The sequence below is a fragment of the Arthrobacter sp. zg-Y916 genome (assembly GCF_020907385.1).
Lineage (GTDB): Bacteria > Actinomycetota > Actinomycetes > Actinomycetales > Micrococcaceae > Arthrobacter_B > Arthrobacter_B caoxuetaonis.
In genome coordinates, this window is the sequence record NZ_JAJJOD010000006.1 from 1 (window position 1) to 55,578 (window position 55,578).

Below are 55,578 nucleotides of genomic sequence, written 5' to 3' on the forward strand. Positions count from 1 at the left end.
TGTTTTAGCGGGTGGGTTTGCCCTTTTTAATAAAACCGGGGCGGGCCCCGGTATCCCGGGGCCACGTCCGCCTGTGTCGAGTGAGTCTTAGCCGGCCGCCGACGCAACCGCGGCTGCCACGGCCGGCGCAACGCGGGGGTCCAGCGGGCTCGGAACGATGTGGTCTGCTGCGAGCTCGTCCCCCACCAGGTCCGCGATGGCTTTGGCTGCCGCGACCTTCATGGCGGAGGTGATGCGCCGCGCACCGCTGTCCAGTGCTCCGCGGAAGACACCTGGGAAGGCCAGGACGTTGTTGATCTGGTTCGGGAAGTCACTGCGTCCGGTCGCCACTACCGACGCGTACCGGGCGGCGACGTCAGGGTGCACTTCGGGGTCCGGGTTGGACAGGGCGAAGATCACAGCTTCCGGAGCCATCGTTGCCAGGATCTCTTCCGGCACGGTTCCCGAGGACACTCCAATGAAAACGTCCGCGCCGGTGAGGGCTTCTGCGGCGCCGCCTTCCACGTTCCGCGGGTTGGTCCGCGAGGCGAGGTCCCCCTTGGCTCCTTCGAGGTTCCGTCCAGCGGTCAGGATTCCCTTGGAGTCCAAGACCACGACGTCGGTGACACCGGCCTCCAGCAGGATGTTGGCGCAGGCTACTCCCGCAGCGCCGGCGCCGGAGATGACAACCCGGAGTCCGCCCATGTCACGGCCGGTAACCCGAGCGGCGTTGGTCAGGGCAGCCAGGACCACGATGGCGGTGCCGTGCTGGTCGTCATGCATCACGGGGCAGTCCAGCGCCTCGATCAGCCGCTTCTCCAGTTCGAAGCACCGGGGAGCAGAGATGTCTTCCAGGTTGACCGCCCCGAAGCTGGGACGCAGGCGGACCAGGGTCTCGATGATCTCGTCCACGTCGGTGGTGTCCAGGACCAGGGGAATGGAGTTCAGCCCGGCGAATGTCTTGAAGAGAGCGGATTTTCCTTCCATGACCGGAAGGGAAGCAGCGGCGCCGATGTTCCCCAGGCCCAGGACGGCCGTGCCGTCGCTGACCACTGCGACCAGCCGCGAGGCCCACGTGTGGGTGGCAGCCATGCCGGCATCAGCGGCGATCCCGCGGCTGACCTGGGCGACGCCCGGTGTGTAGGCGATGGACAGGGCACGGGTAGAATCCAGCGGCTGCTTCGTCTCGACGGAGAGCTTTCCGCCATCGTGTGCGGCAAAGATTTCTTCGCTGGAAATGGCTGTGGCTGGGGCAAAAGTGGACGTCATGGGAGAGCTCCTGATGAAGGACCGAAAAAGGCCGCGTCTGCGCCGGCTGGATCAGCGGCCGCAGCGTATGCGGAGGGAACGGAACAGTAGGGTTCCGGTGCGGGCATCAGGATAGTTGCGCCCTTGCCGCTGCGGCACCGGACTGCGGATGGGTCCAGTGCACTTTGAAGCGGCAGAGAACCAGTGTAGCCACGGCCGGGAGGAAATCCGTAATGGAACACGGGAAAAGAGAAGAACCCCGCAGGGCACACGGCCCGGCGGGGTTCTTCAGGTGGCTCCCCCGACTGGACTCGAACCAGTAACCCTTCGATTAACAGTCGAATGCTCTGCCAATTGAGCTACGGGGGAAAGCGGCGACATTCAGTCTACAGGATGTTGCGGCTGTCACCGAACCGCTCATCCTGCCTTCCCGGCGCCGTCCGACGGACAGGAAGAAGGCTCCTAACCTGCATTTCTACAGGTCAGGAGCCCATTTGCTCCCCCGACTGGACTCGAACCAGTAACCCTTCGATTAACAGTCGAATGCTCTGCCAATTGAGCTACGGGGGAAAGCGCGACTATTACTCTACAGACGATCCGCCGAGAAACGAAATCCGTTTCGTCCCCGGTGCGGCTGGGCCCGGAGCCTGCCTGAACGCAGCCCGGACACCGGCGGACAGACCCGGTTATTGGATTTCGCGCAAGGCCCGGCGCTGCATCTCCAGTTCCATCAGTTCACGGTTGAGCTGCTGGAAGAGGGCCGGATCAGCATTGGGATCCAGCCGCTGGAGCTGGCCCAGTTTCTCCGCTTTCAGGTGCGTCACCTGGAGCTCGAACAGGCGGTTGAGGATGTCCCGGCAGTACAGGGCCAGCGCGTCCGCATCCCGTGCGGGGATCGGGGTCACGGCAAGTTCGCTGACAAACCCGCGCAGAGCGTCTGGCAGCTCCTGGCGCACCTGCTCCACCCAGGCGGCAGCGGAGGCCGGGACGACCCCGGCCGCGCGAATTGCATTGTGCACGGCGAGATAGGCCGGGACAGTGAACCGAGCCGCTTTGAACCGTTCCCACTGGCCCTCGTCGAGCATGCCGGGCTGCTGAAGGACAACTTCCAGCGACTGGCGTTCCATCCTGGCCGCAGGATCGTTGGGGTCTGGGCGGGCGAAGGCGGGCTGCGGCTGCGGGGCTCCCTGCCCGTCGTCCTGGCCGTGGCCGTACTGCTGGGGGCCGGGGCGGTGCTGCGTGCGCTCGTTCGCTCCGTCGTTCCCGCCGCCCTGGTTACCGGGCGCACCGGTCCGCGCCCCCTCGCGCAGGCGTTTGGCGGCCGCGTTGACCGCCCGCAGGACATCATCGACTTCACTGCCCAGCCAGCCGGCGAGTTCACGGGCGTAGGCGGGGCGCATGGCTGGGTCACGGATTTCCGCGACTACCGGCGCAGCGGCCCGCAGCGCCGAGATCCGCCCTTCCACAGTGTTGAGGTCGAACTTCGCCAGCGTGGACCGGATCGCGAACTCGAACAGGGGGCGCCGGGACCGGATAAGTTCCGCAACAGCTGCGTCACCCTTCTGCTGCCGGATGTCGCAGGGGTCCATGCCGTTCGGATCCACCGCCACGAAGGTCTGTGCCGTGAAGCGCTGGTCCTCCTCGAACGCCCGGAGTGCGGCCTTCTGCCCCGCCGCATCACCGTCGAAGGTAAAGATGACCTCTCCCCCGGTGCCGTCGTCGGAGAGCAGCCTGCGCGCGATCTTGATGTGGTCGGTGCCGAAGGCGGTGCCGCAGGTAGCGACGGCGGTGGTGATGCCGGCAAGGTGGCACGCCATGACGTCTGTATAGCCTTCCACGACCACGAGCTGGCGGTCCTTGGCGATGGACCGCTTGGCGAGGTCGATGCCGTACAGGACCTGGGATTTCTTGTAGAGCGGGGTTTCGGGGGTGTTGAGGTATTTGGGGCCCTGGTCGTCCTCGTACAGCTTGCGTGCGCCGAAACCGATCACGGCGCCGGTCAGGTCGCGGATGGGCCAGATGAGCCGGCCGCGGAACCGGTCGTAGAAGCGGGAGGCGTCGGAGCCGGTGGAGAACATCCCGGTCTGCGCCAGTTCTTCACGCGTGAAGCCCTTGCCGGTGAGGTGCTTGAGCAGGGAGTCCCAGCCCTGCGGGGCGTAGCCCACACCAAAGTGTTCGGCGGCTGCCGGGTCAAAGCCCCGCTCGGCCAGGAAACCCCGGGCGGCGGCCGCCCCGGAGGTGATGAGCTGGGCGCGGAAGAACTCCGCGGCAACCTTGTGGGCGTCCAGGAGGCGCTGGCGCTTGCCGACGTCTTCCCGGCGGGGGCCGGTGCCGCCGTCTTCGTAGTGCAGCTCGTAGCCCAGGCGGGCGGCCAGTTTTTCCACGGTTTCGGAGAAGGATCCGTGTTCCATCTTCTGCACGAAGGAGATCACGTCGCCGCTCTCGCCGCAGCCGAAGCAGTGGTAGGTGCCTACCTGGGGGCGGACATGGAAGGACGGCGAGCGTTCGTCGTGGAAGGGGCACAGACCCTTGAAGGAGCCAATTCCGGCGGACTTAAGCGTGACATACCCGTCCACAACCGCCTTGATGTCGGTCCGGGAACGTACTTCATCAATGTCTTCGCGTTTAATCAGGCCGGCCATGGTTCTACCTTATTCCCCGGGACCAAACCCGGATTCCTACCAGAGCGCGGGAACGGGACCGACCAGGCGTTCGTGGAGTGCCAGTGCCGAGCCGTCGGTGAGCGAAGCGACCTGGTCAATGACCACGCGCAGCCGGGCGCCGTCGTCGGGCGCTTCGCGCCAATCGGCGGCGAACATCGGCTCCAGGTGGCGGTCACCCGTGGCCGAAAGCTGGGCCACCAGGTTCGTCAGGACCTCACGCTGGCGTTCGTAGAGCGGCTGGCGCTGGTCCGTGGTCATCACGAACGTCGTGGCCAGGCCCTTCATCACGGCGATCTCAAGCTGGGTTTCCTCCGGAACCACCATTGCGGCGTTGTACCGGGTGAGCGGGTCCGGCCCGTAGATCTCCCGGGTCGCGTCCATGGCACTGGAACAGAACCGGCCGATCAGCTGGCTGGTCATGTCCTTCAGGGCCGCCATGGACCGGCGGCTGCCGTCGGCTTCCCGGACCCAGACAGCTTCCGCTTCAAGCCGTGCCAGCGCCTCGTCGACAGCCGCGGCTTCAGCCGTGGGCACGTACCACTGCTGCGTGTATCCGATCACGCGGGCCCGCTGGTCGGGGTTGTCCAGCCACTTCAGCTGAACGTGGCCGGCCACGATGGCGTCCTCGACGTCGTGCACGGAGTACGAAATATCATCGGCCAGGTCCATGACCTGGGCTTCCAAGCAGGAGCGGCCGGCCGGAGCGCCGTCACGCAGCCAGGTGAAGACCGGGAGGTCGTCCTCGTAGACGCCGAATTTGGTGGTGCGGTGTCCGTTGACCAAGGGGGCGTCGACGGCGGACCACGGGTACTTGCAGGCCGCGTCCAGGCTGGCGCGGGTCAGGTTGAGCCCGGCCGGCGATCCGTCCGCGGCAATGATTTTGGGTTCCAGCCGGGTCAGGAGCCGCAGCGTCTGGGCGTTGCCTTCGAAGCCTCCGATGGCATGGGCGATGTCATTCAGGGCCGTTTCGCCGTTGTGCCCGAAGGGCGGGTGCCCCAGATCGTGGGACAGGCAGGCGGCGTCGACGACGTCGGGATCGCAGCCCAGCGCATTTCCGAGTTCACGGCCCACCTGGGCCACCTCCAGGCTATGGGTCAGCCGGGTGCGCACGAAGTCGTCCGTGTCCGGAGCGACCACCTGTGTCTTGGCCCCCAGCCTCCGCAGCGCCGATGAATGCAGCACCCGGGCACGGTCGCGCCCGAACTGGGTGCGGTGGGTGCTCTTGGCCGGTTCGGCTACCCAGCGGGCCAGGTCGACGTCGGTGTAGCCGGCAATGCGGAAAACCTGCGGGAGGGTCATGGATTCTTAGCCACCTGATACATCGAGTTCGGCTGCCGCAATGATGGCTTTCTGGGCGGGGTTCAGTTCCCGGCCGTCCAGCCAGCCTTCCGGCAGGGCTGTCTTCTTGGGTGTGCCTGCCCGGCCGCGGGGACCTTCGGCATCCGCGCCCGGATAGGGAGCGGTGGGGTCCAGCTGGGCCAAAAGTTCGCGGAGAACCTCCAGGGAAGGCACTGTTGCCAGCTTAGCCCGCAGGTCTCCCCCCACCACGTAGCCCTTGAAGTACCAGGCCATGTGCTTGCGGATGTCCCGCAGGGCGATCATCTCGTTGCCGAAGGTCTCCACCAGAAGTTCGGCGTGCCGGTAAACGCTGTCGGCGACTTCCTGCAATCCGGGGCGGTGGCGCTCATCGCTGCCTTCGAAAGCTGCCTGCAGGTCGGCGAAGAGCCAGGGCCGGCCCTGGCATCCGCGGCCAATGACGACCCCGTCCACCCCCGTCTGCTCGACCATGGCGATCGCGTCCTCGGCGGACCAGATGTCACCGTTGCCCAGCACCGGCACGTCCGGAAGGGCTTCACGCAGTTCGGCAATGGCATTCCAGTCGGCTTTGCCGGAGTAGAACTGGGAAGCGGTCCGGCCGTGCAGGGTTACGGCCGCAACTCCGGCGTCCCGTGCGATCTTGCCGGCTTCGCGGAAGGTGAGGTGGTCCTCGTCGATGCCTTTGCGCATTTTGATGGTCAGCGGGATGCCGCCCTTGGAGGCTTCCCGGACAGCGGTCTGGACGATCGCGGTAAACAGGTCAAGCTTCCAGGGCAGGGCAGAACCGCCGCCCTTGCGGGTGACCTTGGGGACCGGGCAGCCGAAGTTCAGGTCAATGTGGTCGGCCCGGTCCTCGTCGACGAGGATCCGGATAGCGGCTCCCACTGTCACGGGATCCACGCCGTAGAGCTGGACGGAGCGGATGGCTTCGTCGTCGTCGTGCTCGATGATGCGCATCGACTCCGGGGAACGCTCAACCAGGGCCCGCGACGTCACCATCTCCGTCACGTACAGCCCGCCGCCGTACTCGCGGCACAGCCGGCGGAACGCCTTGTTGGTAATGCCGGCCATGGGGGCCAGGATCACTGGCGTATCCACGGTCAGCCCGCCGAGTTTCAGGGGCGGCAGCTCAAGCCTGGTCTTCTGGGTCGCAACGCTCACTGTCCTATTCTCGCAAGCGGGTGCAAATCCTGCGCACTTTTGGTGCCGGGTGTTGGCTCTCGGGCTTGCTGCCACCAGTTCGGACGCGGGGTATTGACTGCCTGCCGAAACACTTTTTATCGTGCAGGATGCCTGCCGGCCCCTTGGGGCAGCAGGCCTCCCGGCTTCAACGCCGCAGCCGGGAAGTACCGAGAAGATGGAGTCTCACCATGTCAACGGCCACGCAGCGGTCTGCCGGTTCCGAGAGAGGGCTCGCCCGGGTTGCCCAGGCGCTGGCCCGATGGACGGAGAAGTGGTTTCCGGACGCCTATATCTTCGCTCTCGGCGGCGTGGTGCTCGTTGCCCTCGCGGCATTCCTCAACGGTTCATCTCCGCAGGCAGTGGTCGATTCCTTTGGCGACGGTTTCTGGGACCTGACCGCGTTCACCCTGCAGATGTCCATGGTGGTCCTCACGGGCTATGTAGTGGCCACTTCTCCCCCGGTCGCCCGGCTGATTGCACGGCTTGGCCGGGTACCACAGGCCCCGGCCACCGCCGTCAGCTTCGTGGCGTTCCTTTCGATGTCAGTCTCCGTCCTGAACTGGGGGCTGAGCATTGTCTTCGGCGGACTGCTGGCCAGGGCGATCGCCCGCCGCCGGGACCTGCAGGTCGACTACCGGGCGCTGGGGGCCGCAGCCTTTATGGGACTCGGGGCCGTCTGGGCACTGGGGCTCTCCTCCTCCGCTGCGCAGCTGCAGGCCACTGCGGCGTCCCTGCCCCCGGCACTCCTGCAGATCACCGGTGTACTGGACTTCGGCAAGACCATCTTCACCTGGCAGTCCATGCTGACCTGCCTGATCCTGATTGCCCTGACCACGCTGATCGCCCACCTCTCCGCACCGCGCGGAGGCGCCATCCGCACCGCAGAAGACCTCGGTGTGGACCTCAATGACCAGCCGGAGCCGGCATCAAAGCGTGAGCGGCCCGGCGAGTGGCTCGAGTACAGTGCCATCCTTCCGGCGCTGATCGGCCTGCTGACCGCGGGCTGGCTGGTCTCTTCCTTCCTGACCAAACCGTTCCTCAGTGTCATCTCCAGCCTGAATGCCTACCTGCTGGTCTTCCTGGTGCTCGGGCTGGTCCTGCACCGCACTCCCCGGAATTTCCTGCAGGCAGTTACCAAAGCAGTTCCGGCCACAGCCGGAATCCTGGTCCAGTTCCCGCTCTACGCAGCCATGGCCGCCATCCTCACCGAGGCCGAAGGCTCCGGCGGCACGACACTTTCCGAGCATCTGGCGGGCTTCTTCACCGAAATCGGTTCCGGCGGCGCCTTTGCAGTGGTCATTGCGATCTACACGGTGATCCTGGGGATCTTTGTCCCCTCCGGCGGCGGCAAGTGGCTCGTCGAAGCGCCCTACGTCATGCAGTCCGCCACGGACGTGGAAATGAACCTGGGCTGGACGGTGCAGATCTACAACATCTCCGAGGCCCTGCCGAACTTGATCAACCCGTTCTTTATGCTGCCCCTGCTGGCGGTGCTGAAACTGCGGGCCCGCGACCTGGTGGGATTCACGTTCCTGCAGTTCATCATTCACCTGCCAGTGGTCCTGCTGCTGGTCTGGCTGCTGGGCATGACGTTTACGTTTGAGCCGCCGGTCATTCCGGAGCCGGCTGCTCCGTAGCCGTCCCCTGCGCCTTCGTCCCCCGAGCCCCGCCGGGCACCGGACAGGCCCACAGCCTTGACCACCAGGACGGCGACGGCGGTGGTCACCGGAATGGCCAGCACCAGGCCGATGGAACCGACGAGGGTGCGGATGACTTCCTCGGCCAGCTCGCCGCTGGTCAGGGTTTCCATCAGCGTGCGGTCGTACAGCGAAACCAGGATCAGCACCGGCAGCGCCGCGCCGGCGTAGGCGAACGCAATGGTGTACACGGTGGAGGCAATGTGGTCGCGGCCCACCCGCATGGCTCCGGCGAAGAGGCGTTTGGCGGAAGCGCCGGGGGCCAGCTCGTACATTTCCCAGACGGCGGAGGACTGGGTGATTGTCACGTCGTTCAGCACACCAAGTCCGGAAATAATGAGTCCGCAGAGGATAATTCCGGAGATTGACAGCTGGTCCGAGGCATTGATCAGCGTGTACGCGTTCTCATTGTCGACGCCGATCAGGTGCGCAGCGTCCGTGGCCCAGGCCGCCAGCCCAGCCGTTATGGCCAGGCCAAAGAGCGTACCCAGCAGCGCCGTCGAGGTTCTGGCGGAGAAGCCGTGCGCGAAGTACAGGACCCCGATCATGATCACGCTGGATCCGACCAGCCCCAGCAGCAGCGGGGGTTTTCCCTCGACCAGGCCCGGCAGGATGAACCCGGCGAGCACGGCATAGGCTCCGCCCAGTCCGATGAGCGCACGCAGGCCGCGCCAGCGCGCGACAGCGATGACCACGCCGGCGTAGAGCACGGCGAGTGCCGCGATCGGAACACTCCGGACGAAGTCCATGAAGATGTACGGCGGCGCCCCGTTGTCCACCATGACGTTTTGAAGGTTCAGGTAGCGGATAGTGTCGCCGGGCTCCACAGCGTTGGTCTTGGCGACTTCCGGAGGAACTTCGACCGGCAGCGACTCTCCCCCGCCGGGCGGCAGGGTGTAGGCCACCTGGCACTGCGGCGCCTGCGCCCCGGCCTCCGTCAGCGCAACGGAGGACGGGCAGTCCTCTTCCACGACTCTCTGGACAGCGCCGGTGTCGATGCTGACGCCGTCGGCCGTTGCATACGGATCGGCAACGGTGATGTCCCCTGGCTCACCGCTCGGCCACAGCGCCACCATGCCGGCGAAGGCCAGCAGTCCCAGGGGAACCAGGATCCAGGCCAGCAAACGGTTGGCCCGCCGCCGGGCGGCCAGCGCTGCACGCGTTGGCGCGCCCGGGGAGGGCAGGTGGCTGTGTCCCATGCGGGGCGTCCTTAGATCGTTGAGAGGGCCTCGACGCCAGCGGCGGAACTAGCTGCTGACGATCAGGGTCTCGGGACCGTCCTGGCGGGCGGCTCCGGAAGCCAGCAGCGGCTCCAGGACCCGGACCAGGGCAGTCATGGACTCGTCAACCTCAAGCTGGACCGGATACTGGTAGGCCACCATCGCCAGCAATGACGCCACCGCAGCTTCTGCTTCGGTTTCCGCCAGGGAGGTGTCCCAGCCCAGCAGCACGTCCGCCGGAGTATCGGTGCGCTCAGAGGTGTAGCTCACAGCGAAGGCAGCGATCTTCCCGCCTTCGTTCTTGGGCTTGTCCCGGAGCACCACGGCACCGGAAGCTCCGGTGGCATCGTTGAGCAGCATCTGCTGCGCACGGCCCACGCTCATGTCTGCCCGGTCCCAGTCGTGGACTGCGTTGTAGAAATCGGCGACAACGCGGGTCAGTTCCACCGATCCGGTGGCCGCCTCGTCCAGCTGGGGCCCGTGGTCTTCGAACACGGGCAGCTTCAGCTTGCCCGGCTCCACAACCACAACCCGGGAGCGCTGGATTGGCTCCAGCCCGGCTGCCGCCGCGAAGGCCGCGCCGGGGGTATCCGGTTCAACCTTCGCGCGCAGCTTTGCAACGCCCGACGGCGCGTTCTCGGCTTCCTTGCGCAGCATGCCCAGCAGAGTGGACCCGAGGCCCGCACGCCGGTTCTCCCGTGCCACCTCGATGTACACCCACAGCCGGTCCGGGTGCAGGCTGGTCTCGTAAACCACGCCCGCTGCCACCGGCACGCCGTCGTCCTCCGCCACGATGCAGCGGCTCCACGGCTCGTTCGACGACGGCCGCAGCACGGCCCGGAAGTGCCCGGCTTCGCCGGTCTCCGGGTCACCCCAAAGCTGGAGCAGCGTTAGGTCATCGTCCTCGCGCCATTCACGGAACTGAACAGCCATTACGCGCCGATCAGCCGCTCGGCGAGGTAGCCCTCGACCTTGTCCAGGCTGACGCGCTCCTGCGCCATGGAATCGCGCTCGCGTACGGTCACGGCCTGGTCTTCCAGGGTGTCAAAGTCCACGGTGATGCAGAACGGGGTACCGATTTCGTCCTGGCGGCGGTAACGGCGGCCAATGGCGCCGGCGTCGTCAAAGTCGATGTTCCAGTTCCGGCGCAGCTGGGCAGCCAGGTCCTTGGCCTTCGGGGACAGGTCCTCGTTGCGGCTCAGCGGAAGGACGGCAGCCTTGACCGGAGCCAGGCGCGGATCCAGTCGCAGCACGGTGCGCTTATCCACGCCGCCCTTGGCGTTGGGGGCCTCGTCCTCGGTGTAGGCGTCCACCAGGAAGGCCATGAAGGAACGGGTCAGACCGGCGGCCGGTTCAATAACGTACGGCGTGAAGCGTTCGTTGGTGGCCTGGTTGAAGTAGCTGAGCTCCGTGCCGGAGTGCTTGGAGTGGGTGCCGAGGTCGAAGTCGGTGCGGTTGGCGATGCCCTCGAGCTCGCCCCACTCGGAACCCTGGAAGCCGAAGCGGTATTCGATGTCCGTGGTGCCCTTGGAGTAGTGGCTGAGCTTCTCCAGCGGGTGCTCGAACAGGCGCAGGTTGTCCGGGTCGATGCCGAGGTCCGTGTACCAGTTCTTCCGGGCTTCAATCCAGTACTTGTGCCATTCCTCGTCCGTGCCTGGCTCGACGAAGAACTCCATTTCCATCTGCTCGAATTCACGCGTGCGGAAGATGAAGTTGCCCGGGGTGATCTCGTTGCGGAAGCTCTTGCCGATCTGGCCGATGCCGAACGGCGGCTTCTTGCGCGAGGTGGTGAGCACGTTGTTGAAGTTCACGAAGATGCCCTGCGCGGTTTCCGGGCGCAGGTAGTGCATCCCCTCTTCATTGGCGACCGGGCCAAGGAAGGTCTTGAGCAGGCCGGAGAATTCCTGCGGTTCGGTCCACTGGCCCTTGGTGCCGCAGTTGGCGCAGGCAATGTCGGCCAGGCCGTTTTCCGGGGCGCGGCCCTTCTTTTCCTCGTACTCTTCCTCGAGGTGGTCGGCGCGGTAGCGCTTGTGGCAGCTCAGGCACTCAACCAGCGGGTCGGAGAAGACCTCAACGTGGCCGGAGGCTTCCCACACTGCGCGCGGGAGGATGACGGCGGAATCCAGGCCTACGACGTCGTCGCGGCCGCGGACCATGTTCTGCCACCACTGCTTCTTGATGTTTTCCTTGAGTTCAACGCCGAGGGGTCCGTAATCCCAGGCGGAACGGGAACCACCGTAGATCTCACCCGACTGGAAGACGAAGCCCCTGCGCTTGGCCAGGGAGATGATCGGATCCAGTTTGGATTTGGTCGAAGCCATGTGAATGGTACCGCCGTTCTTTCTGCTCGCGCAGGCCGCTGGGTGCGGTCCGCTTCTGATCCCTTACCGGCCCCGCTTCCGGCGCGGAGGTGCGCGGGAAGGCGGCGGAGGGCAAAACCTATAACTACCAGCTTAAGGTCATGCGGGCGAAAGCCTGTTACCGGCGCGCTCCCCTCTCGCCACGGACGGACGCCCGGCATGTTCCCCGAAGTTCCAGCGCCGGAAAACGTGTGACTACTCCGGGCGTAAAAATAGGACATGGTTTTGTTGCGTAAGTCGGAAATCTATAGAGTCTCCTAGGCCAAGTTAGGTATTCCTTACCTTAGTCGAGCACCTTTTTGTCGTTTCCACCCCCCACCTAGGCCGGGCTTTGCCGCGGTCGGATTAGGTCGAATTTGAACCCCGAAAACATGATTCCCCAAGAATCCCGGACAGATAAACCGCGCGGCTGGCGGCCTTTCGCCGTGGCGGTCGCGGCGGCTGCACTTGTCGGCTCCGGCCTGGCAGGCATCACCGCCACGGCGGCCTCGGCAATGGACCTCGCGGAGCCCGAATCCCTGGCTACAGCGGAGCCCACACCCCTTCTCCTGCAGGAGCACGACCATGGCTCCCCGTCATCCCCCGCGGAGCCCACACCGGAGCCAACCCCAACGCCGTCCGACACCGCAGAGAGCTCCCCCGAAGCATCCTCCCCCGCTGCAACACCGGCCGCCACCCCTTCTGCCGGCACCGGACACGATCACGTTTCCGCGCCGGATTCGCCGTATTCCACGGCCTACCTGGAACGGAACTGGAAGCCGACCAAGTACGACACCTGCACGGCCGAACTGCATGCTTCCTTCACTGCGCTCGGCCCGGACGGCAAGATCTACCCCACGTGGCATCCCGCGCAGGTCACCGACCCGGCCACCGGCGAGCTCTGCACTTTCGGGCATGAGCACGGCACTGATCCGCGCACCTCGAATATCTACGGCTGGGTTGTCGACTACCTCACCCCGGAAGACGCCGACGGCAAAACCGGCATTCCCTTCGGTTACGCCAGCGAAGCGCTCATGACGTACGGTGCGGCACATGAGGGTATGGCCATGCGCCATGAAGACAACGCGGGCCACAAAATCTTCGTGGCCAACAACGTCCAACTTCTGGACGTCAACCGTGACTGGGTCCTCGACACGGCAGGCGCGGTGGTCACCTGCGATTTCCTCATCAAGCAGCACCAGGGCAGCTGGTCCCCCGACGCAACGTCCAACAACGCGCATGAGGCCATTTACGCCAGCAGATGTTCAGACGGAACCGAGATTATCTCCACGACCCTGAGCAAGTTCGGCAATTCCAACGAGTTCCACAAGAACTGCGGCGTGAACGAAAGGGTCGGCACCCTGGGCAGCAAACTCCCGGCCGGCTACGGCGGATCCCGGCTGATCCCGGATGCCAGCTGCGTCCAGCAGCATGCGACCGGCACCGAGGCTTCGCTCTGGGGCATGTACGAACTCTGGAAGGGTGAGAACAAGATCACGGACACCGCCGGCAACGTCCTGGCCCACTTTGATCCGTGGTTCGGCATCCGCAACCCCAGCCGCTACTACGACGCCGCCAAAAGCACCGGAACCTCCAACGGCATTTCCCGTCCTGTGGACCTGGCCTGGGGGAACAATCCCGCTGCGGCCTTCCCCTGGACCACAGTGAAGGACGCCGCAGGGCTGGACTGGCAGGATCCGGCGTCGCCGTTTGACGGCGCACAGCGTGACTTCTACCTGAACCAGAACTCGGTGAGCGCACTCTCCACCGGAACCCTCTTCACCGACCCCTACGGCACGAACGGGCAGCTGACAGAGTTCACCGGCAGCATTCGGCAGCACCTGGTACACGGAACCGCCACGGCAGCCACCCTGGCCACGCAGAAGTTCGACACCGCTGCCGATTTCGGCAAAAACAACGGCGTCCACGCCCCCAACTAGGCCGGAACGAGCAAAGAAGAACCATGAAGAATTCCACATTCTCCCTCCCGCGCAGACACCTTACGGTGGGAGCAGCAGCCGCCCTGATCAGTGCAGGCGCCCTGGCTGCACCCGGACTGCCGGCGGCCACTGCCGACGAAGGCACTCCGGTGCTTGGCCAAAGCAAGTTGCAGGGGGAACCGAACGGTACCCTCGGCTTCGCCGTCAGCTCCACTTCCTGCGACATCAACGGCGACGGTTTTGAAGACAGCGTGCTGGGCGACTGGGGATGGGACCGCCCCGGCTACCCCAACACCGGCGCAGCCTACGTTGTCCTCGGATCCGTTGCGGACAAGAGCGGTGACGTCGCGGATCCGGATGTCTCCGGCACCATCCGGATCGATGGCCCCTCCGTCACTGTTCCCGGCGGCGCCTGGGTAGGCTGGTCCGTCTCCTGCCTCGACGACGTCAACGGTGATGGACTCGACGACTTCGTCCTCGGCGCAGGCAGCCGCAACTACCAGCAGGCCACCGTGATTTTCGGGCAACGGGATTTCACCCCCGTCGACCTCGACTTCCTGGGTACCCGCGGATTCGTGATCGAAGATCCCGGGGCGGCAGACAAGGCTGGCGGCGATAAGTCCACCGACAACTTCGGTTTCGCAGTTGCCAATGTCGGAGACGTCGACGGCGACGGGCTGGGCGACATTGCCGTGGGCGACATCCTCGCCGATTACAACAGCCGGACCAACAGCGGACGTGTCTGGGTCATCAAGGGCCAGACGTCCGTGAAGAACGTGAACGTTCAGCGCGATACAGGAAAGGTGATCCGCACCGTCGACGGCGCCGCCGCGCAGGACCGCATGGGGTCAGTCAGCGCCGCGGGAGACATCAACGGCGACCGCCGATCAGACATCCTCGTCTCGGCCTTCACTGCGACCCCGTGGGGAACGGACATCGCTGCGTCCGGTGCGGCGTACGCCATCTGGGGCACCGGAACGCTGGACCTGGCCGCCCTGGACGGCAACGGCTTCATGATCTACGGACCGGACCGGCAGCGCGACCGGCTCGGGGCCTCGATCGCAGGCATCGGCGACATCAACGCCGATGGCCATGCGGATATTGCCGTTGGTGCCGACGGAGTCTCCCGGGACGGCGCTCCCCGGCCCGGCGGCGTCGCCGTCGTACTGGGATCCGGGTCAGCGGCCCCTGTGCTGACCAACCCCGGCTCCGGCAGCACCACCGTGTACTCCTGCAGCACCGGCGATGCGGATCTCACCTGCAGCGGCGGCGAGCGCCAGGAGCGGGGCTATTGGATCGAGGGCGCGGCGGACGGCGGCCGTGCCGGTTCCTCGGTGGCCGGAATCCCGGACCTCAACGCAGACGGCACTCCGGAGATTCTTGTTGGGGCAGCAGGCGGCGGTGAAGTCTGGGCTGTCTACGGTGACGCCGGCTCAACCGGAACCGTTTCGCTTGGCTCGCTGACTCCGGAAACCGGCGTGCTCCTCGGCACTGGCGGCGGCAGTTCGATCGGGTACGCGGGCGACCTCAACGCCGACCGCTCTCCGGACGTTGTGTCAGGCGGCGCCAACAGTGTTTCCCTGTTTATGCTCTCCGCTGCAACGGCGGCTCCACCGGCCCCGACTACACCGGCCAGCCCGGGACCAAGCAGCACCCCGGAGCCGACCAGCACGTCCGAACCAACCAGCTCCCCCACGACGCCGGTCAAACCCGAGCCAACCAGCTCCCCGGAACCAACCAGCGGCTCCACCGCGACATCGGGTGGGAGCGCCCCGGAACGGCCACTGGCTGAACTGACGAACCCGGCAGTCCGAGACGGGGCAGCAACAGGTACTGTCCCGGGCGAGGTTTCTTCGCAGGCTCCGGCCGTGGCCTCGGATCCCGCTTCTGCGCCGGCGGACGGGCTTCCGGCTGACTCCCGGGAGACAGACCCGGATCAGCAGGCAGACCGGTCTGAGGAGGAAGGCGCAGCCAAGCCGGCCGGGTCTGCGGAAAGCCGTGCCGCCGGGACGGGAAGCGCCACAGCCCTGGACGCTCAAAACGAGTCCGCGTCGTGGCTGGCAGGCAGCGCGCCGTACGTCGCAGGCGGAGCCGTTCTCCTGCTGGGTGCCGGCAGCTGGTTTATCTGGCGGCGGCGCTTGCTCTAGCCAGATAGCCGGCGAAACGTCTCAGCTGAGCGAATAACGGAACGAATGCCCGGTGGGAATTCCCACCGGGCATTCGTTTTATGCTTCAGAGCAGTCTTGATGAGACCGCCGTCCTGCTAAAGGGACCTAAGACCTCCGTTGTTCGCGGGTTGCTGCTCAGGACCAAACAGGGTGTCGCCAATGTAGCCGCCTGCTTCGATTCCGGGCGGCACAGCAAAAAGGCCGCTGCCGGTATGGCGGAGATACTCGGCCAGCAGGTCACTCTTGGACATCGCCGACTGCATCGGCACGTAGTGAGTCCTCGGATCCACCACGAACGCGATGAAGGCCTGTCCCGCGTCCAGGCGCCCGAGGCCGTCTGAACCGTCGACGTAGTTGTAGCCCCGGCGGAGCATCCGGACGCCGTTGTTGTGGTCGGGGTGGGCCAGCGCCAGATGGGAAGCGGGATCGATTAGCGGTCCGCTTCGTCCCTGCAGGCCAAAGTCGGGCGCGGAAAATTCTTCTCCCCCGGAAAGCGGAGCTCCCTCCCGCTTGGTCCTGCCGGTCACGGCTTCCTGTTCCCGCAGCGTTGTGCGGTCCCAGGTTTCAATATGCATCCGGATTCGCCTGAAGACCAGGTATGTGCCGCCGTCGAGCCATGATTCAGGCGCCGGACTCCCGCTGACCCAGACATGTTCCTCCAGCTGCGCACCGTCCTGCAGCTTCAGGTTGGATGTGCCGTCCTTGAAGCCAAAGAGATTCCGCGGGGTCACCTGCGCCGTCGAGGTCGAGGCGGTCCTGCCGAAACCGGTCTGGGACCAGCGGACCCGGGCACGGCCGAAGGCAATCCGGGCGAGATTCCGTACTGCGTGGACCGCCACTTGGGGGTCATCGGCACATGCCTGGACGATGAGGTCGCCACCGCTGCGGTTCTCCTCGAGGGCATCTCCGGAAAACAGCGGCAGGTCAATTAGTGCCTCCGGGAGTTTGTCCGCAATTCCGAACCTGTCCGTTCCGTCTTTCTCGAAGAGGGTCCTGCCGAATCCGAACGTCACGCTCAGATGGGACGCGTGGAGGTCCTGGGCTTCGCCGGTGTCCTCGGGAGGAGAGTCGTAGGCTCCGTCCGCCGCGCCGGTCTCTCCGATCTCCAGGCCGGCCGTCATGGCCTCCGCCGCCCGGGTCCAATCCCTCAGCAGCGAAACCAGGGAGGCACGCGTAGACGCCGTCACATCGAAGGCCGCTGTATGCATGCGGTCCTGGGCCTCGGTGGTGATACCGGCCTGGTGGGTTCCATGGAACGGCACGACGTCGTCCGTGCTTCGTCCGCGTTCCCTGTCCACGGCAAAGGCTCCGGCGGCACCGGCAGCCAAGCCGAGGCCCCCGGCCCCAGCCGCCGTGAACAGGCCACGGCGGCTGAGGCCTTTACTCCCACGTTCCTTTTCGGGACTCACCGGGTGCTTCTCCTACTTCACGACCGCTGCGGTCAGCTTCGACAAAGGTTCGCTCAGCGAATCGACGGCGGCACTGAGTTCCTGGATCTGCTCGTCAGTGAGTTCCGTGTAGAGCTTGAAACCTTCGCCTACCCGGTACTGGTCCAGGAGTTCCTGGAGCGCTGCGAAGTTCTCCTCGAGCGCTGCGTCGAGTTCGCCGTCGTTCTCCGCCAGCAGCGGCTTGAGGTCTTCATAGGCAATCCGGGCACCGTCCACGTTGGCCTGGAAATCCCAGAGGTCGGTGTGGGAGAAGAATTCCTCCTCACCCGTAACCTTGCCCGTGGCGACTTCGTCGAGGAGCTCCTTGGCACCGTTGGCCAGCTTGTCCGCGGTGTAGGTCAGCTCCTGGGTCCGGCTGAACAGTTCCTCGGTGTCCGCGACCATTTTCTCCGCAATGTAGGCGCGTTCCTCCGCCGTCATCTTGGTGTAGTCCGCCGGAGCCCACAGGTCCTTTTCCGCCCGGTGCCAGCCTGTGAACTCGTCGCCCTCTTCGAGGTCGGCTTCCCGGGCGTCCAGGATCGGGTCAAGGTCGCCAAAGGATTCTGCGACAGGCTCGATCCGTTCCCAGTGCATGCGCACCTGCGGGTACAGTGCCCGCGCGGTCTCTTCGTCCCCCGCGGTGAAGGCCGCAGCGAACTCACGGGTGCCTTCCAACAGCTGCGCTGCCTGGTCCTTGACGTAGGCGGCGTAAAGGTTGACGGCGTTTTCCTGCAGCTCAGCACGGTCAGCGCTGATTTCCTGGCCTTCAGGGGCTTCCGTGACGGTGAAAGCCGCGCGGATGCCCTCGCCCACCATCCCGGGCTTGCACGCCGTGAAGTACTCGCCTTCAGGAGCCATGACCACCAGATCGCGGGTGAGGCCGGGGCCGATGTTCTCAACTTCGCCTACGATCCGCAGGCCGTCCTCTGCCAAGAGGTAGAACTCGGTGACTTCGCTCCCCTCATTGGTGACGTCGAAGCGGATGGTTCCGCCCGGGGTGGTTCCGGTGGAAACCGAGCACTCCTGCGCTGTGCTGGTAACGGTAATGGCACCGTCTGCAACGGCGTTGTTGTCAGTGCAGCCGCTCAGCGTCAGCGCAGTGACGGCCAGGAGAACGGCAGGGGCGAGTGTGGGTTTTGCCTTCATGGTCTTTCCTTAGTTGCTTTCGACAGCGGGGCTAGGATGCCGCTGTCACGGGCCGGGGCGCGTTTGCATCCCGGCGTGGGCCGCGGCGTCGGACGCTGCGGAAGTAGAACCACATCACCGGGATCACGTAAAGAACCCAGGCCGCTGCTTCGAGCCAGGTGGTGGCGGGTGAGAAGTTGAATACGCCCTTGAGCACCGCGGCCAGCCAGCTGCTTGGGGAAATGATGTGGGAAACGTCAAAGGCGAGCGAATACAGTCCAGGAAGCACGCGGGCTTCCTGGAGGTCATGGATGCCGTAGGCCAGGACGCCGCCGGCGACGATGATCAGGGCCGCTCCGGTCCAGGTGAAGAACCGGCTCAGGTTAATCTTCAGGGCGCCCTTGTGGATCAGTGCGCCCAGGAGAACTGCCAGAAGGAGTCCGAGGCCCGCTCCCAGTATCGGTTCCCAGGTCTGGCCGGTTGCGCGGGCTGCGGACCAGATGAACAGTGCGGTTTCCAGGCCTTCACGGCCAACAGCCAGGGCAGCCACCAGCACCAGACCCCAGGCCTTCTGGTCCGAAGCGCGGTCCACCTGGTTCTGCAGGTCGGTTCCAAGTGAGCGGGAGGCCGTGGCCATCCAGAAAACCATCCACGTCACGAAGCCCACGGCGACAATCGAGAGGGAACCGCCAATGATTTCCTGCGCTTCGAAAGTCAGACCGCGGGGGCCGAAAGTCAAAAGGGCACCAAATCCGAGGGATACCAGCACCGCCACAGCTATCCCCGCATATATCCGGGGAATCAGTGCAGTCCGCCCGCTTTTCTTTAGATAAGCGAGGAGAAGGACCACTATCAGTACAGCCTCGAGTCCCTCGCGGAGCCCGATGAGGAAATTACCAGTCATAACGCGCCTTGGTCCGGGCCGCGCCCTGGTCTTTGACGGCCGTGCGCAGGCGAATAATTACGCAACGGAACTGTGCGCTATTAGAGATTAGCTTAGGCTTGGCTTAGTTACATATTTATGTCGATGGGGCGGCAGGACGTCGGTTTTCGGGGGTTGCGGTGGCCCCGGGTGCACCGTGGCTCTACGGGCGCCGCCGCGATCCCGGAAGCCGCACCCCTGGCATATTCCACGGCAGGGTGGCGACAACGATGGCGGCCAGGGTCAGCGCGGTCCCCAGCACCGTTGCTGCCACCACCACTGAGCCCGGCGCCGGGAAGAAGACATCCAGCAGCAGCGAGCCGATCAGCTGCCCTCCGATGAGTCCCAGACTGGTCAGCAGGACACCGAGCGTTTTGACCAGCATCGCCCCGACGCCAATAAAGATGCAGCCCAGCGGACCGCCCAGGTAGTACCACCAGGTGTCCGGAGGCGGGTTGCCCGTTCCGGACAGGGCAACCTTGACCAGCCACACGGCCAGCAGCGCTGCAAAGCCGGAGACAAAGTTCAGCAGGGTCGCGGTGATCGGTGAGCCGTAGTGCATGCCGGTGGTGCCGTTCATGGCCTGCTGGAAACTCATGGCCATGCCTGCACTGAGCGGCAGCAGAACCGCCAAAAGCCAGTCCCCTGTCCCGCCGGTGCCGGCGAGCTTGGGGCTCACGGCCCAGGCGACGGCGGCGATGGTCAGGACCGCTCCCACCACGCGCATGATGGTCAGGGCCTTCTTCCCGCCGGGGCCGATGCCCATCCGGTCCACCACCAGCCCGGTGAGGGTCTGCCCCGCGACCGTGGCCACGGTGAAAACCGCTACCCCCAGGACCGCGATGGTCAGGGTCTGGGTCAGCACGAACCAGGCACCGATCACACCGGCCAGGATATAGATCCGCGGAAAGCGCCGTTCCCTCAGGGACGGCAGGATCTGGGCGACGCCCGCGCGTCCGCGCGGCAGGATGGCGCTGACCACGATCATCACGGCAAGCCCCACGCCGAAACTCACCAGGGCCGCCGCAAGGGAATCGTCCAGGGCCACCCCGAGTTCGCCGTTGACCCGCGCCTGGGCAGGGATCGCCATACCGGCGGCGAGCGCCAGGGGAAGGCCGACGGCGGCAGGAAGGCGGGCAGGCTGTGGCACCGTTACACAGTACTCCCGGCCGGGCCCGCCGCCGTCAGGACCGCGCCGGTGCGCGGAAGTACCTTAGGCGGAAAACGCCGTCGTCCGTTTCCGGCAGAATGGACCTATGAGTTCAACTGATCCCCAGGACCTTCCCATCCGTGACGACATGATCCGCCTTGGCCAGGCACTGAAGCTTGCCAACCTTGCCGAGGACGGCATCGAGGCCAAGGAACTGATCGAAAACGGACTCGTGAAGGTCAACGGAGAGATCGAAGAGCGCCGCGGCCGCCAGCTTCACGCGGGCGACACTTTGGAGGTCAACGGTCAGGCAGTCCGGATCGCTTCCGCTCCCTAGCGGGATCCCAGCACGGTGTGGGCCAGGAACTCTTTCACATGGCCGAGTTCCTGCATGTTGATGCTGTGGCCCATGCCGGCGTAGAGCACCTTGGTCAGTTTGGTGTGTCCGTTGAGCCAGGCGTGGGTGTACTCGATCCGCGGTGCGTCGATGACGGGGTCGGCCTGGTCCCGGCCCCAGAAGAACGGAACCTTCAGTTCGGCGAGTTCCTCGTCATGGAAGAATCCGTTGCCTTCGGCCGGGACAACAAAACCTGAGAGCCCGACGACGGCGGCAAACTCCTCGGGCCGGTGCCGCATCAAGGTGCTGGCCACTGCCATGCCCATCGAGAATCCGAGCAGCGTCACGCTGCTGTGTGCTTCCTTGATCCCGTCCAGCCAGTCGGAGACATCCTGGACCGCGTTCACCACCCGGTCCACTGAGTAATCGGGCTCGTGCATCAGCGGGAACCAGGAGAAACCCGGGCCCAGCGCCAGGGGTGCACGCACTGAGGCGATGGTGAACTCCTGCGGCAGGTAGGCCGCCAGACCCATCAGGTCTTCTTCATTGGCAAGATAGCCGTGGAAGAGCACCAGCAGCGGCGTTCCGGCGCGTTCCTCCTCGGGCTTGGAAAAGAGGACGACGGGATTCCACGGAGCGTTTTCAGTCATGACTTTCATTCTGGCATGGCGGGGGTAGGAACCTACGGTCGCGTAGCCGGGCCCGGCCAAGCCATCATGGTCCGGTGAACGAAAACGCTCAGCAGTCCCCCGTACCTCCCGGCCGGCAGACCGGCACCGCTCCGCAGCCCGCCCCGCCCCGTCCGGGCCACCCTTTCAGCCGCTACGTGGCACTGGGTGATTCCTTCACTGAAGGCATCGGTGACCCGAGCCCTGAAAGCCCCGGGGGCAACCGCGGCTGGGCGGACCGGCTGGCTGAGGAACTCGCCGTCGGACACGAGGACTTCGCCTACGCCAATCTGGCCATCCGCGGCCGGCTGCTGAACCAGATCGTCGACGAACAGCTCCAGCCTGCGATCGACCTCAAGCCGGACCTGGTGACCATCTGTGCCGGCGGCAACGACGTCATCCGCCCCGGCGGCGATCCGGACCGCCTGGCCGAGACAATGGACGCCACCATGGCCCGCCTCCGGGAAACCGGCGCAACGGTGGTGCTCTTTACCGGACCGGACATCGGTGCGACGCCGGTGCTGGGCAGCGTCCGCGGACGGGTGGCGACCTACAACGAAAACCTGCGGACTGTGGCGGGATGGCACGACGCCGTGATTGCCGACATGTGGGCACTGCGCGAGCTGAGCAACCCGCAGATGTGGGCACCGGACCGGCTGCACTTTTCACCGCTCGGACACCAAACCATCGCGGCGATGGTGCTCGAAACGCTTGGGGTGCCGCACACGCTGGAGCCGGCCAAGGTCAAGGAGCTGCCGGCCAAGAACTGGCGGACTGCCCGCACGGAAGACCTGGTCTGGGCTCGTGAATACCTGGTGCCGTGGGTGGTGCGCCGGGTGCGCGGGCGCTCCTCGGGGGACGGCATCTCGCCCAAGCGTCCTGATGCCGGCCCTTACTTCGGCACACGCATGCCGCCGGGTTCCTCCGAAGCCGCCGGCACCGGGCCGGTCTAGGGCTCCGGTCTGAGGCGCAGGTCCGGGCTCGGACTGGGCCGGGCCTAAGGCTTAGGCTCCGGGCTCGGTCCGTGCCGGCCGTGACGCGAAGAGGTAGGCCAGGAGGCACGCTCCCCAGCCCAGGAACAACGGGTCCCACAGCAGGGCATGTCCCAGCAGGCCCTGGCTGTCAGCTTCGGGGTCCGCCGGAATCCAGCCGGCCAGGACCGCCGCTGCAGCGGCCGTATTGACGCCTCCGTAAACCACCAGACCGGCGCCTCCTATCCAGCTGAGGACCCGGATCACGCCGGGGAACGGAAACCGGCCATAGGCTGCTGCCAGCGGTATCACGGCTGCCGCAGCCTTCAGCAGCGCCGTCCCGGCGAGCAGCAGTGCTGCTTGCAGCGGCACGTCCTTTGCGGCCTGCACGGCGAACTGTCCCACCGTGGCGAGCAGCCAGCGCCCGCCGAGCGCCCAATACAGGCTGAACCCGGCATGGATCAGGCCGAGGGCGCAGGCAGGCCAGAGGAAGAACCGGCCCCGGGCGGGCCGGGTCCGGTGCCGGCGCTGCGAGATGCTTCTGCGCATCCTTTTATGGTGCCAGCATGCCGCGCCGGCATCGCTGCTTAGGCGAAGAAGTCCTGCTCCAGGACGTCCTTGAGCTGCAGGATGTCAGTCAGGAACCCGTCGTGGCCTATCGGAGCACTGATAACGTGCACTCTGTTGTCTCCGGGCAGCGCTGCTGCCAGTTCATAGGACTGTTCCGGGAAGTACAGCCGGTCCGAATCCACGGCCGCCACGAGGAACTGTGCCTGAGTGGCCGCGAGTGCTTCGACGAGGCTGCCGCGGCCGCGGGCGACGTCGTGGCTCATCAGCGCCTCGGTGAGGATGACGTAGCTGTTGGCGTCGAACCGGTCAGCCAGTTTCCGGCCCTGGTGGTCCAGATAGCTCTCCACCTGGTAGCGGCCGCGGCCGGCTGGAAGCGCAGCACCCAGCGGGTCCTCTCCCGGCTGCGGCGTCCTGCCGAACCGATATTGAAGTTCAGCCTCTGACCGGTAGGTGATGTGCGCGATCCTGCGCGCCAGTCCGAGTCCGGCGAGCGGAGCGCATCCGTTGTAGTAGTCCCCGCCGTTGTAGTCCGGGTCCAGCCGGATGGCTTCGATCTGGGCCTGGGCGAAGGCAATCTGCTCCCCCGTGCTCGCCGCCGTCGCCGCTATCACCGCGCACCGTGCCACCCGGGCAGGTTCAGTCACTGCCCACTCCAGCGCGCGTGCGCCGCCCAGCGATCCGCCCAGCACAGTGTGCCAGCGGCGGATGCCCAGCTGGTCCGCCAGCCGCGCCTCGGCCCGAACCGAGTCCCGGATGGTGACGAACGGGAAACGGGATCCCCAGGGCAGTCCGTGGGGATCCGCCGACGCCGGGCCGGTGGAGCCGTAGCAGCCGCCAACCATGTTGATGGAGACCACGAAGAAACGATCGGTGTCCACGGTCCGCCCCGGCCCCACGAGGCCGTCCCACCAGCCCGGTTCCTCGGTGCTGCCCTGCGCCACGTGGGTACTGCCGGTGAGGGCATGCGGAATCAGGACGGCGTTGGAGGCGTCACCGTTCAGGCGGCCCCAGGTTTCGTAGCCCAGGACGACGTCGGGCAGGCGCCCTCCGGTCTCCAGTTCGAGTTCACCGATCGAGGCGTACTGCAGCACCCCGTCGAGAGTGTGGACGGGGTGCTGCGCTGCGGGTGGATACGTTGTCACGCTGTACTTCATGCTCCCTTGGCGGCGCGGAATCCGGCATCGAGGTCCGCGATGATGTCATCCACGTGCTCCAGCCCGACCGAGAGCCGCACCAGGCCCGGACTGACTCCCGCTGCCGCTTGGGCCTCCGCCCCCAGCTGGCTGTGGGTGGTCGACGCCGGATGGATCACCAGCGAGCGGACGTCGCCGACGTTCGCCACGTGCGAGTGCAGCTGGAGCGCATCGACGAAGCGCTTGCCCGCTTCAACGCCGCCGTCGATTTCAAAGGACACGATCGCACCGGTGCCGCGCGGCCCGTACTTGCGCCCGCGTTCGTACCACGGGCTGGACTCCAGGCCTGCGTACGCGACGGAAAGGACGTCGTCGTGCGCCTCCAGCCATTCCGCGACGGCGACTGCGTTCTCCACGTGCCGCTCCAGCCGGAGGCTGAGGGTTTCCAGGCCCTGGCCGATCAGGAAAGCGTTGAACGGAGATACTGCCGAGCCGAGGTCGCGCAGCAGCTGGACCCGTGCCTTGAGGATGAACGCCAGGTTGGCGCCAAGTGCACCGTTGACCCCGAGGTCCCGGGCATACACCAGGCCGTTGTAGCTCTCATCAGGGGTGTTAAAGCCGGGGAACTTTTCCGGATCGGCTGCAAAGTCGAAGTTGCCGGAGTCCACGATCACGCCCGCCATCGCGGTGCCGTGCCCGCCGAGATACTTGGTGGCGGAGTGCACCACGATGTCCGCTCCCCATTCGATGGGACGGATGAGATACGGGGTGGACAGGGTGTTGTCCACGATCAGGGGAATGCCCGCCTCATGCGCGACAGCGGAGAGTCCTTCCAGGTCCAGGACGTCCTGGCGCGGATTGGAGACAACTTCGCCGAAGAAGGCTTTGGTGTTGGGCTGTACGGCTTCGCGCCACTGGTCCAGGTTGTCCGGGTCGGCGACGAAGGTGACGTCGATGCCGAACTTCTTCAGCGTGTGCTTGAAGAGGTTATAGGTTCCGCCGTACAGGCTGGGGCTGGCCACAATGTGGTCCCCTGCCTGGGCCAGGTTGAGGATCGCGTAGGTTTCCGCGGCCTGCCCGGAGGCAAGCAGCAAGGCCCCAACACCTCCTTCCAGGGAGGCGATGCGGTTCTCCACTGCTTCCTGCGTGGGGTTGCCGATCCGGGTGTAGATCGGAGCCAGCTCTGCGAGCGCAAAACGGTTCGCTGCAGCTTCCGCGCTGGGGAAAACGAAGGACGTCGTTTGGTAGATGGGAAGGGCACGGGCGCCGGTGGTGGCGTCGGGCTCCTGTCCTGCATGGATCTGGCGGGTTTCGAATGACCAGTTGGCAGACATGTTGCTCCCTTAATGACCAGGGGCCCCACAGGTACCGATGCCGGAAGAACTCCGGTACCAGACGTGTGGCCCGCGCTTGCCGGACACCCTTTGTGGTGTCCAGCCAGGTCTTCACCCGGGGCACCCCACCGCGGTTGGAGGGTTGCCGGCCAGCAAGCCGGGGCTATCTGCTGGCACTCATGACCTGTACCTATAGAACCAACGGAGCCGGAGTTGCGCAACCCATATGACGCAGCGTGAATCCGGGAAAAATCCGCTGATCCAGATACCTTTTGCGGAGCTAAGGCTTGCCTTGGTCGAGACACAGGTCACAACGTGCCAAGATGTTCGCATGCGCCTGGATCATGTTTCTTATGCCTGCGAATCCGACGGCCTGCTGGCCACCACGGAACGTATTGCTTCTGCCCTTGGAACCGACTTCGTCAAGGGCGGGGTGCACCCCCGCTTTGGCACCCGGAACATGATCATTCCGCTGGCCAACCACCAGTATCTGGAAGTGGTTGAGGTCCTGAACCATCCCGCTTCCGACAAGGCACCCTTCGGCCAGGCCGTCCGTGCACGCTCCGAGGCAGGCGGCGGCTGGATGGGATGGTGCGTCGCCGTGGAGGACCTCGCACCCTTCGAAGAACGGCTCGGCCGCTCCGCCGTCCCCGGAAACCGTAAGTTCCCCGACGGCCAGGAACTGACCTGGCAGCAGATCGGCATCAACGGCCTGATCGCCGACCCGCAGGTCCCGTACATGCTCCGCTGGGATGAGGACAAGGCGGACCTGCACCCCTCCCGTGCCTTTGCCGGCACGGTCTCCCTGGAATCCCTCACCATTGCCGGCTCCGCCCAGCGCGTCACCGAGTGGCTCGGCCAGCCGGTGGAGAAGCCGCTCGACGGCCTTGACGTCACCTGGGTCTCCCCCAAGGGAACCCCCGGCATCATGTCTGTGACGTTCGGGACTGACAAGGGACTCGTCGAGATCTAGTTCTGCATTCGCACCGGTTTGCGACACATGCACCGGTTTGCGACACACGCACGTCCCCAAACCGGAGCGATCTTCACAGGTCCGGATTGGCCCCGCGGCGCCGTCTTTGGCCCCCAGGCGCTGCGGTCCCCTCCGGCGATGGAAGTACCCCTGCACATTTGGACGCCCGCCGGCTCGGGACACCCATTGGGTGGGGATGTTCCTCCGCTTCGGGACTGCCCTGCCAGTTTGGGACAATCCTGCGCGGCACCGCGGCCGGAAAGTCCCAAACCGGCAGGCCCGTCCCAGACTGCAGGGTTTTCACTGCGGCTGCACTCCAATTAAGGACTGCACCCCTGCGAAGGACAGCTCTGCACAGGGACTCCCCACCACATGGGTTTTCCACAGACAGCCTCTTCCATGACCAAACCAGGTAATGGCGGAGCACGGTTGGCACATGTCGATGAACTTCTTGTTTTCAGCAGAGGCCGACCTGGACGGACAGTGCCGCCGTTCACTCGCACGCAGGTGCACCTCCGGGGAATTGATTCGCCTGCGGCAAGGTATTTATGTCAAGGCATACGAGTGGCGGAACCTCGCTCCGTGGGAACGTGAACGCACCCGGCTAGCCGCAGCCGTTCAGGGCGGACAATCCCAGCGGGTACTCATCCAGCAGTCCGCAGCGGCCATCTGGGGAATTCCGACCATCGGCTCATCTCCGCAGATCATGTTCCTCGCGCCCGGCGATACGCACGGACGCAGCCGAGGAGACCTTCGCTGGGCTGAACGCCGGTTGCTGGAACCGGTCACGTCCGTGGACGGACTAGCCGTCACCGGCAGAGCCCAGACCGTGCTGGACATGGCCGCTAATCTGCCCTTTGAACGCTCCGTCCCCGCAATGGACCACGTCCTCCGTCCGGATGTCCGCCGTGCGCTTCCTCCGATGGCGAAGGAAGAGCTCAGGGATCTGGCGCAAGGGCTGCGGGCCCATACCAAACGCGCCCGTGCCCTGCGCGTCATCGACTTCGCTGACCCCCGCTCCGAATCTCCGGGGGAATCCTATTCCCGGGCCCTGCTGTATCGCTACGGCTTTCCGGCCCCAGACCTGCAGCACCAATTTCGCTCCACCGGTGGCCAGCTGTTGGGCCGAACGGATTTCTTCTGGGAGGAGCAGAATCTGGTTGGGGAGTTTGACGGCGCCATTAAGTACGGTTCATCGCTCAACGGCGGGGAACTTCAGGCCCAACAGGCACTCATCCGCGAGAAACGGCGAGAGGACGCTATTCGGGCTACGGGTGTCCGATTCGTGCGCTGGACGTGGGCCGAGGCCAGCAGACCATCCATGCACCCCGATGGATTGGTGGCGTTGCTGGCTCGAGCCGGACTCCCTCGCTCACGCCGAGCCGTCACGAACAGGGCGAGCACCCTGCCGCCTGCCGCGCGCAAGGCGTCCTGAGAACTTCCGTGCCGGGCCAGCAACGCCACGCACCGGAATTGAACAACGCGGAACAACCCCGGTGCAACCAACACAATCCGGATCCGGAACCGATTAGCCCGCAAAGGCACGGCAAAGCTCAGAGTTCAGTTCACGGACGACGGCCGGATCCACCTTCAGCACCCGGCGGTCGTAGGTGAGCAGGCCGTTGACCTCATCCTCGACGTCGGTGAGCTGGGTGTAGACGCTGGCAGCGAGGCCTTGGCTGACGGCGGGAAGGATCTGGGTCCGGTGCAGGTTGGAGTAGGCATGGGCGAGCTCTTCGGACGTGCGGAGGGTCTTGCCATAGCCGAAGACCTTGCTGTTCCAGGTGTGCCCGTCCAGCGGAAGGCTGAAGCCGCCGTACTCGGAAAGCACGATCGCCCTGGGGTCTCGCTGCCAGCGCTTCCGGATGTGGAACGGCACGGCATAGACGTGGAGGCTCTTGGCGTCTCCCGCACCCTGGTCGTGCCAGCCGCTGGCGTGGTCGATGCAGCGGGTAGGGTCCAGTGCGCGCAGCTCGGCGGCGATCGCAGCGGCGTCGAACTGTCCCCAGCCTTCATTGAACGGGACCCAGAGCGCGATGCTGGGCACGCTGCGAAGCAGGTCAACCGTCTCCCGCATTTCTCGCCGGAACGATTCCCGCCCCGCGGCATCACTGCGGCCGAACTTCGCATACCGCCGGTCGCTCCGGCTCCCCCGGCCGGGCAGCGGAACCCATTCCTGCGCCCTGCCGTCCCCTTCCCCGCCGTTGACCAGGTCCTGCCAGACGAGCATCCCCAGGCGGTCGCAGTGGTGGTACCAGCGCAGCGGTTCGATCTTGATGTGTTTGCGCAGCATGGTGAAGCCCAGGTCTTTGGCTGTCTGGATGTCGTGGACCATGGCCGCGTCCGACGGCGCCGTGTACAGCCCGTCGGGCCAGTACCCCTGGTCCAGCAGTCCGGCGTGGAAATACGGCCGCCCGTTGAGCAGCAGGCGCTGGTGTCCGTCCGGGCCGACTCCGCGGCCAAAGGTGCGCAGGCCGAAGTAGCTCTCGACGGCGTCGTCCCCCAGCGTCACGCCCACCGAATAAAGGAAGGGATCCTCAGGGCTCCAGGGCCTCGGCTCCGGGATCGCCAGCTGAAGCGGCTCTCCGGGAGCGGCAGACCCTCGGGCAACCTCGGTGCCTGCAGCCGTCACGGTAATTTCCGCCCTGTCCCCGGGGCCCGAACCGCCGGCCCCGGTACCGCCGCCCAGCACCGTCAGCTCCACCCCGTCCAAGGTAGCCAGCGGCGTGATGACGACGTCCTGAATCCACCGTGCCGGAACGGTTTCCAGCCAGACCGTCTGCCAGATTCCGGACTGGGCGGTGTACCAGATCCCGCCGCGCTCGAGTTTCTGCTTGCCGCGGGACGCACCGTTGGTATCCGAGGCGTCCAGCACCCGGACCACGAGTTCCTGCTCCGCCTCCCCGGGAAGGAGGCAGTCGGTGATGTCGAGGGTGAACGGCAGGTAGCCGCCGTCGTGCCCGCCGGCTTCGCGGCCGTTGACCGTCACGGTGCAGGACTGGTCTACGGCGCCGAAATGCAGCAGCACATGCTCGCCGTGCCCGGGCTGCGGCAGGGCGAAGGTGCGGCGGTACCAGAGAGCCTGGCCGGGCAGCAGTTGGCGGCCGACGCCGGAAAGCGGCGCTTCGGGCGAAAAGGGCACCAGGATTTTCCCTTCCCACGCGGCGGGTCGCCTCCCCACGCCCGGGTGCTCCCCCACACCGGGACGCGCCCCCGCACCCGACTCCTCCGGAAAACTCTTCGGCGTAAACGCGTAGTCCCAGCGGCCGTTGAGGTTTATCCAGCTGCTCCGCACCAGCTGTGGGCGGGGATACTCGGGCAGGACATTCTCAGGATCCAGGGCTTCGCCCCAGACGGTGCTCAATGCCATACGGCGCTAATCTCCAATTCCAATGGCGGAACCGAACAGGGCAAAGCCCACGAATCCGGCTATGTCGACAAGGGCGTGCGCAATCACCAGCGGCATCACGCGCTTGGTCTTGTAATAGGCGTACCCAAACAGCAGCCCCATCAGGAAGTTTCCGATTCCCGGACCAATCCCCTGGTAGAGGTGGTAGCTGGCTCGGATCAGCGCGCTGGTGAGGATCATCGCCGGAACCGACCAGCCCAGCGCCCGAAGCCTGGTGAATAAGTAACCCACCACAATGACCTCTTCCAGCACGGCGTGCCGCAGGGCGGAGAGGATCAGCACCGGCAGGGTCCACCAATAGGTATCCAGTGCCGCCGGTACCAGTGCCGTGGTGATGCCCAGTGCCCTCCCCGCGGCATAGACGCCCAACGTCCCGGCACCAATAACTGCGGCCAGCACGAAACCAAGGGCGAAGTCGCGCAGCGGCCGTGCAAAGGTAAACCCGATGCGCCTGAACGCCGAACGTCCCGGCTCGGTCAGCAGGAAAAGCACCAGGGCCACCGGCATCAGCGAAAAGAAAATGCCCAGCAGCTGGTACACCAGGTCAAACACCGGGTTGGGGGCCAGGGACTGGTTCAAGGTCGTCGTCTGCCCGGCCAAGGGTGCCTGCGTCATCTTGTCGGCCAGGCGGACGATCGCGTAAACACCTGACTGCCCCAGGGACAATCCCAGGACAATTAGTATCTCAGCGACAATCCGCCGCCGCGCCCGGGGTTCCAGGACAGGGGCCGAGACGGGAACAGGGGCGCTCATGTGCCTATTCTGCCTGATACCGGATCGCCCCGGCGGACAGAATGCTTGCGGACAGAACGGAAATGCATTTCACTGATTGAAATGTCTATGCCACACAGTGGCAATCGTCTTCCGCGAGCGGGGTTTTGTGATTATTCAGGAGAGCACGGCAGTCATGGTGGAACTCGGCACCGGTGCACTGGAACCGGCCGAAATCGTGGCGGTTGCCCGGGACGGGGCACAGGTCCAGCTCGCTCGCGAGGCAGTAAAGGCAATGGAAGCCTCACGCACGGTCATCGAGGCACTCGCAGCGGATACCCGGCCGCACTACGGTGTCTCAACGGGCTTCGGAGCCCTGGCGACCAAGCAGATCCTTCCGGAGCAGCGGACGGCACTGCAGCGTTCCCTGATCCGCAGCCACGCGGCCTCCACCGGCGCGGAAGTTGACCGCGAGGTGGTCCGCGCCCTGATGCTCAACCGGCTCTCCACCCTGGCCACCGGGCGGACCGGAGTGCGGACCGCCGTCGCCGAAGCCTATGCCGCCCTGCTGAACGCCGGTATCACCCCGGTCATCGGGGAATACGGTTCGCTGGGCTGCTCGGGAGACCTGGCGCCGTTGTCCCACTGTGCACTGGCTCTGATGGGTGAAGGCAGGGTGCGCGACGCCGCCGGAACTGCCATGGGGGCGGGCGAGGCACTGGCAGCGGCAGGGCTGGAACCACTGGAGCTTCGCGAGAAGGAAGGCCTGGCGCTCATCAACGGCACCGACGGGATGCTCGGAATGCTGACGCTGGCGATCGCCGACCTGCACCGCCTGCTGACAACGGCAGACCTGGCGGCGGCCTTGAGCGTGGAAGGCCTGTTGGGCACCGATGCCGTGTTCGCTGCCGACCTGCAGGCCCTCCGGCCCCAGCCGGGGCAGGCCGAGTCCGCCGCGAATATCCGGAATATCTTGGCGGGATCTGCCTTGATCCGGGAGCAGAAGAGCGGGGCATTCACCCGCGTCCAGGATGCCTACTCGCTTCGCTGCGCACCGCAGGTACACGGTGCCGCGCGCTCCACCCTCGCCCACGCTGAACACGTCGCCGCCTGTGAGCGTGCTTCTGCGATCGACAACCCGGTGGTAACCGTCGACGGCCGGGTTGAGTCCAATGGAAACTTCCATGGAGCCCCGGTCGGGTATGTGCTGGATTTTCTCGCGATTGCCGCCGCGGACGTGGCCTCCATGAGCGAACGGCGCACCGACCGTTTCCTGGACAGCAACCGCAGCCACGGGCTGAATGCCTTCCTCGCGGATGATCCGGGTGTCGATTCCGGCCACATGATTGCCCAGTACACCCAGGCGGGGATCGTGTCGGAGCTCAAGCGCCTCGCCGTACCGGCCTCCGTGGATTCAATTCCATCCTCGGCTATGCAGGAGGACCACGTGTCCATGGGCTGGGCGGCGGGACTAAAGCTGCGGCGTGCTTTGGACGGACTGGCGCGGGTCCTGGCCATCGAACTGCTCACCTCTGCCCGGGCATTGGACATGCGCGACGGCGGCATCGGCACCTCGAAGAGCGCTCCGGTGTCGACGGAGGTTCGCCGCACCATCCGCGAGGTGGTCCAGGCACCGGGCCCTGACCGTTACCTCGCCCCCGAGATCGAAGCAGCTTACCTGCTTGTCTCCAGCGGGAGGCTGCTGGACGCGGCGAACGGTGTGCTGGCCGAGCCGCTGAACTAGGCTTCTGGACATGGATTCGCCGAATAGCCCCGCCGGTGCCGGGGACCACGTCCGCCTCACGGCCGTTGTGCGCGGCATGGTGCAGGGAGTTGGTTTTCGCTACCGGGTCATGCGCCAGGCGCTAAAGCTCGACCTGGCCGGAACAGTCATCAACCAGGCGGACGGGTCCGTGGTGATAACCGCGGAAGGGCTGCCGTCTGCGCTGGACGGACTCATGGAATGGGTACGTTCACCCGCGGCGCCCGGTGCTGTGGAGAACGTGGACGAGCACCATTCCCCTGCCACGGGCGAGTTCAGCGGGTTCGACGCCGGTTAGGACGACGCCGGTTGAGGACCCCGTGCCCTGCGAAACAGTAGGCAGAAGCAGCAGGCGCGGGCCCTCTCGAGAAAGTTTCCGGGCATGAAAAACGCCGGCAGACTTGGGGCTGGTTGGGGGGAACAACCCTAGTCTGCCGGCGCCGGATAGTTCACTACGCTATCCATTCATCACTCGCACCCTTATGAGGTATTAACTACGTTAAGACACGGGTCTGGAAAGCTCCTGTCAGCAAGCTGGCAACTCCCTGAGAGTGCGGTTCCGGCTCTCAGGCGGCCTTCTTGAGTCCGGCTTCGCCGCCGGCAGCATTCCTCGCCGCAGCCTTTGCTGCCGTCGAGGACTTGGACTTTTTCTTGGCCGGGGCTTTTTTGTTCACCGGGGATTTCACACTGGACTGCTTGGGCTGGGGCCCGGCGTTCTTGGCACGCGGAGCTGCCCCAGCCGTACCCTGCTGTCCAGGCTTCTTCGCATTCGCGGCCGCCGGCTGAGCCTTCTTTTTGGTTTCGCCCGGCCGGCCTGCTTCGGCAGCAGCGGCAGGGGACGCGGCGGCGGCCGGGGCCCCGGCGTCCCGGGATACGGCGGCGGGCAGTACCGACGACGGAAGCCGCTGGGCACGGGACGGCGCCAGCGCATCAAGGAGTTCCTCGGTGGCTGAGCGTGTGGCGTCGAGGAAAACAGCGGCCGCGGAGTCCTCCGGCACGCTCTCGCTGCGCCGCACTGCTGAGCGCTTGAGCAGCCGGTAAAGAGCCGACGCCACCACCAGGATGGCGATTCCGGTGCCGTACATCAGGCTCAGGGACAGCGCCAGGGATGTCGTGCCGCCTGAGAAGGAGCCGTACCCTGCAATCGCCAGAATCAACCAGGCTGTACTCACCGCAGTCAGGACGGTACGGGCTTTGACGTAGAAGGGACGCTGCTGCACGCCGGCAAGCTGCGGCGGCAAGATATCTGGCACTGACGAGACCTCTCAAAACGCAATCGCAGGCAAAAAAGTGGAAGTTTGGCCGGAGCCGGCCTGCACTACAACTCTAGGGACAGCGGTGGCTGCGCTTGACCATTCACACGCCTTTTGGCCGATTCGTTACCGGCCGCAGATGAGATGTTGGTCACAGTCCCGGACGGGCCGGCGAGAGGTCCCCGGCAACGTCCACAACAAGGTCACGGCCAAGGATCTGAGCGGCCGCCATTTCGGCTATTCCGGACGAGGTTTGGAAGCCGTAGCCGCCCTGACCGGCCAGCCAGAAGAACCCCGGAACGGCGTCGTCGAACCCCACCACAGGCAGGCCATCCGGGGCTTCCGTCCGCAGTCCTGTCCACGCCCGGACGATGTTCCCGAGGCCCAGGGACGTCTCGGAATTGACCAGCTCGATGAGTGCTGCGATGTCCTGCGGCACATGCCGGGCGTCCTCCGCTGGACTGGGCACACTCTCCGCCGGAGAGATCAGCACGCCTTCCAGGTCCGGCCGGTAATAGAAGGTATCGGCTGCGCTGGCGACCATGGGTCCATTCGCCGCAGGAGGGTTGGCAGCTTCCACGATGGCCGCTGTCCGCCGCAGCGGCTGCAGCCCCCGCTCCCTGACCCCAAAGAGAGCGGCGACGGCGTCGGCCCAGGCCCCGGCGGCGTTCACGACCAGCGACGCCCGGAACACTTCTCCTCCCGCGGACACGAGCCACTGGCCTGCTGCGGTACGCTCCGCGCTGTCCACCCGCCGCCCCGTCAGCACCTTCCCGCCGGCAGCTTCAATCCGGCGCCGGTGCCAGTCGAGCAGGATATCCGTGTTGCAGGAGACCGAGGTGGTGTCCAGGCCCGCGGATTCGAAGGCACCGGACACCAGTTCCGGGGCGAGTCCCACAGCCTCGGCCACGGTGATCGGATGCATGTGGCCGCTGGCCCGGTCGCGGACGTCCTCTTCGGTGCCCACGAGCATAAAGCTGCGCGGGGCGAGGATCGGCTGCGGCAGGCTTGCTTCAAGTTCCCTGATCAGCGCAAGGGTCCGGATCGTGAGGTCCTGCACTGCCGGCGGTCCGTAGCTCGGGATCAGCTGGCGGGCGGACCGGGAGGACGTGTGGTAGGCCAGCACGCTCTCCGCTTCAAGGAGTACGACGGCGGTGTCCCGGGCAAGCTTCGAAGCCAGCGACAGGCCGGCAATGCCTCCGCCAATGACAAGGACGGGTGCGTCGGTCTGGGCGTCATTCACCGGGCACCACCGTGAGGATAGTAGCGTCGTCGGCCTTCTCACCGGTGGCGGCCTGCTGCTCGCGCAGGTCCAACAGCAGCTTCTGGGCGCCGATGGGAGTGGACGCGGCACGCAGGAATCCGCACGGCCCGTCCACCAGGCCCAGGTCGACGGCGCGCCAGGCGCCGTCGGACGCCAGCACCACGCGTTCAGGGCGCGGAAGCCGGACCAGGTGGGCGTGCTGTACTGCCTCAGGCTCGCGGCGCGCGACCCACAGCCTCCCGGGGGTGTTCCGCAGTTCGCGGTCCCGGCGCAGCAGTTCACGTGCCTGCTCCGGGTCGGCCGGATGTTCCCGGTGCACCCGCAGATCGGCCGGCTCGCTGGTTACATGGATCACGGATCCGTCCTCCAATTCCACAGCGGCATGGCAGTCGGCGAGCACCAGGACTTCCACGCCGTCGGCGGTCAGCTGCGCCAGGGCCAGCGCGGCGCTCGGGAAACGGGTCCGCTCCCCCGCTGCCCGTTCTTCCGCCACCGTATCCACCCGGCGCAGGGCCTGATCCAGGACGCTCCCGGCCTCTGAGCCTGTAGCCTCTGTGCGGCCAAGGGCTCCGCTGCTTTCAGACAGCAGCAGATCCAGCGTGCGGGCGTACCAGGAGGGATTTGAGGCACCGGGAAGGTCCAGTTCGGGCAGCAGCGAGGTGGCGCCGTCAATCACCCAGGCGCTGGCGCCGGTAAACCCGCAGGTGTCCTCGGTGACGTGCCCGTCGCCCTCAGTCTGGACGCGGACGGAGTGTCTCCAGGAGTTGGGCATAGCCCATTCTGGCACGCACCCGCGGCGCCGGCCTCGCCCGATGCACCATTCGACACTGTGCCGCGGCATCCGCAGGTGGGATACTCAGATTCATCCCGAAACCCGTCTATCCGGTCGGTAGTTCTTTTGCAAAGGAGCCGGGGGACATGGCCTCATCCAGCAACCTCTGGCTGCCAGCATTCACTGTTCTGAGCTGGACCGGGCTTTTTCTCCACAATGTCGCAGACCTTCCTGGCCAAAGCATCCTGAGTGCCGAATCCGGCCTGCCCCTTCTGCTGGCCGCGGCGCTCATCGCCCTGTGGTTCACTCCCCTGCGGGCAGCAGCGGCCTGAGGGATGCTGGTGTGGGCCGTGCTCAATACCGCCGGGGCTGTGTTCACCGTTCTGCCGCTTCCCGTGCTGCCCTTCGACCCGGCACAGACTCTCAGGCACTATGCCTTCCACTTCCTGTACCTGCTGACCCAGCTTCCGCTTCTCATCGCGTCAGCACGGTGGATAAAGCGGGCTAAAGCCAGGAGAGGTCATCGGTGAGGATCTCCATGAGAGTCTCCGAGCCCACCAGGTAGAGTCCGGGGTGGCGCTGCGCGCCTGCCAGCAGGTTCGAAGCCATGCACAGCGCCCAGCCCCGTGCCCGCAGCCAGAGATAAGGATCGGCGTCGTACCGGGCACCCAGCGCACTGCGGAAGGCACGCCGTCCGGCTGGTTCGAACACCAGCCATGCTGCGGCGAGGTCAGCGGCGGGATCCCCTGCCGTAAGGTCCCCGAAATCGATGACGGCCTGGAGCGTTCCGTTCCCGGCGATGAGGTTGGCGGGGTGCAGATCCCCATGCAGCCATACCGGGTCCGAGTTCCAGCCGGGGACCACCAGCGCCTCCGCCCAGAGTTCACCCACCCGGGCGGCGCGCGGCACCATGCCCGCATGAAGGCGTTCTTGGACAGCCGCATCGCGGGACGCCAGCGGACCGCCTACCACAGGGTTGCGCGGGTAGTCCGGCGGCGCGGGAGTGTGGAAGGCGTTGAGGAACTCTGCCAGCGGAGCGGCCAGGCCCAGGTTCCGGCCCCTGGGCTGCAGGGAGACGTCGAGCCCGTCATACCAGGCGCTGATGCTCCAGGGATATGGATAGGGTTCCTGGGGCGCCCCGCAGTACACGGGAACAGACGTGGCCGTGGGCAGCCCTGCCGTGAGCATGGGCAGCCACTGCTGTTCCTTGGCCATCAGGGCGGCAGCTTCCTCCCGCCGTGGCAGCCGGACGGCAAACTCACTGCCAAGCCGGAAGAGGTGGTTGGCCCAGCCCTCCCCCACTTCCACCAGCGGCTGGTCTGCCAGCTGCGGCTGCTGGGCCTGCAGCAGGCCGCGTACCAGCTCGGCATCCACCCTGAGCTGGGAAGTTGGCATGCCAAGCACCCTACCCCGCACGCAGGCGTTCGGGCAGGGCGCTTAATGCCGGACGGCCCCGGATCCGGCGCATCAGGTCATTTGACCGTCAGCACCGGGGCCGGGGCCGGTACGGGGATTTTGCTGCGTTTAGGCGGAGACGCCCAGGCGTTCCAGGATCAGCTCGCGGACGCGGCCGGCGTCGGCCTGTCCGCGGGTTGCCTTCATAACGCCGCCGACGATCGCGCCGACAGCCTGGACCTTGCCGCCGCGGATCTTGTCCGCAACGTCAGGTGCTGCGGCCAGGGCAGCGTCGATGGCTTCGAGCAGGGCGCCGTCGTCGGAAACCACGGCCAGGCCGCGCTTTTCGATGACTTCTTCCGGGGTGCCTTCGCCGGCGAGGACGCCGTCCAGGACCTGGCGGGCCAGCTTGTCATTGATCTTGCCGGCCTGGACCAGGCGGTCCAGCTCCACGATCAGCTCCGGAGTGACGCCGGTATCCACCGGGTCCACTTCGGCTTCCTTGGCACGGCGGGCCACTTCGCCCATCCACCATTTGCGGGCCACCTGCGCGGAGGCACCGGCGGCGATGGTCTCCTCGATGGCTTCCATGACACCGGCGTTGACGACGTCGCGGAACTCGGCATCCGAGTATCCCCAGTCGGTCTTCAGCCGCTTGCGGCGCTCGGCCGGAGGCTCGGGCAGGCGTGAACGCAGCTCCTCGATCCACTCTTCCGTGGTGACCACGGGAAGCAGATCCGGCTCCGGGAAGTACCGGTAGTCGTCGGCGTCTGACTTCGGCCGGCCCGACGTCGTGGAGCGGGTGTCCTCGTGCCAGTGGCGGGTCTCCTGGACGATCTTCTCGCCGGAGTCCAGCACGGCGGCGTGCCGCTGGATTTCGAAGCGGACGGCGCGTTCGACGGCGCGCAGCGAGTTCACGTTCTTGGTCTCCGACCGCGTGCCGAACTTCTCCTGGCCGTGCGGGCGCAGGGAGACGTTGGCATCGCAGCGGACGTTGCCGCGTTCCATCTTGGCATCGGAGACGCCGAGGTTCTTCACGATTTCGCGGATCGCTGCCACGTAGGCCTTGGCGAGCTCGGGAGCACGTGAACCGGCGCCTTCGATCGGCTTGGTGACGATTTCCACCAGCGGAACACCGGCACGGTTGTAATCCACCAGGGAGAAGTCGGCGCCCTGGATGCGGCCTGCGGAGCCGCCCATGTGGGTGAGCTTTCCGGCGTCCTCTTCCATGTGGGCGCGTTCGATCTCCACGCGGAACACGGTGCCGTCTTCCAGCTCGATGTCGAGCCATCCGTCGTACGCAATCGGATCTTCGTACTGGGAGGTCTGGAAGTTCTTCGGGGTGTCCGGGTAGAAGTACTGCTTCCGGGCGAAGGTGCAGGATTCGGCGATCTTGCAGTTCAGTGCCAGGCCGATCAGGATCGAGTACTCCACGGCGGTCTTGTTCACCACCGGAAGGACACCGGGCATGCCCAGGTCCACGGGTGTGACGTTGGTGTTCGGCTCATCGCCGAAGACGTTCGGGGCGTCGGAGAACATCTTGGTCTTGGTGTTGAGCTCCACGTGGACCTCAAAGCCGAGCACCGGATCGTACTTCTCCATGGCCTCGTCGAAGGGAAGGGTTTCTTCCTGGGTGTGCACGGACATTACTTCACTCCTCCGAGTACGGGTGCCGAGGCCAGCAGCGGGCCGCCCCACTTCTGCTCCAGCAGGCCTTCAAGTGCCGCGCCGGCACGGTAGAGGCGCACATCTTCACGGGCCGGTGCCAGGAACTGGATGCCCACCGGCAGCCCGTCGGCCAGACCGCCGGGAATGGAAATACCGGGAACGCCGGCCATGTTGGCCGGAATCGTGGCGACGTCGTTGAGGTACATCGCCAGCGGATCGTCCAGCTTTTCGCCGAGCTTGAAGGCGGTGTTCGGCGACGTCGGGGAGATCAGCACGTCGGCCTGCGCGAACGCGGCGTTGAAATCGCGCTGGATCAGCGTGCGGACCTTCTGTGCCGAGCCGTAGTACGCGTCGTAGTAGCCGGCGGACAGGGCATAGGTGCCCAGGATGATCCGGCGCTTGACCTCGTCGCCGAAGCCCGCGGCACGGGTCGCGCCCATGACGCGCTCGATGGTGAGCGGCGGATCGGAGGGCAGGCGGCGCATGCCGTACCGGACGCCGTCGTACTTCGCCAGGTTCGACGATGCCTCCGAGGGCATGATCAGGTAGTAGGCGCCCAGGGCGTACTTGAAGTTCGGGCAGGAGACCTCAACGATTTCCGCGCCGGCGTCCTTGAGCAGTTCCAGCGACTCGTCAAAGCGGGCCTGGACACCGGGCTGGTAGCCCTCGCCCTGCAGCTCCCGAATGACGCCGATGCGCATGCCGGCGACGCTGCCGTTGCGGGCTGCTTCCACCAGGTTGCCGACCGGATCGGTCAGGGAGGTGGAGTCGCGGGGGTCGTGGCCGCCGATGACTTCCTGCAGCAGGGCGGCATCAAGGACGGTCCGTGAGACCGGGCCGATCTGGTCCAGCGAGGAGGCCATGGCGATCGCGCCGTAGCGCGAGACGCCGCCGTAGGTGGGCTTCACGCCCACGGAACCGGTGACTGATGCGGGCTGGCGGATGGAACCGCCGGTGTCCGTACCGAGGGCCAGCGGCGCTTCGAAGGCAGCGACAGCAGCAGCGGAACCGCCGCCGGAACCGCCCGGAATCCGGTCCAGGTCCCACGGGTTGCGGGTCGGGCCGTAGGCGGAGTGTTCCGTGGAGGAGCCCATGGCGAACTCATCCAGGTTGGTCTTGCCGAGCATCGGCATGCGTGCAGCGCGGATCCGGGAAATCACCGTGGCGTCGTACGGGCTCATCCAGCCCTCGAGCATCTTGGATCCGGCCGTGGTGGGCTGGCCCACCGTGACGATCAGGTCCTTGATGGCGATGGGCACGCCGGCCAGGGTGTGCAGTTCTTCGCCGGCGGCACGGGCCTTGTCCACACCGGCGGCGACTTCAAGCGCCTCGTCGGTGTTGACGTGCAGGAAGGCGTTGATCTCGCCGTCCACGTCGGCGATCCGGTCCAGGTGGGCCTGGGTGACCTCGACGGCGGAGACCTCGCGTGCGGCAAGCTTCTCCGCCAGGACGGCAGCGGGAGAGGTAATCAGTTCACTCATGGAAGTCTTTACTCCTCATCCAGGATGGCAGGGACCTTGAAGCGGCCTTCGGCGTTGTCCGGGGCACCGGACAGGGCCTGCTCATTGGTCAGCGTCTGCCCCACAACATCCTCGCGGAACACGTTCGTCAGCGGGATCGGGTGGGAGGTGGCCGGGATGTCCTCGCCGGCAACTTCGCTTACGGATTTGATCGAATCCACGATGACGTCAAGCTCGCCGGCCATTTTGTCCAGCTCGTCATCGGTCATCTCAATGTGGGCCAGCCGCGCCAGATGCGCTACAGCCTCACGATTGATCTCAGACATGAGTCTCCCATGCGTCTTATGCAGTATTTTCGGCCTTACGCCGGTATCCGTACCAGTCTACGGCGTTTGTGCCTTCGGTTCGGGTGGGCCGGGGGCGCGGCGGCAGTACTGCACCGGATAAGCCGGAAAGCAGCCTGCGACGCCGGTCCTCCGGGAGCTGCGGCCCGCTAGAGTTCCAGCCGGAAGACCCAGAGGATGTAGTCCTCGCCGGGAACGGTCCAGTCGCGTTCCGGCACCCGTTTGAAACCCAGGGACAGATACATGCTGTGCGCGCTGAGCATGCTGGTCATGCTGGTCAGTGAGACGGCATGGATTCCGTCAAGGCTGCGGGCGTGCTCGACAATCGCGCTGACCAGGGCGCGGCCCACTCCCCCGCGCTGCACGGCAGGATCGACGGCCAGCATACGGAACTCCAGCTCACCTTCGACAGCGACGTCGGTGTACGGCTGGCCGGCGAAGGTGACCGCTGCGGAACCCGCGACGACCCCGTCTTTCTCGGCAACCCAGAGTTCGGCGTGCTCGTCGCGGTGTTCTACGTTTTCAAGTTCCTGGACGTAAGGATTGTCAGCCTCAATGAACCCGGCCTTGAGGTACGCGTCCCGGGTGATCCGGCGGATGTCTTCATAATCAGCCGGTGTTGCCCGCCGGACGGTGATGCTCATTGGTGTTACGAATCCTTACGTGGGGGTTGATTTCCACGGTAGATTCTATCGGCCGCAGCGGCTCATTCCTGCCGCTGGTGACGCCCGGCACAGGCGGGTGGGGTGTGCGGGTCAGCGGCGCCGGGCAGCGGCGGCACACGCCACGCAGAACCGGGCTTCGGGCCGGATTTCCAGCCGGGCTTCGGGGATCGGCTCCCCGCAGCGCTCGCAGATTCCGTAGGCGCCGTCGTCGAGCCTTACCCTCGCTTCGAGCAATTCGATCAGGGACGCTTCGAGCGCGGCCAGCATGGACACTTCGTTGGCCCGCTCCACCGAAACCGTGGTGCCTTCCGGGTCGTGTTCGTCATCCGCCGGGGTGTCCTTGGCTGCTGCAGTGACTTCACGGATATCAGCCAGGACTGTGTCGATCTTCCCCCGGGCATCGTTGATGTGCTCATCAATGATGCCGGCAAAGCGGGCACTGTCCAGGTTGCCGGGCGTTCGGGGCTTGGGTTCCTGGACACGCGTGGTGACTGCTGGTGCCAACTTGCGCGATGCCGCTGTGACTTTACGTGGCATGGTGCATCCTCCCGGGTCCATGGATCTCGCTGAGTCCCCTCAATTATCCGCGTGAGGGTACGGAATACCCGCCCCTGAGCCTGTGCTTTCCTCAGGGCGTAATACTTCAGCCCCGAACGTGTGGCAGTTGGTCCCGTGTGTGCTTCCTGGGGTGGAAGCTCAAGATTGCCTCAAGACAGGCGCAGGCAATCCACAATTCTGGTGTTCTGCGGAAAACAGGTACTCCGGAACTCTCCGTTTCCGGTTGCGGACGGGCTAGTCTCACCTCACCGTTCCTGATTGGTCTCGGAACGCAGGTCTGACACTGGGGGTAGACATGAAGCAGGAAATCCGGCTTGCACCGGGCATGATCGTCAGCTGCCAAAAGGGCATCAGCTCCGTGAAGCTCCGCGTCATGGGGGCGAGCCGCTGCGACGGCTGCAGCAAGATGGGCGTCATTGTCCAGGTCATGGAGGACGCCGTGGTGGATAACTTCCACTATTGGAAGGGCCACGTGATCGTGATGGACCGCGACAAGATTTCGGTGGACTCCAAAACCGCCGTACCGTCCTGGACCGGCGCGTACTAATCCAGTCCGGTGTGAGCCACCAGGCTCGATGCCCGGTTGCTCACACCGGGACCTGCATCGGATAGTGCTTCCATCCCGGTAACCGAGTCGCACCACGCCTCCAGGAGTGTGCGGTCATGGCTCAGGGCCAGGACTCCCATGCCGCGGGCAGCGACCTCACTGCTGATGACCCGTACAAGCGACGCGGTGGTAGCGGCGTCCAGCATGGCGGTAGCTTCGTCGCAGATCAGATACAGGGGCTCTGCAGCCAGCGCCCGCGCCAGGCATGCCCGCTGCAGCTGGCCGTCAGAGACCTCGCGGGGGAACCTGTCCAACAGGTCGGGGGTCAGCTGGACCTCCGCGGCGAGTTCCATGACGCGGAGCTCCGTGTCTCTCCTGTTTGCTCGACGCACCCCTTCGGCTATCACCTGGCGCAGCGACAGACGCGGGCTGCAGGAGGCTCGGGGCGACTGGAAGAGCATCGCGACGTCGCCTGCGCGGCCCTTGCCTGGAAGGGGCACGGGTTGGCCGTTGCATGTCACCGTTCCGGCAGCAGCCGGAATCAGACCGGCCAGCAGCCGGGCAAGCGTTGTCTTGCCCGTCCCGGAAGGACCCGTAAGGCCCAGCTGATACCCCGCGGGCACACTGATGGTGACGTTGCTCAGGACCGGAGCAGCACCATAGGAGAACCCTGCGTTCAGGGCGCGGAGTTCAGCAGGCATAGTTTCCCTCCGGCTGCTCGGCGGCCATCAGCCGGTCGGCATAGCTGTACTCCTCGGGGAGGTCCGTCAGTTCAGGGGAGGTGCCGGGCATGGCCTGAAGACCATTGGCGGGCAGGGCTGCGAGCAGGTCCCGTGTGTACGGATGAGCCGGCAGCCCCAGGACCTCGGCCGCTGGGCCGGCCTCCACAATCCGCCCGGCATACATGACCGAAACCTCGTCTGCGGTGCCGGAATCCATGAGGCGCTGCAGATCGTGCGTGATGAGGATGACGGCGGTCCCCGAGTCGGCAACGCTTCGCAGCATCCCCAGGGTCAGCCGTGCCAGGTCAGGGTCCAGCCCGGAGACCGGTTCATCAGCCAGCAGGACGTCCGGCCCGCCGGCCAGGGCGAACGCAATCGCCGCCCGCTGCAGCATTCCGCCGCTGAGCTCATGCGGAAATGCGTCCAGTGCCCCAGGCTCCAGGCTCACCTGTGCCAGCAGTTCCTGCGGGCTGGCCGCGCCGCCAAGCTCGCGGACCGTTTCCTGCAGCTGGGACCCAACGGTCCGCACCGCCGTCAGGTAGGTTGCCGGCGACTGGGGTACATAGCCGATCACCCGCCCGCGCAGCGCGGCGGCCCGGGCTGCTCCGTCCAGGCCCGCAGTCAGGGGCGTCCGGGCACCGGAGGCGTCCACATAGTCCAGCCGGCCGCCGGCCACCGTGCCCGCAGGGAGCATACCGAGGATGGCGGAGGCAAAAGTGGTCTTCCCGCAGCCGGATTCACCGACGATGGCATGCACCCGGCCCCGGTGCGCGCTGAAGGTCATGTCTGTGGCCGCGTGGACCCAGGCTGTGCCCCGCCGTCTGCGGCTGGGAATGCGTACGGTGTGCCCTTCGGCCCGGATGGCGATGCTGTTCATTGTCTTCCTTCCGTCCGGGAGAGGATTCCGTTCCCGCAGGCGGCCACGGCCAGGGTGGTAACCAGCAGGAGCAGTGCCGGGAAAACCAGCGCCCACCATCCGCCGAGCATCACCTCCGACTGCGCTTCCTTCAGGAGCGTTCCCAAGGATGCCTGGTCCGGAGACAGGCCCAGCCCCAGGAAAGAGAGTGTGGACTCGTGCCAGATGGCGTGCGGCAGGAGCATCACTGTGGCCACCACCCCCTGTGCCAGCGTTCCCGGAAGGAAATGCCGCCGCAGCACCTCTCCCCGGGTCGAGCCAAGGAGGTAGGCAGCCTCCACGTATTCGCGGCTGCGCAGGGACAGGACCTCGGCGCGGACAATCCTCGCGACCTGTGTCCAGTGCGTGAGCGCAATGGAGGCGATGATGGCTGTCACCGATCCCCGGAACATCGCAACGATCACCACCCCCAGCAGCAGGTGGGGCACAGCGTTGATGCCGTCGATGACCCGCATGACTATTCGGTCCGTCCGGCCGCCGATCGTCGCCGAGGCAGCCCCGATCAGCATCCCGAGCCCCATCGAGGCAAGCGCGCAGACAACTGCGATAAGCAGTGAGACACGCAGCCCGGAGGCAAGCCGGATAAACAGGTCACGGCCCGCGTGGTCGGTTCCGAAGAGGTGGGCGGCCGACGGCGGAAGCCGGGCGGAGCTGAAATCGGTCAGTTTTTGGTCCGTGCCGGCAAGCAGCGGAACGAAGACGGCGTAGGCCGCGATCAGCACCAGGCCGGCAACCCCGAGGATCGTGCCGGCGGCGCGGAAGCCCCGTTTCCGGACGGCGGGACCGGTGAGGCGGAGACCTGCTGCTCCGGCGGCTTCCACGGCGCTAGACATCGGCGGACACCCTCGGATCAATGCAGACATACAGCAGGTCTGCGATCAGCGAACCGGCGAGCACGGTCACCGTCGTCAGCACCGTCAAGGCCGCCAGCAGCGCAAAGTCCAGGGCCTGCGCCGAGGAAACCACCGCTGCAGCCAGTCCCGGCCAGGAAAAGACCGTCTCCACCAGCACGGCTCCCACTATGACCTCCGGAAGGCGGGAACCAAGGACGGCTATGAAGGGAACCAGGGCAGAGGGCATCACATGCTTGCGGATGACGGTCTTTTCGCTCAGTCCGCGCAGCCTGGCGCCCCGCACGGCGTCGGAAGCGAGCGCCTCGTTGGTGGAGGCCCGCAGGGAAAGCACCAGCCACGGAAGCTGTGAAAGTGCCGTAGCCGCAACGGGGAGGATCATGTGGCGCAGCACCTGCCCCGCAGTCGGCTCCGTGCCTGGATCGCTCAGTCCTCCCCCGGGCAGGAGCCCCAGGCCCAGGGCGAACACCGCGAGCAGTCCCAGTGAGATCACAAACGGCGGCAGTCCTTGCAGCAGTGTTGCCGCGGCGGCAGCAGTCCGGTCCAGGACGCCCCCGGGGCGGCGGGCGCAGCGGGAAGCGATCAACAGCGAACCCAGGGCTGCCAGGACCAGCCCCGTTCCCGCCACCAGCAGCGTCCACGGCAGCCGTTCGGCGATCACGGACGCGACCGGCTGCCGGAACACCCGGGAATAGCCCAAGTCCCCGGACAGTGCTGAGGTCAACCAGTGCCACCACGCCTGGATCCAGGAGGCGCCCAGCCCAAGGGATTCCGAGAGCACCTCGCGCTGCTCCGCGGAGGTTTGCGCGAAGCGGTCCCCCAGGTACGCGGCGAGCGGATCGAAGGGTGAGACGCTGGCGAGCAGGAACACGAGAAGGGAAACGCCCACCGCCACCGGTACGCCCAGGCCCAGACGCCGCAGGACGATCAGGCGCACCTCATGCAGCCGTCTGCGCCGCCGTACCGGCCGGGACACTGCCTCGAAGCCCGGCACCGGGTCAGTCCCGGGTCCAGTCGCGGAGGCTCCACCAGAAACCCCAGCCGACGTCGTGGGCGTGCGGTTCCAGTACGGTCTGGACGTTGTTCCAGCCCTGGTCCTCCTGGACATAGTTGTGATCGACAAAAGCGAGCATGACGTAGCCGGGGTCCTGGATGTACAGGTCCTGGACGGCCAGATAGTGCTCCGTGCGTTCCTCGGCATCCAGGCTGCTGCGGGCGGCCTGGAGGTGCGAGTCCATTTCCGCGCTTCCGGTTCCGCCTGGGTTCGCAAAGGGTGACCCTCCCGGGAGGGGGGTGTGGAGGGTTTCGAAGAGCTGTGTGTCCAGGTCGTAGGGTTTGTCACCACCGCCCAGCAGGATCCCCACTTCTCTGCGGCGTTCCTCGATGACGTTCCAGTCCGTGCCCAGGAGGGTGACATCCACGCCGAGTTCGGACATGTCAGAGGCAAACGCGAGCGCCAGGTCCCGGCGGAGCGTATCCGTGGCGTTGTAGGCAACCTCAAACCCGGCGCGCTGTCCGTCCCTGGTCCGGATGCCGTCTTCGCCGCGCAGCCAGCCGGCGTCGTCCAGCAGCTCCCCGGCACCCTGGGGATCGTAAGGGAAAACGGCTCCGGGGTCGAAGGCTTCGCCGTAAATGTCAGCGACCGGAGTATGCGCGGGTTTGCCGCGCCCGCCCAGGACGTGGTCAACCATGCCCTGGCGGTCAGCAGCCATGTTCATGGCCATAACTGCGGCCGGGTCAGTGGCAAAGGCACTGTCTGCAGGCAGCGAAAGCCCGCGCCAGTCGGCCGTCTTGACGGCCTCGTAGAAGTATCCGGACTTGCCCTCATACCGGGCGGCCAGGAGCGGCGGCAGGACTGTTCCGTCGATTTCCCCGGCCTGGAGCCGCTGGGCCCGCGAGTTGTCATCCGGCACGTGGATGATGGTGACGGTTTCCACTTCGGGAGCGCCGTTCCAGTGGTCCGCGTTGGCCGTAAGAACAGCTTCGCCCGGGCGCAGCGAGGCCACTTTGTAAGGGCCGGTTCCCACGGGGTCTGTGTTCAGGGAGGATTCTGCCGCCAGGCCCTTAGTCAGCCGTTCGGACGGAGCGATGCCCAGCAGCAGCCGGCTGGGAAACCCGGCGTAGGGGTATTTCAGCGTGAAGGTGACCGTACCGTCCGGACCGGCTTCGACGTCCTGCAGCATGTCATAGGACGTTGCCAGTTCGGAGGCTGAGGCGGGATCGATCACGGCGCGGTACGTGGCTGCGACATCACCGGCGTCCAGCTCCGTACCGTCGGTGAACTTCACGCCGGAGCGGACCTGGACAGACCATTCGGTACCCTCGGGATTGCTCTCCGGCATTTCCGTTGCCAGCCAGGGAACCAGCTCCGGCAGGGATGATGACCCGTCCTGGGGGGACAGCCGCAGCAGCCCGTCGTAGATCTGTGACTGGCCGCTGTCTCCGTGACCGCCTATGGGGTTGAACTGTCCGGGTTCGTTTGCGTCCGCCAGGATGATTCCGTTGGTCTCCCCCGGAGAGCCGCTGCAGCCCGCCACCGCCGCGAGGATTGTCACGGCCCCAACCGCCAAAACCCTGTTCCGGTGGTTTCCTGCTGGCATAGGGGAACTCCTCAACGTATGCATACGTGTGCAGCAATTGGTGGATCAATTCTCGACCCCTGCCCTTAGCCCAGCTAGGGTTCAGGCATCGAAGGGACGTTTCGAACCGAAATCCGTCCGCGGCCGCAACCAGAAGGGATGCGCTCATGGGATCCTCGACCGGCAGCGCATCCCCAGACCCTGCGGCGCACGCACTCGGCGCCGTGGACGTTGCAGCGTGGTGTACCCGGTTTGAGCTGATTTCCAATCCTACCCGGCTGCAGCTTCTGCTTTGCCTTCATTTCAGCCCCGGCATTACTGTGACGCGGCTGGCAGCTGCGTCGGGAGTCAGCCAGACCGTGGTCAGCCAATCACTGCGCAGGCTGCGGGACCGCGAATGGGTGGAGGCCGCAAAGGTAGGCCGGGAGCACCGCTACCGGATCGTGGACGAGTCCCTGCACCGGCTCCTCCACGTCATTGGAGCTCCGCACTCCGAGAAGAGTGCACAGCATTCCAACGGGTCCGGGCCCGCCTGAACCTTCCTAGGAAGGCGGCACCAGCCAGGCCGTGGTCACCGCGGCCAGCCGCTCGGCGTCGCCCATCCGTCGTTGCGGCGAGCCGGGACGGCCGACCGTCAGGCCCGCTTCCTCCGCGATGAGCGCACCGGCAGCGAAGTCGTGCTCGTTCAGGCCGCGTTCCGCATAGGCATCCAGCGTGCCGTCAGCCACCATGCACAGGTCCAGTGCGGCCGAGCCCAGCCTCCGCAGGTCGGCATAGCCCTCCATCAGCACCGCGAGCCCGGCGTACTGCTCGGTGCGGACCTCCGGTTCATAGGAGAATCCCGTGCCGAGCAGCTTGCCCGAGCGCTCGGGATCCGGCCCGTGGAGCCGGCGCAGGCTGCCGTGCTCGGCCAGCCAGGCGCCGTGGCCCCGCGCGGCCCAGTAGACCCGTACCAGCGCCGGGGCGTGGACCGCTCCGGCCAGCCAGTCGCCGTCGGCGTTTACCGCGGCCACCGAGGTGGCGTAGAAGGGGATGTTGCGGATGAAGTTGGTGGTCCCGTCCAGCGGATCCACCGACCAGCGGATACCGGAGGGATCCTCGGGAACGCTGGCTTCCAGTTCCTCCCCGGTCACTGTGTCAAAGGGCCGCAGCCGGTTGATGACCTCGCGGACCGCGTACTCGGCCTCGGTGTCATAGGCGGTGACCCAGTCACCGGAGGCTCCCTTGTTCTCGACGTGCAGCCCCGCCTCCGAGCGTTTGGCCAGCACAGCGGCTCCGGCGGCAGCAGCCTGCCGGGCGACATCGAGCAGTTCCAGCGGATCGGGGGCGGGTGCTTCGGTCATGGCGTGGCTTCCTCAGCTTCTGCGCTCTTCAGCGGTCCGTTTTCCAGCAGCTCGCGAAACCCGTCCTCGTCCAGCACGGGAACCCCCAGCGACTCTGCCTTGTCCAGCTTGGTGCCGGCGTTTTCCCCGGCCACCAGGTAGTCGGTCTTTTTCGACACGGAGCCCGAGGCCTTGCCGCCGCGGGTGATGATCGCTTCCTTGGCCTCGTCGCGGCTGAAGTTCGGGAGCGTTCCGGTGACGACGATGGTGAGGCCTTCCAGCGTGCGCGGCTGGGATTCGTCCCGTTCGTCGGCCATCCGGACGCCGGCGCGTGCCCAGGAGTCGACGATTTCAACGTGCCAGTCTTCGGCGAACCATTCCTCCAGCGCTGCCCCGATCGTCGGGCCCACGCCGTCCACGTGCGCGAGCTGCTCTTCGGTGGCAGCGCGGATGTTCTCCATGGAGCCGAACGCCGTGGCGAGGGCGCGTGCCGCCGTCGGGCCTACGTGCCGGATGGACAGTGCCACCAGCACGCGCCAGAGCGGCTGCGACTTGGCCTTTTCGAGTTCTTCGAAGAGCTTGCGGGTGTTGGCCGAAGGCTCGGAGGGCTTCTTCGCGGTGCCCTTGGTGTAGAAGTACGGCACCAGTTCGGTACCCACCACTACGCCCTTGGAGCGTTTGGGCCGTTCGATCCGGACATCGGCCAGGTCTTCTGCCTTGAGATCGAACAGGCCGGCCTCGCTGGTCAGCGGCGGGTTCTCCGGTTCAGCGGGTGAGGTCAGCGCGATGGCTGCTTCCCAGCCCAGTGCCTCGATATCGAACGCGCCGCGGCCTGCCAGATGGAAAACGCGCTCGCGCAGCTGGGACGGGCAGGAGCGGGCATTGGGGCAGCGGATGTCCACGTCGCCCTCCTTGGCCGGCTTCAGCTCCGTGCCGCAGGAGGGGCAGTGGGTGGGCATCACGAAGTCGCGCTCGGAACCGTCGCGGAGGGCGGCGACGGGTCCCACGATTTCGGGAATGACGTCGCCGGCCTTGCGCAGCACCACGGTGTCGCCGATCTTGACGCCCTTGGCCTTCACCACGTCCTGGTTGTGCAGCGTGGCCATCTCCACGGTGGACCCGGCGACCTTGACCGGCTCCATGATGCCGTAGGGGGTGACGCGGCCGGTGCGGCCCACGTTGACCCGGATGTCCAGCAGCTTGGTGTTCACTTCCTCCGGCGGGTACTTGTACGCCACGGACCAGCGCGGCACCCGGGAGGTGTGGCCGAGCGCGCGCTGCAGGGCGAAGTCGTCCACCTTGACCACGATGCCGTCAATCTCATGGGCCAGGTCATGCCGGTGTTCGCCGTTGGTCGCAATGAACTCCAGGACCTCGGCATAGGTGTCCAGCACCTTGTAATACGGCGAGGTGGGCAGGCCCCAGGCCTTGAGCAGCTCGTAAGTTTCGGACTGGCTGCCGGCTCCGAGCCCTTCCCGGGCGCCGATGCCGTGCACATACATGCTCAGCGGGCGCTCCGCGGTGACCTTCGGGTCCTTTTGCCGCAGCGACCCGGCGGCCGCGTTGCGCGGATTCGCGAAGGGCGCCTTCCCGGCGTCGACCATTTTCTCGTTGAGGCGGGCGAACTCCTTGGACGGGATAAAGACTTCGCCGCGGATTTCCACCTCGGAGGGAAGGTTCTCGCCCTTGAGCCGGCGCGGAATGGAGGCAATCGTGAGCACGTTGTGGGTGATGTCCTCACCGGTGGTGCCGTCGCCGCGGGTTGCCGCGCGGACCAGTTCCCCGTTGCGGTACAGCAGGTTCACTGCCAGGCCGTCGATCTTCAGTTCGGTCAGCCACCGGACCTTCGAACCCGGCGCGATGGACGCGATCGACGCTTCGGCCCGCTTCACCCAGGCATCGAGTTCATCCAGCGAGAACACGTCTTCCAGGCTGTACATGCGGGACAGGTGTTCCACCGGGGCGAACGCCGCGGACACCTCTCCCCCGACTTCCTGGGTAGGGGAATCGTTGGTCACCAGTTCGGGATGGAGAGCCTCGAGCTTCTCGAGCCGGCGGTACAGCTCATCGAACTCGGCGTCGGAAACCAGCGGGGCGTCCTCGTTGTAGTACGCGAAACGGTACTTTCGCACCTGGTCGGAAAGAGTCTCATACTCTTCCCGCAGGCTGTCGCTGGGCGGCGTGTCCGTGCTGACGGCGTCGACGGCTTCTTCAGGGGAGGTCTTAGCTGTGCTCACCTACCCAATCTTGCCGTATGTACGACGGCGGCGGGAGCTGTGCGGGGACGCTCGGCAACGCGGGTCCCCGGTCAGGGCAGAAAAATTCTCTGCCGCTGTCGATATCCAGGCGCGCCGTTCGACGGCATAGTAGGAGGCGCACGGAGCCCTCCTCAAACAGAGCAGGAGAATGCCATGAAGTACATGATGATTATGCGTTCCACTGATGCCGGCGTCGAAGCGTATAAAGATGTGCCGTTTGAAGAGGTGATCAACCGGATGGGCGCCTACAACGAATCGATGATCAATGCCGGGGTCCTGCTGGCGGGTGAAGGGCTCGCCGAGGTCACGGAGGACAATAACTTCGTGGTCGACTTCTCCCAGGAGCCGCCGCTGGTCACAGACGGCCCGTACGGCGAGACCCACGAACTCTTCAACGGGTTCTGGATCATCCAGGCTTCCTCCAAGGAAGAAGCAGCGGAGTGGGCCGGCAGGTGCCCGCTCGGCCCCGGATCGAAGCTTGAAGTCCGGCGGGTGACCGATGCCTCCGACTTCGAGGATTTCTCCAACAACGAGTACATCCAGAAGGAAGAAGGCTGGCGCGAGCAGGAAGAGAAGCTGCGCGCGGAGAACCCCTAAGGTCATGGCCTCCATGGACTGGGCTGGTGAGGACACCGCCGCGGCGGTCCGTCGCCGGATAGACGCCATGTGGCGGATTGACGGTGCCGGGATTGTCGCGGCGCTGGCCCGTGCCACCGGGGATGTCGGGCTGGCGGAGGATGTTGCCCAGGAAGCGGTGGCTGAGGCCCTGGCCCAGTGGCCGGCCGAGGGAGTGCCGCGGAATCCGGCGGCCTGGCTCACCGCCGTCGCCAAGCGCAAGGCCATTGATGCATGGCGGCGGGCGGAACGCCTTCAGGACCGTTACGCGGATCTGGGCAGGAGCCTGGAGGACGTTGCCGAGCCGGAGTGGGATCCCCTGCCGGACGACGTCCTGAAACTGGTTTTTGTGGCCTGTCATCCAGTGCTGTCCCGTGAAGCGCAGGTGGCGTTGACCCTGCGGATTGTGGGCGGACTCTCCACCGGGGAGATCGCGCGGCTGTTCCTGCTTCCGGTGGCCGCGGTGCAGCAGCGGATCGTCCGGGCAAAGAAGACGCTGGCCGCGGCCAAGGTGCCGTTCGATGTTCCGGAACCCAATGAATGGCACGACCGGCTCGGCGGGGTTCTCGCCGTGATCTACCTCCTGTTCACGGAGGGGTACGCTGCGTCCGCCGGGACGTCGTGGATGCGCCAGGACCTGGCATCAGAGTCCCTGCGGCTGGGCCGGCTGCTGTCCAGGCTTGTTCCGCGGGAGCCGGAGGCGCTCGCATTGGTGGCCCTGATGGAATTCCAGGCATCCCGGTTCCGTACCCGGACCCGTGCGGACGGGTCCCCCATTCTGCTTGCCGACCAGGACCGCACGCTGTGGGACCGCACCCAGATTGAGCGCGGGCGGGCTGCCCTGGCCCAAGCTGACGCGCTGGGGCGGGGCCGGGGAAACTATGCCCTGCAGGCCGCGATCGCCCAGTGCCACACGGTTGCTCCGAGTGTCGAGGGAACTGACTGGCACCGGATCGTACTGCTGTATGAGGCTTTGGGCCGGCTGGCGCCTTCTCCCGTGGTGGAGCTAAACCGTGCCGTAGCGGTATCCATGGCCACCGGTCCGGCGACGGCGCTGGAGATGGTGGACCGGCTTGCTGCCACGGGCGCGCTCCGTGGCTCGCATCTCCTGCCCAGCGTGCGGGCTGAACTGCTGTCCCGGCTCGGCCGGATGAAAGAGGCACGGACCGAATTCAGTGTTGCCGCCTCTCTGGCGCACAATGACCGGGAGCGGGAGGTCCTGGAGCGCCGCGCTGCAGGGCAGTGAATGCACTGCGGATTAGTTGGCGTCCTTCCGCCAACGCACCTTGGATTTGATGTTGTGGATCATGCTGGCAGGCAGCCAACCAAAAACCGCGCTTCTTTGAACCGGTTCGTTATGGAACGTGTGAAAACCGTGGTCTTCAACAAGGTCCATTCTCTCCTCCGCCGAGAAGTCATTACCGACGACTACCGCCAAATTTCCTTCCGCGTCCTCGGCGTGAATCTCCATAACCCGCCAGGGCCTTAGCTCTCCCGTAGCCGCGACGGCATGGATATCTGTTACGTCCTCCGGTGGTACACCCAGCGTGTACGCAACGGCCGGTCCTGGGAATCTTTCCCCGTAGTCATGCCGTTTCCATTCCGGACCGGGCGATTCACCACCCTCCTGGACCAAATAGATGAGCCCGCGTATGGGGTCCGTGGAGCGAAGCTCATACTCATGCCCATTCCAGGTGCCGTATTTTCCAGAGAGCTTAGTCCCGTCAGCCATCCACATGGTTAGAGGCTAATCCACTTTCAGTAGGTCATGCTCGGTCAGAACGACGTCGGAGAGGTCTTCCCAACGAAACTTTCCGTGATACTCACCCGGCCCGGCAATAGTGATCTCCGGGATTTCTCCGCGGCGAATCTGGTCCTCTTTCGGACCGCCATCAACAAAGGCATACACCCTTCCCTCGCGGTATTTGAGAATGCCTACCCCGAGCCCTTGCCAAGTAGCCAGCACTGAGACGTCCACTAACCGGTCCAAGTCTCTCTCCGAGATTATCCGGGTCCAAGACAGGGGCCTGCCTCTATCATCCGCATCATCAGAAGGCTGCCACTGTTCCCCCGGGGATTCTTCGGCAGGCGTATAAAGAAACAAGCGTCCATGACCCAACGAGTTGGCCCGTAACCACTCTCCCTGCAGCACACCGTACATTCCGGGGACCCGCATCCCGTTGGGCAGGTACTCCTGCCCCCGCGGGTAATCAGGCTCGGCCATGTCCTCCTCGTCTCCGCTATTGGGAAGAGGGGGTACCAGCCGCAATCCAGTCATCGGGCTATCCCCGGAACGCCAGGGACGGCAACCGGTTCTGGCTCACCTGAACATCCTGCACCTGCGACGCCGGCACCACCGTCCAATACACCCCGGCATCAGCCTTGTTCAGCCCCAACGCCTCAGCCCGGTCCGCGTTATGCCCCGTATAGAACAACCGGTAGACCTGCCCGTCCTCACCCTGGGCAACGTCGGTGATCCGGAACGGCTCCCCCTGCCACGAACACGTCGCCAGCAGCTCATAGAAGTCCTGGATCTCCCCCAGTCCCACCGTCCGGCGCCAAACCCCCTTCGGGGTCCGCTCAAAACCCTCCACCCCGGGATCCGACGGGGCCGCCACTTCAACAGACCGGCCTTCGTCCACCAAATCAGCACGGAACACCTGCCCCTGCCACACAGCGGACCAGCCCATAATGTGCGACGGGGTATGCGCACCAGGCCGGGAAATCCCCGAGGCATCGGACACACCCCAACCGGTAGCTACCTCAAAATAGACCGCCATCAGTTCCTCAGGCTGTCCGGCCCGGATACGCCACAGCTCAGCTCCCGGCGGAATGGCACACTCATCCAGGAAATACACCGGCACCACACCACCGGACCACGCCGCGAAACCTGTCCCCGTAAACGGCGGACGGTCCACGAACTCCGGGCCCGCAGCATCGTGCACATAGATGGACAGGGGCACCTGGAACCGCAGCACATCAACGTACCCGGCAGCCCGGTCCCACGGCGTACTCGGGAAATCCAGGCCATGAACCGCAAACAAGTCCTCCGGGGTCTGCGCATGCACCGCATCCCCCGCATTCACCACAAACCCCGAAACCGTATCCCGGTTACCACCCACCAGGAACTCAACCTGCGACGGACTCAAAGCCTTCTGCAAAAAATTCATTACTACCCTTCGGTAGATCAATCAGTCACTGCCAAATGGAATAGTTTCTACGTTGATATCCCGAATACGGTCAGCAGGAAGCCAGCCGGCAACGAATACGTGTTCCAACGGTTCGTTCTCGCTAAACGGCTTGAAGTTGTGGTTGTTGATAAGTTGGCGCTTGTACTGCGCAGCCATCGGGTCGATGCTTTCCACGGCCAGCTTCCCTTCATGGTCTTCCGCGATGACCATGAAGTTACGTCCCGGGCCCATGTTGCCGGTGACCTCAATGCTGTGGCGGTTGGTAACTTCGTCTGCCGGGACATCCAGGCTGTGGGCAAGGGGCGTTTTTGCAAATCGGTCCGGAAAGGTTGCGGTGTGCCATTCCGGGCCTGGCGAATCGCCGCCGTTCTGCACCAGGGTCAAATACCCTTCATATGGCTTCAGGGACCAAAGCTCAAATTCTCGCCCCTTCCATGTCCCGTAATTTCCGGTGAGCTTTGTCCCGTCTTTTCTCCACATAATTACAGGCTCATCCATCCAGTTTTTTGATTAAAGACTCCCACTAATACTTCGTTTCCGTCCCTGTCGATCCGCCACATTTCCGCACCTGATTCCATTATCACACCCCTGTCGACCTTGAGTTCCGGCACAGTGCATTCTCCAGCGGGCCGGCACCGGGGCGGACCGGTCCACGAGACTCCGCACGTGTGCGGGGCTCAACGGCTTCTGGAAAATCATGCCCTCTTCTTTCAACGAGACGGAATCTTCATGCAGGGCTTAGCTACTTCAACAACTCCCGCTCTGACGTAACGAGGTCGGTGATGTCCTCCCAGCGCAGCTTTCCATGATATTCACTACGTCCGGCAATCGTGATCTTCGGGATTTCTCCGCGGCGAATCTGTTCCTCCTTCGGACCGCCATCGACAAAGGCAAATACCGTTCCATCGATGTATTTTTGGATGCCTATGCTGAGGCTGCGCCATTTAGCGGAC

52 protein-coding genes, 2 tRNA genes and 1 riboswitch (1 of these 55 only partly in view) are annotated in these 55,578 nt (G+C 65.5%); of the genes, 14 read left to right on the forward strand and 40 right to left on the reverse strand.

Going from position 1 to position 55,578, the window contains the following annotated elements; translation table 11 throughout:
* Positions 1-87: 87 nt before the first annotated feature.
* The 6 genes from LOC59_RS10185 to dusB form a co-directional block, all read right to left on the reverse strand.
* Positions 88-1,248, reverse strand: coding sequence for an NAD(P)-dependent malic enzyme (locus LOC59_RS10185; protein WP_227894865.1), 1,161 nt, complete (start codon positions 1,246-1,248; stop codon positions 88-90).
* 272 nt (positions 1,249-1,520) lie between these two features.
* A tRNA-Asn gene (locus LOC59_RS10190) sits at positions 1,521-1,596 on the reverse strand.
* Between the two features lie 128 nt (positions 1,597-1,724).
* Positions 1,725-1,797: transfer RNA gene (locus LOC59_RS10195), tRNA-Asn, on the reverse strand.
* A 116-nt stretch (positions 1,798-1,913) separates the two neighbouring features.
* Entirely contained in the window at positions 1,914-3,869 is a 1,956-nt protein-coding gene (dnaG, locus tag LOC59_RS10200; protein ID WP_227894866.1) for a DNA primase, read from the reverse strand.
* A gap of 36 nt (positions 3,870-3,905) precedes the next feature.
* Positions 3,906-5,189, reverse strand: a complete 1,284-nt coding sequence (locus LOC59_RS10205; protein ID WP_227894867.1) for a deoxyguanosinetriphosphate triphosphohydrolase — start codon at positions 5,187-5,189, stop codon at positions 3,906-3,908.
* A 6-nt stretch (positions 5,190-5,195) separates the two neighbouring features.
* Positions 5,196-6,368: a tRNA dihydrouridine synthase DusB gene (dusB, locus tag LOC59_RS10210; RefSeq protein ID WP_227894868.1), complete on the reverse strand. Its 1,173-nt coding sequence runs from the start codon at positions 6,366-6,368 to the stop codon at positions 5,196-5,198.
* Positions 6,369-6,577: 209 nt separating this feature from the next.
* Between dusB and LOC59_RS10215 the strand changes: the two genes are divergently transcribed.
* Complete coding sequence (locus LOC59_RS10215; RefSeq protein ID WP_229971783.1) at positions 6,578-8,026, forward strand: short-chain fatty acid transporter; 1,449 nt, start codon at positions 6,578-6,580, stop codon at positions 8,024-8,026.
* Here the strand turns inward: LOC59_RS10215 and LOC59_RS10220 are convergent.
* Genes LOC59_RS10220 through LOC59_RS10230 form a run of 3 tightly spaced genes read right to left on the reverse strand, consistent with a single transcriptional unit; the run spans position 7,936 to position 11,627 of the window.
* The gene (locus tag LOC59_RS10220; RefSeq protein WP_229971785.1) at positions 7,936-9,285 is read right to left on the reverse strand and encodes a YibE/F family protein; all 1,350 of its coding nucleotides are present in this window, start codon (positions 9,283-9,285) and stop codon (positions 7,936-7,938) included. The two genes, LOC59_RS10215 and LOC59_RS10220, sit on opposite strands and share 91 nt — an antisense overlap.
* A gap of 48 nt (positions 9,286-9,333) precedes the next feature.
* Positions 9,334-10,239, reverse strand: coding sequence for a GNAT family N-acetyltransferase (locus tag LOC59_RS10225; protein ID WP_229971787.1), 906 nt, complete (start codon positions 10,237-10,239; stop codon positions 9,334-9,336).
* Positions 10,239-11,627, reverse strand: coding sequence for a glycine--tRNA ligase (locus LOC59_RS10230; protein WP_227894871.1), 1,389 nt, complete (start codon positions 11,625-11,627; stop codon positions 10,239-10,241). Before LOC59_RS10230 ends, LOC59_RS10225 begins: the two co-directional genes overlap by 1 nt.
* A 410-nt stretch (positions 11,628-12,037) precedes the next feature.
* Between LOC59_RS10230 and LOC59_RS10235 the strand changes: the two genes are divergently transcribed.
* Positions 12,038-13,585 carry a hypothetical protein gene (locus LOC59_RS10235; RefSeq protein WP_229971789.1) on the forward strand — a complete coding sequence of 516 codons (1,548 nt, stop codon included), beginning with the start codon at positions 12,038-12,040 and terminating at the stop codon, positions 13,583-13,585.
* 23 nt (positions 13,586-13,608) lie between these two features.
* Positions 13,609-15,732: a hypothetical protein gene (locus LOC59_RS10240; protein WP_229971791.1), complete on the forward strand. Its 2,124-nt coding sequence runs from the start codon at positions 13,609-13,611 to the stop codon at positions 15,730-15,732.
* Between the two features lie 116 nt (positions 15,733-15,848).
* Here LOC59_RS10240 and efeB read toward each other — a convergent pair whose 3' ends face one another.
* From efeB to LOC59_RS10260, 4 genes are all read right to left on the reverse strand, one after another.
* Positions 15,849-17,162, reverse strand: a complete 1,314-nt coding sequence (efeB, locus tag LOC59_RS10245; protein WP_229971793.1) for an iron uptake transporter deferrochelatase/peroxidase subunit — start codon at positions 17,160-17,162, stop codon at positions 15,849-15,851.
* 12 nt (positions 17,163-17,174) lie between these two features.
* On the reverse strand, positions 17,175-18,326 hold the full coding sequence (gene efeO, locus LOC59_RS10250; RefSeq protein WP_229971794.1) for an iron uptake system protein EfeO: 1,152 nt from the start codon (positions 18,324-18,326) through the stop codon (positions 17,175-17,177).
* Between the two features lie 31 nt (positions 18,327-18,357).
* Positions 18,358-19,209 (reverse strand): iron uptake transporter permease EfeU, encoded by an 852-nt coding sequence (efeU, locus tag LOC59_RS10255; RefSeq protein WP_229971796.1) that lies wholly within the window; start codon positions 19,207-19,209, stop codon positions 18,358-18,360.
* 181 nt (positions 19,210-19,390) lie between these two features.
* Positions 19,391-20,377, reverse strand: coding sequence for a DMT family transporter (locus tag LOC59_RS10260; protein ID WP_229971797.1), 987 nt, complete (start codon positions 20,375-20,377; stop codon positions 19,391-19,393).
* Between the two features lie 106 nt (positions 20,378-20,483).
* Between LOC59_RS10260 and LOC59_RS10265 the strand changes: the two genes are divergently transcribed.
* Entirely contained in the window at positions 20,484-20,714 is a 231-nt protein-coding gene (locus LOC59_RS10265; RefSeq protein ID WP_229971799.1) for an RNA-binding S4 domain-containing protein, read from the forward strand.
* Here LOC59_RS10265 and LOC59_RS10270 read toward each other — a convergent pair.
* The gene (locus tag LOC59_RS10270) at positions 20,711-21,364 is read right to left on the reverse strand and encodes an alpha/beta hydrolase (RefSeq protein ID WP_227894879.1); all 654 of its coding nucleotides are present in this window, start codon (positions 21,362-21,364) and stop codon (positions 20,711-20,713) included. The two genes, LOC59_RS10265 and LOC59_RS10270, sit on opposite strands and share 4 nt — an antisense overlap.
* Positions 21,365-21,438: 74 nt before the next feature.
* Here LOC59_RS10270 and LOC59_RS10275 point away from each other — a divergent pair, with 74 nt between their 5' ends.
* Positions 21,439-22,335 carry an SGNH/GDSL hydrolase family protein gene (locus tag LOC59_RS10275; RefSeq protein ID WP_423721384.1) on the forward strand — a complete coding sequence of 299 codons (897 nt, stop codon included), beginning with the start codon at positions 21,439-21,441 and terminating at the stop codon, positions 22,333-22,335.
* 51 nt (positions 22,336-22,386) lie between these two features.
* Here LOC59_RS10275 and LOC59_RS10280 read toward each other — a convergent pair whose 3' ends face one another.
* The 3 genes from LOC59_RS10280 to LOC59_RS10290 are packed head-to-tail and all read right to left on the reverse strand — an operon-like array spanning position 22,387 to position 25,390.
* Positions 22,387-22,902: a DUF3995 domain-containing protein gene (locus tag LOC59_RS10280; protein ID WP_229971801.1), complete on the reverse strand. Its 516-nt coding sequence runs from the start codon at positions 22,900-22,902 to the stop codon at positions 22,387-22,389.
* Between the two features lie 38 nt (positions 22,903-22,940).
* On the reverse strand, positions 22,941-24,077 hold the full coding sequence (gene metX / locus LOC59_RS10285; RefSeq protein ID WP_442860585.1) for a homoserine O-acetyltransferase MetX: 1,137 nt from the start codon (positions 24,075-24,077) through the stop codon (positions 22,941-22,943).
* On the reverse strand, positions 24,074-25,390 hold the full coding sequence (locus tag LOC59_RS10290; protein WP_227894882.1) for a bifunctional o-acetylhomoserine/o-acetylserine sulfhydrylase: 1,317 nt from the start codon (positions 25,388-25,390) through the stop codon (positions 24,074-24,076). Before LOC59_RS10290 ends, metX begins: the two co-directional genes overlap by 4 nt.
* Before the next feature lie 67 nt (positions 25,391-25,457).
* Positions 25,458-25,575: riboswitch (SAM riboswitch) on the reverse strand.
* Between the two features lie 146 nt (positions 25,576-25,721).
* On the opposite strand from LOC59_RS10290, the gene LOC59_RS10295 reads away from it, so the two are divergent.
* On the forward strand, positions 25,722-26,363 hold the full coding sequence (locus tag LOC59_RS10295) for a VOC family protein (RefSeq protein WP_227894883.1): 642 nt from the start codon (positions 25,722-25,724) through the stop codon (positions 26,361-26,363).
* Positions 26,364-26,799: 436 nt separating this feature from the next.
* Complete coding sequence (locus LOC59_RS10300; protein WP_229971806.1) at positions 26,800-27,798, forward strand: hypothetical protein; 999 nt, start codon at positions 26,800-26,802, stop codon at positions 27,796-27,798.
* Between the two features lie 93 nt (positions 27,799-27,891).
* Here the strand turns inward: LOC59_RS10300 and LOC59_RS10305 are convergent, their stop codons facing one another.
* Both LOC59_RS10305 and LOC59_RS10310 read right to left on the reverse strand, forming a co-directional pair.
* A complete protein-coding gene (locus LOC59_RS10305) occupies positions 27,892-29,733 on the reverse strand; it encodes a glycoside hydrolase family 2 protein (RefSeq protein WP_229971808.1) in 1,842 nt (613 codons plus the stop codon).
* Between the two features lie 6 nt (positions 29,734-29,739).
* Positions 29,740-30,525 carry a CPBP family intramembrane glutamic endopeptidase gene (locus LOC59_RS10310; protein ID WP_227917322.1) on the reverse strand — a complete coding sequence of 262 codons (786 nt, stop codon included), beginning with the start codon at positions 30,523-30,525 and terminating at the stop codon, positions 29,740-29,742.
* A gap of 154 nt (positions 30,526-30,679) precedes the next feature.
* Here LOC59_RS10310 and hutH point away from each other — a divergent pair, with 154 nt between their 5' ends.
* Together hutH and LOC59_RS10320 are read left to right on the forward strand one after the other, a co-directional pair.
* Positions 30,680-32,227: a histidine ammonia-lyase gene (gene hutH, locus LOC59_RS10315; RefSeq protein WP_227917400.1), complete on the forward strand. Its 1,548-nt coding sequence runs from the start codon at positions 30,680-30,682 to the stop codon at positions 32,225-32,227.
* Positions 32,228-32,237: 10 nt separating this feature from the next.
* The gene (locus LOC59_RS10320) at positions 32,238-32,543 is read left to right on the forward strand and encodes an acylphosphatase (protein WP_227894887.1); all 306 of its coding nucleotides are present in this window, start codon (positions 32,238-32,240) and stop codon (positions 32,541-32,543) included.
* Between the two features lie 268 nt (positions 32,544-32,811).
* On the opposite strand, the gene LOC59_RS10325 is transcribed toward LOC59_RS10320, so the two are convergent.
* The 3 genes from LOC59_RS10325 to LOC59_RS10335 form a co-directional block, all read right to left on the reverse strand.
* On the reverse strand, positions 32,812-33,498 hold the full coding sequence (locus LOC59_RS10325; RefSeq protein WP_227917321.1) for a hypothetical protein: 687 nt from the start codon (positions 33,496-33,498) through the stop codon (positions 32,812-32,814).
* A 151-nt stretch (positions 33,499-33,649) separates the two neighbouring features.
* Positions 33,650-34,741 (reverse strand): NAD(P)/FAD-dependent oxidoreductase, encoded by a 1,092-nt coding sequence (locus LOC59_RS10330; protein WP_229971810.1) that lies wholly within the window; start codon positions 34,739-34,741, stop codon positions 33,650-33,652.
* A complete protein-coding gene (locus LOC59_RS10335; RefSeq protein ID WP_227917319.1) occupies positions 34,734-35,534 on the reverse strand; it encodes a hypothetical protein in 801 nt (266 codons plus the stop codon). Before LOC59_RS10335 ends, LOC59_RS10330 begins: the two co-directional genes overlap by 8 nt.
* Before the next feature lie 146 nt (positions 35,535-35,680).
* On the opposite strand from LOC59_RS10335, the gene LOC59_RS10340 reads away from it, so the two are divergent.
* Positions 35,681-35,866, forward strand: coding sequence for a hypothetical protein (locus LOC59_RS10340; RefSeq protein WP_229971812.1), 186 nt, complete (start codon positions 35,681-35,683; stop codon positions 35,864-35,866).
* 172 nt (positions 35,867-36,038) lie between these two features.
* Here LOC59_RS10340 and LOC59_RS10345 read toward each other — a convergent pair whose 3' ends face one another.
* From LOC59_RS10345 to LOC59_RS10370, 6 genes are all read right to left on the reverse strand, one after another.
* Positions 36,039-36,929, reverse strand: coding sequence for an aminoglycoside phosphotransferase family protein (locus LOC59_RS10345; RefSeq protein WP_227917317.1), 891 nt, complete (start codon positions 36,927-36,929; stop codon positions 36,039-36,041).
* A gap of 129 nt (positions 36,930-37,058) precedes the next feature.
* A complete protein-coding gene (gene gatB / locus LOC59_RS10350; protein WP_227894893.1) occupies positions 37,059-38,576 on the reverse strand; it encodes an Asp-tRNA(Asn)/Glu-tRNA(Gln) amidotransferase subunit GatB in 1,518 nt (505 codons plus the stop codon).
* Positions 38,576-40,078 carry an Asp-tRNA(Asn)/Glu-tRNA(Gln) amidotransferase subunit GatA gene (gene gatA, locus LOC59_RS10355; RefSeq protein WP_227894894.1) on the reverse strand — a complete coding sequence of 501 codons (1,503 nt, stop codon included), beginning with the start codon at positions 40,076-40,078 and terminating at the stop codon, positions 38,576-38,578. Before gatA ends, gatB begins: the two co-directional genes overlap by 1 nt.
* Before the next feature lie 8 nt (positions 40,079-40,086).
* Positions 40,087-40,383, reverse strand: a complete 297-nt coding sequence (gatC, locus tag LOC59_RS10360) for an Asp-tRNA(Asn)/Glu-tRNA(Gln) amidotransferase subunit GatC (RefSeq protein ID WP_227894895.1) — start codon at positions 40,381-40,383, stop codon at positions 40,087-40,089.
* A 167-nt stretch (positions 40,384-40,550) separates the two neighbouring features.
* Positions 40,551-41,045, reverse strand: coding sequence for a GNAT family N-acetyltransferase (locus LOC59_RS10365; RefSeq protein WP_227894896.1), 495 nt, complete (start codon positions 41,043-41,045; stop codon positions 40,551-40,553).
* Positions 41,046-41,156: 111 nt separating this feature from the next.
* Entirely contained in the window at positions 41,157-41,603 is a 447-nt protein-coding gene (locus LOC59_RS10370; protein ID WP_227917316.1) for a TraR/DksA family transcriptional regulator, read from the reverse strand.
* A 316-nt stretch (positions 41,604-41,919) separates the two neighbouring features.
* Between LOC59_RS10370 and LOC59_RS10375 the strand changes: the two genes are divergently transcribed.
* Entirely contained in the window at positions 41,920-42,171 is a 252-nt protein-coding gene (locus LOC59_RS10375; protein WP_227894898.1) for a hypothetical protein, read from the forward strand.
* On the opposite strand, the gene LOC59_RS10380 is transcribed toward LOC59_RS10375, so the two are convergent.
* Genes LOC59_RS10380 through LOC59_RS10400 form a run of 5 tightly spaced genes read right to left on the reverse strand, consistent with a single transcriptional unit; the run spans position 42,168 to position 47,260 of the window.
* A complete protein-coding gene (locus tag LOC59_RS10380; RefSeq protein WP_227917315.1) occupies positions 42,168-42,872 on the reverse strand; it encodes an ABC transporter ATP-binding protein in 705 nt (234 codons plus the stop codon). The two genes, LOC59_RS10375 and LOC59_RS10380, sit on opposite strands and share 4 nt — an antisense overlap.
* On the reverse strand, positions 42,862-43,770 hold the full coding sequence (locus LOC59_RS10385; protein WP_229971814.1) for an ATP-binding cassette domain-containing protein: 909 nt from the start codon (positions 43,768-43,770) through the stop codon (positions 42,862-42,864). Before LOC59_RS10385 ends, LOC59_RS10380 begins: the two co-directional genes overlap by 11 nt.
* Complete coding sequence (locus LOC59_RS10390; protein ID WP_227894901.1) at positions 43,767-44,642, reverse strand: ABC transporter permease; 876 nt, start codon at positions 44,640-44,642, stop codon at positions 43,767-43,769. The genes LOC59_RS10385 and LOC59_RS10390 overlap by 4 nt, the downstream gene beginning before the upstream one ends.
* Positions 44,635-45,654, reverse strand: a complete 1,020-nt coding sequence (locus tag LOC59_RS10395) for an ABC transporter permease (protein WP_229971817.1) — start codon at positions 45,652-45,654, stop codon at positions 44,635-44,637. Before LOC59_RS10395 ends, LOC59_RS10390 begins: the two co-directional genes overlap by 8 nt.
* 4 nt (positions 45,655-45,658) lie before the next feature.
* A complete protein-coding gene (locus tag LOC59_RS10400) occupies positions 45,659-47,260 on the reverse strand; it encodes an ABC transporter substrate-binding protein (protein WP_229971819.1) in 1,602 nt (533 codons plus the stop codon).
* A gap of 146 nt (positions 47,261-47,406) precedes the next feature.
* Between LOC59_RS10400 and LOC59_RS10405 the strand changes: the two genes are divergently transcribed.
* On the forward strand, positions 47,407-47,775 hold the full coding sequence (locus tag LOC59_RS10405; protein WP_227894904.1) for an ArsR/SmtB family transcription factor: 369 nt from the start codon (positions 47,407-47,409) through the stop codon (positions 47,773-47,775).
* 6 nt (positions 47,776-47,781) lie between these two features.
* Here LOC59_RS10405 and LOC59_RS10410 read toward each other — a convergent pair whose 3' ends face one another.
* Both LOC59_RS10410 and ligA read right to left on the reverse strand, forming a co-directional pair.
* Positions 47,782-48,582 carry an inositol monophosphatase family protein gene (locus tag LOC59_RS10410; RefSeq protein WP_229971821.1) on the reverse strand — a complete coding sequence of 267 codons (801 nt, stop codon included), beginning with the start codon at positions 48,580-48,582 and terminating at the stop codon, positions 47,782-47,784.
* Positions 48,579-50,798, reverse strand: a complete 2,220-nt coding sequence (ligA, locus tag LOC59_RS10415; RefSeq protein WP_229971823.1) for an NAD-dependent DNA ligase LigA — start codon at positions 50,796-50,798, stop codon at positions 48,579-48,581. Before ligA ends, LOC59_RS10410 begins: the two co-directional genes overlap by 4 nt.
* A gap of 174 nt (positions 50,799-50,972) precedes the next feature.
* Between ligA and LOC59_RS10420 the strand changes: the two genes are divergently transcribed.
* Complete coding sequence (locus tag LOC59_RS10420) at positions 50,973-51,416, forward strand: YciI family protein (protein ID WP_227894908.1); 444 nt, start codon at positions 50,973-50,975, stop codon at positions 51,414-51,416.
* Between the two features lie 4 nt (positions 51,417-51,420).
* Entirely contained in the window at positions 51,421-52,680 is a 1,260-nt protein-coding gene (locus LOC59_RS10425) for an RNA polymerase sigma factor (protein WP_229971825.1), read from the forward strand.
* A gap of 12 nt (positions 52,681-52,692) precedes the next feature.
* Here LOC59_RS10425 and LOC59_RS10430 read toward each other — a convergent pair whose 3' ends face one another.
* The 5 genes from LOC59_RS10430 to LOC59_RS10450 all read right to left on the reverse strand — a co-directional run.
* Positions 52,693-53,172, reverse strand: a complete 480-nt coding sequence (locus tag LOC59_RS10430; RefSeq protein WP_227917307.1) for a hypothetical protein — start codon at positions 53,170-53,172, stop codon at positions 52,693-52,695.
* A gap of 9 nt (positions 53,173-53,181) precedes the next feature.
* Entirely contained in the window at positions 53,182-53,658 is a 477-nt protein-coding gene (locus tag LOC59_RS10435; RefSeq protein WP_227894912.1) for a hypothetical protein, read from the reverse strand.
* Between the two features lie 58 nt (positions 53,659-53,716).
* Positions 53,717-54,604: a hypothetical protein gene (locus LOC59_RS10440; RefSeq protein ID WP_229971827.1), complete on the reverse strand. Its 888-nt coding sequence runs from the start codon at positions 54,602-54,604 to the stop codon at positions 53,717-53,719.
* Positions 54,605-54,625: 21 nt separating this feature from the next.
* Positions 54,626-55,123 carry a hypothetical protein gene (locus tag LOC59_RS10445; protein WP_229971829.1) on the reverse strand — a complete coding sequence of 166 codons (498 nt, stop codon included), beginning with the start codon at positions 55,121-55,123 and terminating at the stop codon, positions 54,626-54,628.
* A gap of 244 nt (positions 55,124-55,367) precedes the next feature.
* Positions 55,368-55,578 carry the 3' portion of a hypothetical protein gene (locus tag LOC59_RS10450; protein ID WP_227894916.1) on the reverse strand. Its footprint extends 14 nt past the window's final position, so the window shows 211 of its 225 coding nt (coding positions 15-225); the start codon falls outside the window, past its right edge; the stop codon is at positions 55,368-55,370.

Excerpts from the sequence above, each read along its gene's own strand:
- LOC59_RS10365 (WP_227894896.1), bottom strand. The coding sequence starts at position 41,045 with ATGAGCATCACCGTCCGGCGGGCAACACCGGCTGATTATGAAGACATC.
- LOC59_RS10370 (WP_227917316.1), bottom strand. The coding sequence starts at position 41,603 with ATGCCACGTAAAGTCACAGCGGCATCGCGCAAGTTGGCACCAGCAGTC.
- LOC59_RS10265 (WP_229971799.1), top strand. The coding sequence starts at position 20,484 with ATGAGTTCAACTGATCCCCAGGACCTTCCCATCCGTGACGACATGATC.
- dnaG (WP_227894866.1), bottom strand. The coding sequence starts at position 3,869 with ATGGCCGGCCTGATTAAACGCGAAGACATTGATGAAGTACGTTCCCGG.
- LOC59_RS10280 (WP_229971801.1), bottom strand. The coding sequence starts at position 22,902 with ATGCGCAGAAGCATCTCGCAGCGCCGGCACCGGACCCGGCCCGCCCGG.
- LOC59_RS10405 (WP_227894904.1), top strand. The coding sequence starts at position 47,407 with ATGGGATCCTCGACCGGCAGCGCATCCCCAGACCCTGCGGCGCACGCA.
- LOC59_RS10400 (WP_229971819.1), bottom strand. The coding sequence starts at position 47,260 with ATGCCAGCAGGAAACCACCGGAACAGGGTTTTGGCGGTTGGGGCCGTG.
- LOC59_RS10430 (WP_227917307.1), bottom strand. The coding sequence starts at position 53,172 with ATGTGGATGGCTGACGGGACTAAGCTCTCTGGAAAATACGGCACCTGG.
- LOC59_RS10340 (WP_229971812.1), top strand. The coding sequence starts at position 35,681 with ATGGCCTCATCCAGCAACCTCTGGCTGCCAGCATTCACTGTTCTGAGC.
- LOC59_RS10295 (WP_227894883.1), top strand. The coding sequence starts at position 25,722 with ATGCGCCTGGATCATGTTTCTTATGCCTGCGAATCCGACGGCCTGCTG.
- LOC59_RS10225 (WP_229971787.1), bottom strand. The coding sequence starts at position 10,239 with ATGGCTGTTCAGTTCCGTGAATGGCGCGAGGACGATGACCTAACGCTG.
- metX (WP_442860585.1), bottom strand. The coding sequence starts at position 24,077 with ATGAAGTACAGCGTGACAACGTATCCACCCGCAGCGCAGCACCCCGTC.
- gatC (WP_227894895.1), bottom strand. The coding sequence starts at position 40,383 with ATGTCTGAGATCAATCGTGAGGCTGTAGCGCATCTGGCGCGGCTGGCC.
- LOC59_RS10215 (WP_229971783.1), top strand. The coding sequence starts at position 6,578 with ATGTCAACGGCCACGCAGCGGTCTGCCGGTTCCGAGAGAGGGCTCGCC.
- gatB (WP_227894893.1), bottom strand. The coding sequence starts at position 38,576 with ATGTCCGTGCACACCCAGGAAGAAACCCTTCCCTTCGACGAGGCCATG.
- gatA (WP_227894894.1), bottom strand. The coding sequence starts at position 40,078 with ATGAGTGAACTGATTACCTCTCCCGCTGCCGTCCTGGCGGAGAAGCTT.
- LOC59_RS10390 (WP_227894901.1), bottom strand. The coding sequence starts at position 44,642 with ATGTCTAGCGCCGTGGAAGCCGCCGGAGCAGCAGGTCTCCGCCTCACC.
- LOC59_RS10385 (WP_229971814.1), bottom strand. The coding sequence starts at position 43,770 with ATGAACAGCATCGCCATCCGGGCCGAAGGGCACACCGTACGCATTCCC.
- LOC59_RS10270 (WP_227894879.1), bottom strand. The coding sequence starts at position 21,364 with ATGACTGAAAACGCTCCGTGGAATCCCGTCGTCCTCTTTTCCAAGCCC.
- LOC59_RS10230 (WP_227894871.1), bottom strand. The coding sequence starts at position 11,627 with ATGGCTTCGACCAAATCCAAACTGGATCCGATCATCTCCCTGGCCAAG.
- LOC59_RS10300 (WP_229971806.1), top strand. The coding sequence starts at position 26,800 with ATGTCGATGAACTTCTTGTTTTCAGCAGAGGCCGACCTGGACGGACAG.
- LOC59_RS10290 (WP_227894882.1), bottom strand. The coding sequence starts at position 25,390 with ATGTCTGCCAACTGGTCATTCGAAACCCGCCAGATCCATGCAGGACAG.
- LOC59_RS10345 (WP_227917317.1), bottom strand. The coding sequence starts at position 36,929 with ATGCCAACTTCCCAGCTCAGGGTGGATGCCGAGCTGGTACGCGGCCTG.
- LOC59_RS10425 (WP_229971825.1), top strand. The coding sequence starts at position 51,421 with ATGGCCTCCATGGACTGGGCTGGTGAGGACACCGCCGCGGCGGTCCGT.
- LOC59_RS10310 (WP_227917322.1), bottom strand. The coding sequence starts at position 30,525 with ATGAGCGCCCCTGTTCCCGTCTCGGCCCCTGTCCTGGAACCCCGGGCG.
- LOC59_RS10410 (WP_229971821.1), bottom strand. The coding sequence starts at position 48,582 with ATGACCGAAGCACCCGCCCCCGATCCGCTGGAACTGCTCGATGTCGCC.
- LOC59_RS10205 (WP_227894867.1), bottom strand. The coding sequence starts at position 5,189 with ATGACCCTCCCGCAGGTTTTCCGCATTGCCGGCTACACCGACGTCGAC.
- hutH (WP_227917400.1), top strand. The coding sequence starts at position 30,680 with ATGGTGGAACTCGGCACCGGTGCACTGGAACCGGCCGAAATCGTGGCG.
- LOC59_RS10445 (WP_229971829.1), bottom strand. The coding sequence starts at position 55,123 with ATGGATGAGCCTGTAATTATGTGGAGAAAAGACGGGACAAAGCTCACC.
- LOC59_RS10235 (WP_229971789.1), top strand. The coding sequence starts at position 12,038 with ATGATTCCCCAAGAATCCCGGACAGATAAACCGCGCGGCTGGCGGCCT.
- LOC59_RS10420 (WP_227894908.1), top strand. The coding sequence starts at position 50,973 with ATGAAGTACATGATGATTATGCGTTCCACTGATGCCGGCGTCGAAGCG.
- LOC59_RS10375 (WP_227894898.1), top strand. The coding sequence starts at position 41,920 with ATGAAGCAGGAAATCCGGCTTGCACCGGGCATGATCGTCAGCTGCCAA.
- efeO (WP_229971794.1), bottom strand. The coding sequence starts at position 18,326 with ATGAAGGCAAAACCCACACTCGCCCCTGCCGTTCTCCTGGCCGTCACT.
- LOC59_RS10380 (WP_227917315.1), bottom strand. The coding sequence starts at position 42,872 with ATGCCTGCTGAACTCCGCGCCCTGAACGCAGGGTTCTCCTATGGTGCT.
- efeU (WP_229971796.1), bottom strand. The coding sequence starts at position 19,209 with ATGACTGGTAATTTCCTCATCGGGCTCCGCGAGGGACTCGAGGCTGTA.
- LOC59_RS10435 (WP_227894912.1), bottom strand. The coding sequence starts at position 53,658 with ATGGCCGAGCCTGATTACCCGCGGGGGCAGGAGTACCTGCCCAACGGG.
- LOC59_RS10335 (WP_227917319.1), bottom strand. The coding sequence starts at position 35,534 with ATGCCCAACTCCTGGAGACACTCCGTCCGCGTCCAGACTGAGGGCGAC.
- LOC59_RS10320 (WP_227894887.1), top strand. The coding sequence starts at position 32,238 with ATGGATTCGCCGAATAGCCCCGCCGGTGCCGGGGACCACGTCCGCCTC.
- LOC59_RS10440 (WP_229971827.1), bottom strand. The coding sequence starts at position 54,604 with ATGAATTTTTTGCAGAAGGCTTTGAGTCCGTCGCAGGTTGAGTTCCTG.
- LOC59_RS10220 (WP_229971785.1), bottom strand. The coding sequence starts at position 9,285 with ATGGGACACAGCCACCTGCCCTCCCCGGGCGCGCCAACGCGTGCAGCG.
- LOC59_RS10240 (WP_229971791.1), top strand. The coding sequence starts at position 13,609 with ATGAAGAATTCCACATTCTCCCTCCCGCGCAGACACCTTACGGTGGGA.
- LOC59_RS10305 (WP_229971808.1), bottom strand. The coding sequence starts at position 29,733 with ATGGCATTGAGCACCGTCTGGGGCGAAGCCCTGGATCCTGAGAATGTC.
- LOC59_RS10185 (WP_227894865.1), bottom strand. The coding sequence starts at position 1,248 with ATGACGTCCACTTTTGCCCCAGCCACAGCCATTTCCAGCGAAGAAATC.